The sequence below is a fragment of the Frigidibacter oleivorans genome (assembly GCF_003993775.1).
Classification (GTDB): domain Bacteria; phylum Pseudomonadota; class Alphaproteobacteria; order Rhodobacterales; family Rhodobacteraceae; genus Frigidibacter; species Frigidibacter oleivorans.
This window is the reverse complement of the sequence record NZ_RJRZ01000010.1, coordinates 1-54223: the sequence shown is the minus strand read 5'-3', so window position 1 is coordinate 54223 and position 54223 is coordinate 1. Positions and strand designations below refer to the sequence as shown.

Sequence of the window (54223 nt, the reverse complement as noted above, 5' to 3'; positions counted from 1 at the left end):
CTACACGCTGGGCCAGCTCGACGCGCAGCTGCGCCGCGCGGGCTTCGCCGTCGAGCGCCATCTCGCGGCGCTCTACATCCCCCCCACCTCGCGCCGGTTCTGGCTGCGCTCGGCCCCGGTCTGGGAACGGCTGGGCGGGCGCATCTCGTCGGTCTTCGCGGGCGGGGTGCTGCTGGTCGAGGCCTCGCGACAGGTTCACGCGCCCACCAAGGGCGGCCTGGCCGAGGTGGTGAAGAAGCCGCTGAAGGTGCTGGAAGGCGTGGGTCAGCCGGTGCCGAGCCCCGGCATGCCCGCCGGCAGCCGCGCGACCCCGCGCTGACCCCGCCAGCCCCGTCCCGCGGCCCGGGCGGGGAATCAAACCGCCCGCCGGCCACCGGCTTTCCCCGGCCGCGGTCCGCCGGGGCGGGCAGGATCGGGGGCGTTAGCGCCCACAGCCGCGGCCGCATTTCCGGCCCCCGGCGCCGGAGCATCAAAACCCGAACAAAACAAGGCTTTTCGTGGTAACAAGCTGTTGACCTTCGCGGTTGCGGCAGGGGCGGCGGTCTGCTACACCCGCGCCGGAATTGAGGTGCGCGCGGCCCGCGCGTGCCACGGGTCGCCCTACGTCCGCCGCGGCGGGCCGCGGGCAATGACATCGGAAGGGTGGACGTGTCCGAACCAGCTTCGATCTCCGCAAGCATCGCCTCGCGCTATGCGACGGCCGTTTTCGACCTCGCCCGCGACGGCGGCAGCCTTGCGGCGCTGGAAGCCGATGTCGCCGCCCTCGAAGAGACGCTGAAGGACAGCGCCGAGTTCCGCGACCTGATCTCCTCGCCGGTCTATGGCCGGGACGAGCAGGGGCGGGCGATCGCGGCCATCGCCGGGCGAATGGGCCTGTCGCAGATCCTGGCCAATACCCTGGCGCTGATGGCCGGCAAGCGCCGGCTGTTCGTGCTGCCGCAGCTGCTGTCCGCGCTGCAGGACCGCATCGCGGCCGAGAAGGGCGAGGCCACCGCCGAGGTGCGCAGCGCCGTCGCGCTGACCGAGGCGCAGTCCGGCCGCCTGGCCGAGGCACTGTCGAAGACCGCGGGCAAGACCGTGAAACTGAACACGACCGTCGATGAAAGCCTCATCGGCGGTCTCGTCGTCAAGCTGGGCTCGAAGATGATCGACACCTCGGTCGCCTCGAAGCTCGCGTCCCTCCAGAATGCCATGAAAGAGGTCGGATAATGGGAATCCAAGCAGCCGAGATCTCTGCGATCCTCAAGGAGCAGATCCGGAACTTCGGTCAGGAAGCGGAAGTCGCCGAAGTGGGCCGCGTGCTCTCGGTCGGTGACGGTATCGCCCGTGTCCACGGCCTCGACAACGTCCAGGCCGGCGAGATGGTCGAGTTTCCCGGCGGCATCCGCGGGATGGCGCTGAACCTCGAGGTCGACAACGTCGGTATCGTGATCTTCGGGTCGGACCGCGACATCAAGGAAGGCGATGTCGTCAAGCGTACCCAGTCCATCGTGGACGTGCCCTGCGGCGACGGCCTGCTGGGCCGGGTGGTCGATGCGCTCGGCAACCCGATCGACGGCAAGGGCCCGATCGCCTTCGCCGAACGCCGGATCGCCGACGTGAAGGCCCCGGGCATCATCCCGCGCAAGTCGGTGCATGAACCGATGGCGACCGGCCTGAAGGCCATCGACGCGATGATCCCGGTGGGCCGCGGCCAGCGCGAGCTGATCATCGGCGACCGGCAGACCGGCAAGACCGCCATCGCGCTGGACACCATCCTGAACCAGAAGTCCTATAACGAGGCCGCCGGTTCGGACGAGAGCAAGAAGCTCTACTGCATCTATGTCGCCGTGGGGCAGAAGCGGTCCACCGTCGCCCAGCTGGTGAAGAAGCTCGAGGAAACCGGCGCGATGGCCTATACCATCGTCGTGGCCGCCACCGCCTCTGACCCGGCGCCGATGCAGTTCCTCGCCCCCTATGCCGCGACCGCGATGGCGGAATTCTTCCGCGACAACGGCCGCCACGGCCTGATCATCTATGATGACCTGTCCAAGCAGGCGGTCGCCTACCGCCAGATGTCGCTGCTGCTGCGCCGTCCGCCGGGGCGCGAAGCCTATCCGGGCGACGTGTTCTACCTGCACTCGCGCCTGCTGGAGCGTTCGGCCAAGCTGAACGAGGATTTCGGCGCCGGCTCGCTGACCGCGCTGCCGATCATCGAGACGCAGGCGGGCGACGTGTCGGCCTATATCCCGACCAACGTGATCTCGATCACCGACGGCCAGATCTTCCTCGAGACCGAACTGTTCTACCAGGGCATCCGTCCGGCGGTGAACACCGGCCTGTCGGTCAGCCGCGTGGGTTCGTCGGCGCAGACCTCGGCGATGAAGTCGGTCGCCGGCCCGGTGAAGCTGGAACTGGCGCAGTACCGCGAAATGGCGGCCTTCGCGCAGTTCGGCTCGGACCTCGACGCGGCGACGCAGAAACTGCTGAACCGCGGCGCGCGCCTGACCGAGCTGATGAAGCAGCCGCAATATTCGCCGATGACCAATGCCGAGATCGTCGTGGTCATCTTCGCGGGCACCAAGGGCTATCTCGACTCCGTTCCGGTCCGGGATGTCGGCCGCTGGGAAGCGGGCCTGCTGGCCTATCTGCGCAACAACCGCAGGGACCTGCTGGACGACATCACCCAGAACGACCGCAAGGTGGCGGGCGACCTTGAAAAGTCGATCCGCGCCGCGCTGGACGAGTACGCCAAGACCTTCGCCTGAGCGGGGGAGAGGACAGGGTTATGCCTAGCCTTAAGGATCTGAAGAACCGGATCGGAAGCGTGAAATCCACGCGGAAGATCACCAAGGCGATGCAGATGGTCGCCGCGGCAAAGCTGCGCCGCGCGCAGGAGGCCGCCGAGGCCGCCCGTCCCTATGCCGAACGCATGGATGCGGTGGTCGCGGGTCTGGCCGCCTCGGTCGCGGGTTCGGAAGGCGCGCCGCGCCTTCTGGCCGGCACCGGCCGCGACCAGGTGCATCTGCTGGTGGTGATGACCTCGGAACGCGGGCTGTGCGGCGGGTTCAACACCTCGATCGTGCGTCTGGCCCGCCTGCGGATCGCCGAACTGCTGGCGGCCGGCAAGACGGTGAAGATCATCACCGTCGGCAAGAAGGGCCGCGAACAGCTGAAGCGCGACTATGGCCAGCTGTTCGTCGAGCATGTCGACCTGAGCGAGGTCAAGAAGCTGGGCTATGACACGGCGCAGCGGATCGCCCGCGACGTGCTGTCCCGCTTCGACGCCGGCGAATTCGATGTGGCGACGATCTTCTTCAACCGCTTCCGGTCGGTCATCTCGCAGATCCCGACCGCGCAGCAGATCATTCCGGCCCAGATCGACACCGCCGCCGCCGGGGGCGAATCCGCGCTTTACGACTACGAGCCGTCGGAGGAAGGCATCCTCGCCGACCTGCTGCCGCGCTCGGTGGCGACGCAGGTCTTTGCGGCGCTGCTGGAAAACGCCGCCTCGGAACAGGGCGCGCGGATGAGCGCGATGGACAACGCCACCCGCAACGCGGGCGAGATGATCAACAAGCTGACGATCGTCTACAACCGCTCGCGTCAGGCTGCGATCACCAAGGAACTGATCGAAATCATTTCGGGCGCCGAGGCGCTCTGACGGAACCGGAGAAACCACATGGCAAAAGCAACTGGCAAAGTCACGCAGGTGATCGGCGCCGTCGTCGACGTGCAGTTCGATGACCATCTTCCGGCGATCCTCAACGCGCTGGAAACCGAAAACAACGGCAAGCGTCTGGTGCTGGAAGTGGCCCAGCACCTGGGCGAGAACACCGTGCGCGCCATCGCGATGGACGCGACCGAAGGTCTGGTCCGCGGCGCCCCCGTGACCGACCTCGGCGCGCCGATCACCGTGCCGGTGGGCGACGCGACGCTGGGCCGGATCCTGAACGTCATCGGCGAGCCGGTGGACGAGAAGGGCCCCGTCGCGATGACGGAAACCCGCGCCATCCACCAGCAGGCGCCGGATTTCGCCGAACAGTCGACGGAAAGCGAGATCCTCGTCACCGGCATCAAGGTCATCGACCTGCTGGCCCCCTATTCCAAGGGCGGCAAGATCGGGCTGTTCGGCGGCGCCGGCGTGGGCAAGACGGTTCTGATCATGGAACTGATCAACAACATCGCCAAGGTGCACTCGGGCTATTCGGTGTTCGCGGGCGTCGGTGAACGCACCCGCGAGGGCAACGACCTCTATCACGAGATGATCGAGTCGGGCGTCATCAACACCGAGAACCTGGCGGAATCCAAGGTGGCGCTGGTCTACGGCCAGATGAACGAACCGCCGGGCGCCCGCGCCCGTGTCGCGCTGACCGGCCTGACGCTGGCCGAACAGTTCCGCGACATGTCGGGGACCGACGTGCTGTTCTTCGTCGACAACATCTTCCGCTTCACCCAGGCGGGGTCGGAAGTGTCGGCGCTGCTCGGCCGTATCCCCTCGGCCGTGGGCTACCAGCCGACGCTGGCCACCGACATGGGCGCGCTGCAGGAACGCATCACCTCGACCAAGAAGGGCTCGATCACCTCGGTGCAGGCGATCTACGTGCCGGCCGACGACCTGACCGACCCGGCGCCGGCCACCTCCTTCGCCCACCTCGACGCGACCACCACGCTCAGCCGCGCGATCTCGGAACTGGGGATCTACCCGGCCGTGGACCCGCTCGACTCGACCTCGCGCCTGATGGACCCGACGATCGTCGGCGAAGAGCATTACGGCGTCGCCCGTTCGGTGCAGAACATCCTTCAGCGTTACAAGTCGCTGCAGGACATCATCGCCATCCTCGGCATGGACGAACTGTCGGAAGAGGACAAGCTGACCGTGGCCCGCGCCCGGAAGATCCAGCGCTTCCTCAGCCAGCCCTTCGACGTGGCGAAGGTCTTCACCGGCGCCGACGGCAAGCAGGTGCCGCTGGAAGACACGATCAAGTCGTTCAAGGCGGTCGTCGCCGGCGAGTATGACCATCTGCCCGAAGCCGCCTTCTACATGGTCGGCGGCATCGAGGAAGTCGTGGCCAAGGCCGAGCGTCTCGCCGCGGCCGCGGCGTAAGGGGGCGACATGGCCGACACGATGCAGTTCGACCTCGTCTCGCCGGAACGGAAGCTCGCTTCCGTGCAGGCGCGCGAGGTGCGCATCCCGGGCAGCGAGGGTGATCTCACCGCGATGCCGGGCCATGCGCCGATGATAACGACCCTGCGGCCGGGCATCCTGACCGTCGTCTCGGCCGAAGGGACGGCAGACTATCTGGTCACCGGCGGCTTCGCCGAAGTGGGCGGCGACAGCGTCTCGGTCCTGGCCGAACGCAGCCTTCCGACCGACGAGATGACGCAGACCGTCTATGCCGAGATGCTGGCCGAGGCGAAGCGCGCCCATGAGGAAGCCCACCACACCGGGGCCGAGGGCGCGGTCGAGGCGGCGGCAAAACTTCTGGCCGACATGGTGGCCGTGGGCACCCATATCGGTCTGGACCCGAACCAGGCCTCGCTCTGACATCTTCTGAAGTTCTGTTGAAAAGCCCCGGACAATCCGGGGCTTTTCGCGTTTCGGGGCCCTTCCTAGCCGGGCGGTTGCGCGGCATGATCGCGGTCTGCCACCGTCGCGCGGGAGGGACGATGCGCCGCCTGAACAAGCATCTGATCGGCGTCGATCAGGGATCGGTCCTGATGTTTTCCGATTTCGAATCCGGCGGGCCGATGTGGACGGGCACCGGCCCGCGCGAAAGCCGCCAGGGCGTCCGCTTCGCCGCGGCCTTCGCCCGCCCGCCGGCGGTTCAGGTCGCCGTCACGATGTGGGACAGCGACCGCCGCACCAACCAGCGCTGCGACCTGACCGCCGAGGCCGTCACCGCCGCCGGCTTCACCCTCGTCTTCCGCACCTGGGGCGACAGCCGCGTTGCCCGGCTGCGGGCCGACTGGCTGGCGATCGGCGAGCTGCCGGACGAGGACGACTGGGACGTGGCCTGAACGCGGCGGGCGGCTTGCAGGATGGCAATCCTTGCCATAGCTTGCCATAAGCGGAGGTGCCCTATGGCCAGCATGAACATTTCCCTGCCGCAGCAGATGCGCGACTGGGTCGAGGAACAGGCCGCCAGCGGCCGCTATGCCAATGCCAGCGACTACATGCGCGACCTGATCCGCCGAGATCAGGAGAGGCGTTCCGCGGGCGAAGCCCTGCGTCGGCTGGCGGAAGAGGCAGAGGCGGGCGGCTTCGTCGAGGATTTCGATCCCGCGGCTTTTCGCAAGGCGCTGATGAACCGGAATGCCTGACTATCGCCTGTCCCGCGCGGCTGCTGCCGATCTGCGCGACATCTGGCTGACGGGCGAACAGCGGTGGGGCAGGGCCGTGGCGGGCGCCTATTACGACCGCCTGATCGCGGCGATGGAGTTGATTGCGGCCAATCCCCGAATGAACCGGCTGCGCCGCGACGTTGCCCATGGCTTGCGCCTGCATCCCTGCGGCGCCCATGTCATTCTTTACCGCGACGAGCCGGTGTCGGTCCTCAGGATCCTGCACCACCGGCAGCATCTGCTGCAGGCGCTCGAGGAGTAAGCCTCACTCCCGCGAATAGAGCCCCTCGTAGATCGGCACCAGCGTATCCGTCTCGAACAGCGAGCTGACCGAGGTGCCGTTCCAGGTGTTCAGGATCGCCTGCGCGAACATCGGGGCGGTGGGGACGATGCGGATGTTCGGCGCGGCCTTGACCGGGGCGGTGGGCTCGATGGAATCGGTGATCACGAGGCTCTTCATCACCGATTTCGAGATGCGTTCCACCGCCGGACCCGACAGCACGCCATGGCTGATATAGCTGTGCACCTCGGCCGCGCCGGCCGAGACCAGCACCTCGGCCGCCTTGCACAGCGTCCCCGCCGTGTCGCAGATGTCGTCCACGATGATGCAGGTCTTGCCCTCGACATCGCCGATCACCGTCATCTCGGCCACCTCGCCGGCGCGTTCGCGCCGCTTGTCGACGATGGCCAGCGGCGCGTTGATCCGCTTGGCGATCTCGCGCGCGCGGGCCACCCCGCCCACATCCGGCGAGACGATCATCAGGTCGTCCATCCGGCCCTTGAAGTTGTGCTCGATATCCAGCGCGAAGACCGGCGCGGCATAAAGGTTGTCCACCGGGATGTCGAAGAAGCCCTGGATCTGCGCGGCATGCAGGTCCAGCGTCAGGACCCGGTCCACCCCCGCCGTGGTCAGCAGGTTCGCCACCAGCTTGGCCGAGATCGGGGTGCGCGCCTTCGACCGGCGGTCCTGCCGCGCATACCCGAAATACGGGATCACCGCCGTGATCCGCGCCGCCGAGGACCGTTTCAGCGCGTCGGTGATGATCAGCAGTTCCATCAGGTTGTCGTTCGCGGGGTTCGAGGTCGGCTGGATCACGAACATGTCCTCGCCGCGGACATTCTCGTAGACCTCGACGAAGATCTCCTGATCGTTGAACCGTTCCACCCGGGCCTCGACCAGTCCCACGGACATGCCCCGATGCATCGACATCCGCCGCGCGATCGAGGTCGCCAGCGGTCTGTTGGCATTGCCGGAAATCAGTTTCGGCTCGGTCATCACGGGCATGGGGCGATCCTTGGCAGCAGGGACAGGGCGGGGGCAGCGTCGCGTGACGGATTCGCGACATTGCCCCCGCCTTAGCACCGGGCTAGCCTTGCCGCAAACCGTCGCCAGCCCGGCCGCCGCGACGGCCGGAAGGACAGCCCCCATGACCCTTGCGCCGACCCTCGCCCCGACCCTGCCCGCTGCCGATGCGCTGGCCTGCCACCGGCTGGGGCAGGGGCCGCGCCCGGGGGTGGCGGTGCATTGCTCGCTGGCCAATGCCTTCGCCTGGGGGCCGCTGATGCAGATCATGGCGTCCGACCTGACGGTGGAGGCCATCGACCTGCCCGGCCATGGCGCCTCGCCGGACTGGACGGCGGATCAGGGCGGCTTTGCAGAGGTTGCGGTCGCGGGCGCGCTGGCGCGGCTCGACGCGGCAGAGGGGCCGGTGGACCTGATCGGCCATTCCTTCGGCGCGCTGGCGGCGCTCGGCGCGGCGCTGGCCCGGCCAGGTGCGGTGCGCAGCCTGACGCTGATCGAACCGGTGCTGTTCGCGGCCCTGCGCGACAGCCCCGACTGGGACGCCTACCGCGCGGCGATGGCCGGCTTCGCCACGGCCTGGGAGGCCGGCGACCGCGAGGCCGCGGCCCGCGCCTTCATGGCGGTCTGGGGCAATGGCGCGGCATGGGAGGATCTGCCCCTGCCGCAGCGCGCGGCCTTCGCCCGCCGCATCCACCTGATCCTCGCCATCCTGCCCGCGAACGAGGGCGACAGCCTCGGCCTGCTGCGGCCCGGCGGGCTCGAGTCGCTGACCATGCCGGTGCTTCTGGTCGAGGGCGCGCGCTCGCCGGCCTCGATCCCGGCGGTGCTGGACCGGCTGCAGGCGCGGCTACCGCAGGCGACCCGTGCGGTGGTGCCGGAGGCGGGGCACATGCTGCCCCTGACCCATCCCGCGGCCCTGGCCGGGCTGCTGCGCGACCTCTTCAGCCGCGGATAGACGCGAGCAGCCCCTCGACCTCGGCCGCGGTGGTGGACCAGGAACAGACCAGCCGCGCCGCCAGCGCCTCGTGATCCGGCCCCTCCATCGACTGGTCGCCCGGCCACAGGTAATAGGCCGCGCCCGCCGCCTGCGCCCGGCGATGCGCCGCGCGGGGGAAGGCGGCGAAGACGGCATTCGCCTCGGCCGGATGCACGAGGCTCGCCCCCGGTATCGCCATCAGCCCCTGCGCCAGCCGCGCCGCCGCGTCATTGGCCTGCCGCGCCAGCCGCAGCCACAGGCCATCGGCCAGATAGGCCTCCATCTGCGCCGACAGGAAGCGGTGCTTGGAGAAGAGATGCCCGCCGCGCTTTCGCCGCAGCTCGAACTCGCGGGCGCGGGCGGGATTGAAGATCACCACCGCCTCGACCCCCATGCAGCCGTTCTTGGTGCCGCCGAAGGACAGCACGTCCACCCCTGCCCGCCAGGTCATCTCGGCCGGGCTGGCCCCGGTCGCCACGATCGCGTTGGCGAAGCGCGCCCCGTCCATATGCACCGGCAGGCCATAGCGCCGCGCCACATCGGCCAGCGCCTTCACGTCGCGCGGGAAATAGACGGTGCCGTTCTCGGTGGCATTGGTCAGGCTGACCATGCCGCGCTGGACGTTATGGATGCCGCCGCGCCCGGTGAAGGCAATGGCGCGGTCCAGCGCCTCGGGCGTCATCCGCGCATGGGGGCCATCGACCAGCACCAGCTTGGACCCCCCGGTATAGAATTCCGGCGCGCCGCATTCGTCTTCCTCGATATGGGCGTTGCGATGGCAGAAGACCGCGCCCCAGGGCTGGGTCAGGATCGCCAGCGACAGCGCATTGGCCGCGGTGCCGGTCGCCACCAGATAGACCGCCGCCTCGGGCGCCTCGAACAAGTCGCGGATCGCCGCCCGCACCCGGTCCATGATCGCGTCATTGCCATAGGGCATCGCCGCGCCGCTGTTGGCGGCGACCAGCGCCGCCATCACCTCGGGCGCCGCGGCCGAGGTGTTGTCGGAGGCGAAGTTCATCGGCGGGGTATCGGTCGCGGTCATGGTGGCCTTCTCACAGGTCTTCGATGATGTGGTCTTCCCAGTCCTCTTCCGGGACCTCGAATTCCGGCACGGTGCGGCCGCGCATCGACTGGCCGGCCGCATGCACGCTGTCGGGGTCGCCGGTCAGCAGCGGGTGCCAGCCGGGCAGGGGCCGGCCCTCGTGCCGCAGCCGGTAGGCGCAGGTCGAGGGCATCCAGTAGGCGATGTCGCCGATGCTGCCGGGCGTCAGCCGCACGCAGTCGGGCACGAACTGGTGGCGGATCTCGTAGTTGGAGCAGCGGCAGCTCTCGCCGTCCAGCAGCCGGCAGGCGAGGTTGGTGAAGGCAACCTCGCCGGTATCCTCGAACTCGATCTTGTTCAGGCAGCACTTGCCGCAGCCGTCGCACAGCGCCTCCCATTCGACCGGGGTCAGCCGGGCGAGCGGCAGTTCCCAGAAGCGGGGGCGCGGGGCGGCGGACCGCTGGGCGGCACGGCGGAAGGCGGGCGGGGCAGGGCGGGTCATGGCGGCGGAGACTGGCGCAAACGGACCCGAAAGAAAAGGCCCGCCGCCGTCACGTCCCCGCGCGCGGCGGCGGCCCCATCTTCTGTTAGAAAATATCCCGGGGGGAGGCCCGGAACGGGCCGGGGGGCAGCGCCCCCCGCTCCGGCCCCGTCAGAGCGCCGACAGGATGTCGCGCGCCCGGTCGCAATCGGCCTGCATCTGGTCGAGCAGCCCCTGCAGCCCGTCGAAGACCATCTCGGGGCGCAGGAACTCGACGAAGCCCACCGACAGCTGCTGGCCGTAGAGGTCGCCGGAGAAGTCGAGCAGGAAGGTTTCGAGATTCGGCGCGTTGACCCCGAACATCGGCCGCACGCCGAGGCTCGCCGCGCCGCCATAGGTGCCGGCCTGCGGGCCGGTCAGCACGTCCACCGTCACCGCATAGACCCCGAGCCGGGGCAGGTGCAGCCCCTCTACCGCCATGTTCGCGGTCGGATAGCCCAGTTCGCGCCCCCGCTTTTCGCCATGGATCACCGCGCCGTCGATCCGGTGCCAGTGGCCCAGCATCCCCGCCGCCTCGCGCGGGCGGCCCTCGGCCAGCGCGGCGCGGATCGCGGTCGACGAGATCTCGTGCCCCTGCTGGCCCACCAGTTCGGCCAGGGTCACGCCGAAGCCCATTCCGGCGCCGAGGTCGCGCAGCATCCCGGCGGTGCCGGCGCGGTCCTTGCCGAAGCAGAAATCCTGCCCCACCGTCACATGCCGCACCCCCAGCCCGCCCACCAGCACCTCGCGGACGAAGGCCTCGGCGGGCATCGCCGCCAGCGTGGCGTCGAAGGGCAGTTCGTAGAGCCGTTCCACCGCCAGCTTCTGCAGCCGGTGCGCGCGGCTGGTCGCGTCCATCAGCCGGAAGGGCGGCGCGTCGGGGGCGAAGAACTGCCGGGGATGCGGCTCGAAGGTCACGACGCCAAGCGGCGCGCCGATGGCCGCGCCCTCGGCCCGCGCGATGTCGATCACCGCGCGATGTCCCAGATGCACCCCGTCGAAGTTGCCCATCGCCACCGAGGCGCCCCGGCCCTCGGCCGGAATCCCCGTCCATGTGCTGAACGTCCGCATCGTCCCCCAGGGCGGGAGGCCCGCCGGATCAGTCGCTGGCGCCCGGCGCGGATGCGGCCGGGCTGCCCTCGGGCCGAGGTATCGCCCAGCCGGGGGCGGGTTGCAAGATCGCGCCGTCCCGGGCCGAGGGGTCAGCGCAACCGGCCGATGGCATAGGCCGGCGACAGGCCCCGCGCTGCCAGCCAGTCGGCCAGCCGGGCCGGGTCGGGGGCCTCGACATCCGCGCCGAAGGACTCGGCGGCAAGGCCCCCGGTCACGAAGATCGTGTCGATCCCCTGCGCCAGCCCGCCCTCGACATCCGTATGGATGCCGTCGCCCACCGCCAGCAGCCGCGGCTCGGCCGGGCCGCCCGCCGCCGCCAGCCGCCGCCGGGCGAGGTCGTAGACCGGCGCATGGGGCTTGCCGAAATAGAGGCTCTCGCCGCCCAGTTCGGTGTAAAGCTGCGCCAGCGCGCCGGCGCAGTAGATGCGCTTGTCGCCCATGTCGACCACGATGTCGGGATTGGCGCAAAGAAGCTTCAGCCCCCGGTCGCGCGCCTGTTCCAGCCTCAGGCGATAGTGGTCCGGCGTCTCGGTCAGGTCGTCGAACAGGCCGGTGCAGACCACGCCCTCCGCCGCGTCCAGATCGACGCGGACCACTGGGGGCGCGTCCGCGCGTTCGGGCGGGACGGCGAAGAAGCCCTTGTCCTTCTCGGGGCCGAGGAACCAGACGTTGCGCCCGACCACGCCCGCGAACATCGCGTCCCGCGCCGCATCGCCCGAGGAGACGACGATGTCCCAGGCGTCGCGGGGCACGCCCATCCGGTCCAGCTGTTCGACGACCAGTGCATTGGGGCGCGGCGCATTGGTCAGCAGCACCACCCGGCCGCCGCCGCGGCGGAAGTCCTGCAGCGCGGCGACGGCGGCAGGGTAGGGGGCGACGCCGTTGTGCAGGCAGCCCCACAGGTCGCAGAGCAGCGCGTCATAGCCGGCGGCGATGTCGGAGAGGGAAGACAGGATGCGGGTCATCGGGGCTCCGGCACGATGGGGGAGGATCGGGGGTCGGGTCAGGGCTGGCGCGGCAAGCCATAGCCGCCCGGCCCGCCGGAGGGAAGGCCGGGTGGCGGATCGGGACGGGGGTGGCGATAGACCAGATCGCCCGGATCGGGGCGGGCCGCGTCCGGGTCCGGCACCGCCCCCAGCCGTTCCGCCAGCCGGCGCGAGCGGTGATTGTCGGGGTCGATTTAGCTGACCAGCGTCGGCAGGCCCCGGGTCAGGAAGGCCCAGTCCCTGAGCGCCGTCGCCGCCTCGAAGGCATAGCCCCGGCCCTCGTGGCCCGCATAGACCAGCCAGCCCAGTTCCGGTTCGGGAAAGAGCGGCCCCCGGTTCAGCCCGACCTGGCCGACGGTGGTGCCATCCGGCAGGTCGATGCTGAGCGCGCCCAGCCCGAACAGCGCCCATTGCGCGATGTCGTGGCAGAACAGCCCCCAGGCCATCGGGATCGCGAAGGGCCCGCCCATATGCACCGCCCGGTCCGAGGCCATCAGCCGCGCATAGTCGGGGAAGTCCTCGACCCGTGGCGGGCGCAGCCGCAGCCGCGGCGTGATCAGCGTGGGGGCGTCGACGGGCATGGGTCCGGGTGTTCCGGTCGCGGGATCGCCCGGGCGCGCGTCCCGCCCCGGCCGGTCTTCCGCGATCGGGTCTTCCGCGATCGGGTCTTTCGCGATCAGACCTTCAGCGCGGGGATGATCTGCTTCTTGCGGCTCATGATGCCGGGCAGCACCACGGTATCGCCGGTGACCGTGCAGGCGAACGACGCCTCGGCGATGGTCTTGACCAGATCGTTCGGCACCAAAAGCGTCGCCTCTTCCTTCAGGATGTCCACGATGAACAGCAGCACCTGATCGGCCTTGTCCTCGGCGGCGACGCCGGGCATCGCGGCCATCAGCGCATCCTTGCGCGCCAGCAGCACCTGCGGCGCGGTGGTTTCCAGCACCGAGACGCGCAGGTCCTTGCCATCGACGGTGTATTCCTTCGAATCCATCCGCAGCAGTTCGGCATCCGAGAAGGCCGAGACATCGGACTTGGCCGCGAACATCTCGGCGGCGAAGTCGGGGATCGACAGGCCCAGATCGGCGGCCAGCGCCTCGGCCACCGAGCGGTCATGCGCCGTGGTGGTGGGCGAACGGAATTCCAGCGTGTCGGACAGGATGCAGGACAGCATCGCGCCCTTGATCGCCTTCGGCGCACCGGCCAGATCGTCGCCCATCAGGTCGTGCATGATGGTGGCGGTGCAGGCCAGCGGCCGGATGGTGATGTCGATGGGCGACTTCGTCTTGAGTCCGCCGACCAGCATGTGATGGTCGATGATCGCGGTGATCTTCGCCTCGTTGACCGAGGGCGGCAGTTCGGCCGGGTTGTTGGTGTCGACGATGACGACCTCATCCTCGGCGCTGACATCGGAGATGATCTCGGGCTTCGGCAGATCCCAGTGGCGCAGCACGAAGGCGGCCTCGGTGTTGGGCTCGCCCAGCAGGACGGCCGTGGCCGGGGTGCCCTTCACCTCGGACAGGTACCAGGCCCAGATGATGGGCGAACCGGTCGAGTCCGTGTCGGGGGATTTGTGGCCGAAAACCTTGATCATGATCTGTCCCTTGTGGTTCGGCGCCCGTGGCTTCGGCGGGGTGCGAAGCGGGGCACGGCGTTGCGCCCGCCTTATAGGCGGTGCGGCGCGGGTTGTCACCGCCGCGAAAGCGCGCGCCGTGAGACGCCTCGTCAGGCGCGCCCTCAGCCCAGGGGCGTCTGCTGGTGCTGGACGATCTGCCAGTCGGTGCCGCGCTGCACCCAGGTCGAGGTGCAGCAGACCCGCCAAGGGTCGCCGCTGTCGCGCAGGGCGGTCGCCAGATAGCCGAGCACGGCCATGCCGTCGGTTTCCGCCAGCCGCCGCCCCTCGATCGCCACCTCGCGCCAGCGCGGGGCCGCCTCCACCGCGGCGAGGATGTCCTCGCCCATCATCAGGCCCGCACCGGGGAAGGCCATCAGGCACATCGGATGCATCAGCCGGCGATAGGCGGCGGGCCCGCCGGTCCAGAGCGAGTCTTCGAGCGGCCAGAGCGGCGAATCCATTGCAACCTCCTTCGGCGCGTGCCGGCGCGACATCGCCGGCGGGCATGTTCTGCGGGCCAACGCCCTGCCGCCCGCCGGCGTTCCGGCGTCGCGGCGAGGTGGGTCCAGAAGCCGGGTGCCGCGCCTGTCCGCCGGCCCGCGTCCTTCCCCCCAAATCCTCCGATCACGGGTGTTGACACAACCGCGCGATCCGCCTAACTCTGCAGCGCGTTAGCACTCGCCTGCTGTGAGTGATAACGCTTCAGAATTGAACCTGGACCCCAGAGGGAGTGTTACCAGATGGCGTTCAAACCGCTTCATGACCGGGTGCTGGTCAAGCGCGTGCAGAGCGAGGAAAAGACCAAGGGCGGTCTGATCATCCCCGACAACGCGAAAGAGAAACCGGCCGAGGGCGAGATCGTCGCCGTGGGCGAGGGCGCCCGCAAGGATTCGGGCGAGCTGATCGCGATGGCCGTGAAGGCCGGCGACCGGGTGCTGTTCGGCAAGTGGTCGGGCACCGAAGTGACCGTCGACGGCGAAGAGCTGCTGATCATGAAGGAAAGCGACATCCTCGGCATCATCGCCTGAGGACGCCTTTCCAACCGCAACCAGACAGACAGGAGCAATTCCGATGGCTGCCAAGGAAGTCAAGTTCGAGACCGATGCCCGTTCGCGCATGCTGCGCGGCGTGAACATCCTCGCCGACGCCGTGAAGGTCACGCTGGGCCCGAAAGGCCGCAACGTGGTGATCGAAAAGTCGTTCGGCGCCCCGCGCATCACCAAGGACGGCGTCTCCGTCGCCAAGGAAATCGAACTGGAAGACAAGTTCGAGAACATGGGCGCGCAGATGGTGAAAGAAGTCGCCTCGCGCACCAATGACGAGGCCGGCGACGGCACCACCACCGCCACGGTGCTGGCCCAGGCCATCATCAAGGAAGGCATGAAGTCGGTCGCGGCCGGCATGAACCCGATGGACCTGAAGCGCGGCATCGACCTCGCCACCACCAAGGTCGTCGAGGCGATCAAGGCCGCCGCGCGTCCGGTCAAGGACAGCGACGAAGTCGCCCAGGTCGGCACCATCTCGGCCAATGGCGAGGCCTTCATCGGCCGCCAGATCGCCGACGCGATGCAGAAGGTCGGCAACGAGGGTGTGATCACCGTCGAAGAGAACAAGGGCATGGAGACGGAAGTCGAAGTGGTCGAGGGCATGCAGTTCGACCGCGGCTACCTCTCGCCCTATTTCGTCACCAACCCGGAAAAGATGATCGCCGATCTGGAAGACGCGGTCATCCTGCTGCACGAGAAGAAACTCTCGTCGCTGCAGCCGATGGTGCCGCTGCTGGAATCGGTGATCCAGTCGCAAAAGCCGCTGCTGATCGTGGCCGAGGACGTGGAAGGCGAGGCCCTGGCCACGCTGGTCGTCAACAAGCTGCGCGGCGGCCTGAAGATCGCCGCCGTCAAGGCCCCGGGCTTCGGCGACCGCCGCAAGGCCATGCTGCAGGACATCGCGATCCTGACCGGCGGCCAGGTGATCTCGGAAGACCTCGGCATGAAGCTCGAGAATGTCACCATCGACATGCTCGGCCGCGCCAAGAAGGTGTCGATCTCGAAGGACAACACCACCATCGTCGACGGCGCCGGTGACAAGTCCGAGATCGAGGCCCGCGTCGGCCAGATCCGCACGCAGATCGAGGAGACCACCTCGGACTACGACCGCGAGAAGCTGCAGGAGCGTGTGGCCAAGCTGGCGGGCGGCGTCGCCGTCATCCGCGTCGGCGGCATGACCGAAGTCGAGGTGAAAGAGCGCAAGGACCGCGTCGATGACGCCCTGAACGCGACCCGTGCGGCCGTGCAGGAAGGCATCGTCGTCGGCGGCGGCGTGGCCCTGATCCAGGCCGGCAAGGCGCTGGATGGGCTGACCGGCGCCAATGGCGACCAGGACGCGGGTATCGCCATCGTCCGCAAGGCGATCGAGGCGCCGCTGCGTCAGATCGCGACCAACTCGGGCGTCGACGGCGCCGTGGTGGCCGGCAAGGTCCGCGAATCGAACGACCTCGCCTTCGGCTTCAACGCGCAGACCGAAGAATACGGCGACATGTTCGCCTTCGGCGTCATCGACCCGGCCAAGGTCGTCCGCACCGCGCTGGAAGATGCGGCCTCGGTCGCCGGCCTGCTGATCACCACCGAGGCGATGGTGGCCGAGAAGCCGAAGGCCGATGCCCCCGCCGGCGGCGGCATGGGCGGCATGGGCGGCATGGACGGCATGATGTAAGCCGTCCCGTTCGGGCTACGATACGGAATGGGGCCCCGCGCGGGGCCCCTTTTCTTTGGCGACCGCCGCCTTCGGGTGATATGACCGCGGTTGGGGGCGACGGCATGGCGACAGCGCGCGGGGCGCGCGCAGCCCAGGACAGGATCGGCCGCATGTGGCTCTATCAGGCGCTGTCGCGCCTCTTTCCGCACAGTTACACGGCGAAGGTCATCTCGGTGGCTTTCGTGGGGGTGCATCTGCCGCTGCTGGCCGTGCTGGCCGCGATGCTGGCCGGCGAGGAGACGCTGGCGGCGCAGGCCCATGTGCTGTTCGCCGCCCTGGGGGCGACGCTGGTGGCGACCGGCGCCACCATCCTTGCGCTGCGCGCGGTCCTGCGGCCCGTCTATCGCATCGACGCTGCCATCCGCCGCTTCGAGGAGACGGGCGAGGTGCACCCGCTGCCCTCGGGCCTGGGCGACCAGCCGGGCCGGATCATGGACGCGACCAACCGGCTGATCCTGTCCATCGAATCCGAGGTGGACGCGACCCGCCGCGCGGCGCTGACCGATCCGATGACCGGTCTTCTGAACCGCCGGGGCCTGGCCGAGAAGATCCGGGGCCCCGCGCCCTCGGGCGGAGCGATGGCGATGCTGGCGATCGACGGCTTCGCGGAGCTTGCCGCGCGCCATGGCGAGGCCGAGGCGAACGGGCTGCTGCGCGACCTCGGCCGGCTGCTGGCCGGCACCCTGCGCAGCGGCGACGTGCTGGCCCGGGCAGGGGGCGAGGAGTTCGCCGTCTTCCTGCCCCGGCTCGGCATCGGCGAGGCCCGCGAGGCGGCGGAACGGCTGCGCGGCGTGATCTCGCGCCAGCTCGGCCGCGAGGGCTGGCCGGTGACGGTGTCCATCGGGCTGGCGATGGCGCGCCGCGACCTCGACCGCGAAGCGCTGATGGTCGAGGCGGAAGGCGCGCTGGCCGAGGCGCGCGCCGGCGGCAGCAACCGGATCTGCGTGGCGGTGATCGCGCAGGGGGGCCTGTCGACCGCCTGACCGCCCGCATTGCCGCGGCCGTTCAACCCACACGGAACTGCCGCCTGCCGGGCGGCGTTCCCCGGCGCCGGTCCTTCCCGCCGGCCCCTCCAGAGGATGCGCGATGAAGCTGTTCCAGTGCCAGTGCTGCGGTCAGGTGCTGCATTTCGAGAATACCGTCTGCCTGCGCTGCAACCGGAACGTGGGCTACCTGCCCGACGCCGACCGGATGCTGGCGGTCGAGGCGGAGGGGCCGGTCTGGCGCCCCGCCCCGGTCGAGGAGGGCGCGCCGCTGGACGGCACCGCCCGCTATCGCTTTTGCGAGAACTGGGAACTGTCGGCCTGCAACTGGATGCTGTCGGCGGACGGGGACGAGCCCTTCTGCCGCGCCTGCCGCCACAACCGCACCGTCCCCGACCTGTCGGACCCTGACCGGCATGCCCGCTGGCAGCGGATCGAGGCGGCCAAGCGGCGGCTGGTCTATGCGCTGCTGAAGCTGGGCCTGCCGCTGCCTCCGCCGGGCAGCGACCACCCGGAACCGCTGATCTTCGATTTCCTCGCCGACGATCCCGAAGGCGGGCCACGGGTGCTGACTGGCCATGCCTCGGGCGTCGTCACCATCTCGCTGACCGAGGCCGACGATGCGGAACGCGAGCGGACGCGCAGCGAGATGGGCGAGGCCTACCGCACCCTGCTGGGCCATTTCCGGCACGAGATCGGGCACTACTACTGGGACCTGCTGATCCGCGGCGGCGGGCTGAAGCCGGAATTCACCGCGCTGTTCGGCGATGCCGATGCCGACTATTCCGCCGCGCTGGACCGCCACTATGCCGAAGGTCCCCCCGCCGGATGGGAGGCCGATCACGTCAGCGCCTATGCGACGATGCACCCGTGGGAAGACTGGGCCGAAACCTGGGCGCATTACCTGCACATGGTCGACACGCTGGAAACCGCCGTGGCCTTCGGCCTGACGCTGGACCCCGGCGTGGATGACGAGGGCGACCTGTCGGCCGACCTGGATTTCGACCCCTACCGCGCCCGCGGGTTCGGCCGGCTTGCCCGGTCCTGGCCGCCGCTGACGGTGGCGCTGAACGCGCTGAACCGCTCGATGGGTCAGGCCGACCTCTATCCCTTCGTGCTGCCGCCGCAGGTGACCGAGAAGCTGGCCTTCGTACACCGCACGGTGCGCGGGGCGCAGGCGGGCTGACCGGGTGACGCGATGCCCGGCGACGGCTCCGGGCCCCGCGCTGTGCCGCGTCGCAGCGCGGGGCATGTTGCATCTGCGGCAAGATCGGGCGTAAAGTCGGGAAACGGTTCAGGAAAGACATTCATGCACCTGCGCGAAGTCCGGCCGGCGGATCACATGTTCATCTCGATCCTCGTCGCCACCGCCTTCGAGCGGCCGGACGAGGCGCGTCTGGTCGAGACGTTGCGCCGCGACGGCGACATGGCGCTGGAACTGGTGGCCGAGGAAGAGGGCACCATCCTTGGCCATATCGCCTTTGCACGGATGGTGTTGCCGGCGGGGTGGTGGGCGATGGCGCCGGTATCGGTGATCCAGTCCCGCCAGGGGCAGGGGATCGGCAGCGAGATGATCCGCGAAGGCCTCGACCTGTGCCGCCAGCACCATGCGCAGGCGGTGGTGGTGCTGGGGGCGCCCGAGTATTACGGCCGCTTCGGCTTTACCCGCGCGGCGGCGCATCACCTGACCACGCCCTTCGCGCCCGAATTCACCCAAGTCTATCCGATCGCGCCGGGCAGCGGGCTGCATTCCGGACGGCTGCTCTACCCGGAGGCCTTCGGCGCGCCGTGACGTGCCGCCGCAGGGCGCTGCGCCGGGCGGGGCTGGCGCTGTCGATCCATGGGGGTCAGGTCCGGCGCGGGCTGATCCGGTTCACATGGCCCATCTTCCGGCCGGGGCGGGCCTCGGCCTTGCCATAGAGGTGGATCGCCGTGTCGGGCTGGCGTGCATAGTCGGGCACCCGGTCCACGTCGTCGCCGATCAGGTTCAGCATCTCGACATCCGCGATCCGCTGGCCATCCCCCAGCGGCCAGCCGGCGACCGCGCGGACATGCTGTTCGAACTGGTCCACGGCGCAGCCGTTCTGGGTCCAGTGCCCGGAATTGTGGACCCGGGGCGCGATCTCGTTGACCAGCAGCCCGGCGGGCGTCACGAACAGCTCCACTCCCATCACGCCGACATAGTCGAGCGCGTTGAGGATCCGCGCCGCGATCAGCACCGCGTCCGACCGCAGGCCCGGCCCGATCTGCGCGGGGACGGTGGTGGTGTGCAGGATGCCATCCCGATGCACATTCTCGCCGGGGTCATAGGCCGCCACCGAACCGTCGAGCCCGCGCGCCGCGATGACCGAAATCTCGCGGCTGAACGTCACGAAGCCCTCGAGGATCGCGGGTTGGCCCCGCATCGCGGCCAGCGCCGCCGGGGCATCGGCCGGGCCGCCAAGCCGCGCCTGCCCCTTGCCGTCATAGCCGAGCCGCGTGGTCTTCAGGATCGCGGGCAGGCCCACCGCCATCAGCGCCGCCGCCATCTCGGCATCCGAGCCGACGGGCGCCCAGGGGGCGGTGGCCAGCCCCAGCCCGTTGAGGAAGGTCTTTTCCTGCACCCGGTCCTGGCTGATCGCCAGCGCCCGGCGGTTGGGGCGGATCGGGCGCAGGCTCTCGATCAGGTCGAGGGCCGAGGTCGGCACATTCTCGAACTCGTAGGTCACCACATCGACCGCGGCGGCGAAGGCGCGCAGCGCGGCCTCGTCCTCGTAGGGCGCGGTGGTCAGGGCATGGGCCACATCGCCGGCGGGCGGGTTCGCGGCGGGTTCATAGACATGGGCGCGCAGGCCAAGGCGGCTGGCGGCGACCGCGAGCATCCGGCCCAGCTGGCCGCCGCCGAGGATGCCGATGGTGGCGCCGGTGGGCAGGGCGTCAGTCATCCGAAGGCTCCTCGGGGATCGAGGCCGACAGCGCCGCGCGCCAGCCGTCCAGCCGCGCCGCCAGCGCCGGGTCGTTCAGCGCGAGGATGCCCGCCGCCATCAGCCCGGCGTTGGCCGCGCCCGCTGCGCCGATGGCCATGGTGGCGACCGGATAGCCCCTGGGCATCTGCAGGATGGAATAGAGGCTGTCGACCCCGGACAGGGCCCGGGTCTGGACAGGCACGCCGATCACCGGTACCCGGGTTTTCGACGCCATCATGCCGGGCAGATGCGCCGCCCCGCCCGCACCGGCGACGATCACTTTCAGCCCGCGCGCGACCGCCGAACGGCCATAGTCCCACAACCGGTCCGGCGTGCGGTGGGCCGAGACGATCTTCGCCTCGTAGGGCACACCCAGTTCGTCGAGGATCTTCGCCGCCTCCTGCATCGTAGGCCAGTCCGACTGGCTGCCCATGATGATCCCGACTTCCACGCCCATGTCTGCCCCGCCTCTGCCCCGCTGCCGCGTCAGGCGCCGGACTATAGCGGGGGCGGCGCGGGGTGCAATGCCGCGAGGCCGCGCTCAGGCGATGATGTCGGGGGTCAGCAGGTCGTCGATGCGGGCGATCTGGTCCTTCAGCGACAGCTTCTGCTTCTTCAGCCGGCGCAGGGTCAGCTGGTCGCCGCGGCCCGTCTCCTCCAGCGCGCGGATCGCCTCGTCCAGATCGCGATGTTCGCGGCGCAGCACCTCGAGCTTCAGGCGCAGCACATCGTCGTGGGTCATCTCGGCGGTTTCGGGTGCGGTGATATGCGCGTTCATGACGACAGCCTGCTGGGGTGGACCTGGCCGGCCCGGTCTGCGAGTCGCAGGCGGTTCCGTCGCCGAAATATAGCGTTTCTGGGGCGTTGCGGAAAGTGTTGCGCGAAGGGGGCTGCGGGCGACCTTGCCGTGCCCGCCGACCCGCCCCATATTGACGGCAAGGGACCGCCAGTGCCGGGGTCCCCTCCGCATGTCGCTTGCACGAGGACAGGCCAAGATGTCGAAAGTCGGTTTTGGGGCCCACCCCTTTCTTCTGGGCTTCGATCAGCTCGAACGGCTGGTGGAACGCACCGTCAAGGCCGGTGCCGAAGGCTACCCGCCCTTCAATATCGAACAGAGTGGCGAGAACGCCTATCGCATCACGCTCGCCGTCGCCGGCTTCCGCGAGGACGACCTGTCGATCACGGTCGAGGACCGCCAGCTGATGATCCGCGGCCGTCAGGCCGAGGATGAACAGGATCGCGTCTTCCTGCATCGCGGCATCGCGGCCCGGGCGTTCCAGCGCAGCTTCGTGCTGGCGGAAGGCGTCGAGGTGGCGGGCGCGGCACTGGAAAACGGCCTGCTGCATCTGGATCTGCGCCGCTCGGTCCCGGAACCCGTGGTGCAGACCATCCGCATCGGCCGCAAGTGACAGAAAGGGGAACAGGATGAACACGCAATACGATTTCGGTCCCGAGGGCGGCGAGCGCATCGTCTATGTCCGCCCCGTCGCCGTTGACAGCCTGCCCGAGGAGGTGCGCCAGCAGGCCGAAGGGCTGGACACGCTCTACGCCCTGCATGACGCGGCGGGCGAGCGGCTGGCGCTGGTGCGCGACCGCAAGCTGGCCTTCATGCTGGCACGGCAGAACGATCTGGCGCCGGTGAGCGTCCACTGATCAGCGTCCACTGATCGCGCCGAACCGGCTGTAAGCGATAAAGGACGGGCGGCATCTGCCGCCCGTTTGCATGTCCGAAGCCCGTCAGCGCAAGCGGGGTCAGAAGCCGATGCAGGCGGGTTCGGTGCGGTCGCCGCTGCGCGCCATCGCCTCGGCCAGGTTATGGGCGATGCGGTCGGGGGTGGTGGGCTTCGGGCACAGCATCGCCTCGGGGAATTCGGCGATCAGGGCGGAACAGTCGGCGCGGCCGGTGTGAAAGATGAACGGCACGCCGTTCTTCTGCAACGCGCGGGCGACGGGGAAGATCGTCTCGCCGTTGAGGTCGACATCGAGAACCGCGCCGTCGATCGCCACCCGGGCGACCAGGTCCAGCGCGCTTTCGATCCGGTAGCAGGGACCGGCGACGGTTGAGCCCAGATCCTCGAACGTCATGGCGAGGTCCAGGGCGAGAAGGGCCTCGTCCTCGACTACCATGATCGTCTTGCCTTCCAGCATCGTGCCGGTCCTCGTTCTGCCCGCCGGGTCTTGGTTCCGGGCCGGTCATCCGGCCGCTGCCGCCCGTTCGTCTTTCCGGTCCGCCATGCGCATCGGCGGAAATCTGCGCCCGCCGAACGCAATATGCCTGTGGGCGGTTGCCTTCAAACGCAACTGCGGGCCGGGAGGTTCCGGACGAGTTCATGTGGCGCCTCTGCGTCGGGTCGGTCCGGTCCCGCCGGGCGGTCGCCGGGGCAATCCTGACCGGCAAATCGGCCCGCGGCGGGGTAGGCCCGGGGCCGGACTGTGACCGTTCCGTGGCATGGTGCGGCAGGGGCGGCAGGCGGCCGACGCGAAAAGGCGCGCCGGTGGCGCGCCTTTGACATCGGGTCCGTGAAACCTGACAGCGACTTCTCGGTCAGCGGCGTCTCAGGCGACGCGGCTGTCGCGGACGAAGCCCGCGCTGCTGGCGGCCGAGATGAAGGCGCGCCGGGCGGAGCCGACCGAACCCAGGCAATGCATCGCCGCGTCGATCCGGGTCAGCGCCCGGTCGCGGGCCTCATCGGCCACGGGCCATTTCTTGCGCAGCCAGTAGGCCGCCTGTTCGATCGTGCCGAATTTCTGCACCTCGCCCGCAGGCGAGACGAAAGAGAGGGGCGAACCCCAGTAGATTTCGATCAATTGAGTCTGTCTTCCATGTAGAAATCGCCGCGCCCGCGAACGGGCGAGGCGAAGGCGGAGGGCTGGCTGCGAACGGCCCCGCCCCCCGGTGTGGTGGCCGTGGATCAGGCCAGCTGCAGGTTCGTCGCGGATTCGCGGCCGTTGCGGTCGCTTTCCGTGTCGAAGGTCACGGCCTGGTTGTCGTCCAGCCGCGAGATGCCGGCCCGCTCGAGCGCCGAGATATGGACGAACACGTCCTTGCCGCCACGCTCATGCTGGATGAAGCCGAAGCCTTTGGTGGGGTTGAACCACTTCACGGTGCCATTGGCCATCGTGATGTTCCTTGTATAGGTGCCGCCCACAAAACGCAGCGGCCCGGCAAAGCTGAAGATCGAGAGCTGAGCCGTCAGGAACAGGTTCGATAAAAGAGTTGCCCCAGACAGATGGGGATGCGGCACGCCGATTGCGAGGGGCGGGGCCGGACAATCGGCCTGGCCATTGATAATGCTGGAAACTGTTCGTCCGGTGGTGGCCAGGCGGCCCCCAATGAGAAAGGGCGCGTCCCGCGACGCGCCCCTTCTGGTCGATAACGGTCCGGCGGATCAGACGGCGCCGATCAGGCCCATGCTTTCCAGCTTCAGGATCACCTGATGCGCGCAGGTATCGACGTCCTGACCTTCGGTGTCGATCCGCAGTTCCGGCTTCTCGGGCGTCTCGTAGGGGTCCGAGATACCGGTGAACTCCTTGATCTTGCCCTCGCGCGCCAGCTTGTAGAGCCCCTTGCGGTCGCGCGCCTCGCAGGCCTCGATCGAGGTCGCCACATGCACCTCGACGAAGGCGCCATAGGCCTCGATCATCTCGCGCACCGCGCGGCGGGTGGCCATGTAAGGCGCGATGGGCGCGCAGATGGCGATGCCGCCGTTCTTGGTGATCTCGGACGCGACATAGCCGATGCGGCGGATGTTGATGTCGCGGTGCTCCTTCGAGAAGCCCAGTTCCGAGGACAGGTGCTTGCGCACCACATCGCCATCCAGCAGCGTCACCGGACGGCCGCCCAGTTCCATCAGCTTGACCATCAGCGCGTTGGCGATGGTGGACTTGCCCGAGCCCGAGAAGCCGGTGAAGAGCACGGTGAAGCCCTGCTTGGCCCGCGGCGGACGGGTGCGGCGCAGTTCCTTCACCACGTCGGGGAACGAGAACCATTCCGGGATTTCCAGCCCCTCGGCCAGACGGCGGCGCAGTTCGGTGCCCGAGATGTCGAGGATGGTGGCGCCTTCCTCGACCTCGTCGCGCGGCTCGTACTGGGCGCGTTCCTGCACATAGACCATCTGCTTGAAGTCGACCATCTCGACGCCGATCTCGGCCTGGTGCTTGCCGAACAGTTCCTGCGCCGCATAGGGGTCGTAGAAGTCCTGCCCGGCCGAGTTCTTGCCCGGGCCGGCATGGTCGCGCCCGACGATCATGTGGGTGCAGCCGTGGTTCCGGCGGATGATGCCGTGCCAGACCGCCTCGCGCGGGCCGGCCATGCGCATGGCCAGGTTCAGCAGGCTCAGCGTCGTGGTGGCGGCCGGATACTGGTCCAGCACCGCCTCGTAGCAGCGCACGCGGGTGAAGTGGTCGATGTCGCCCGGCTTGGTCATGCCGACCACCGGGTGGATCAGCAGGTTGGCCTGCGCCTCTTTCGCGGCGCGGAAGGTCAGTTCCTGATGCGCGCGGTGCAGCGGGTTCCGGGTCTGGAAGGCGACGATGCGGCGCCAGCCCAGCTTGCGAAAATAGGCGCGCAGCTCGTTGGGGGTGTCGCGGCGGGCCTTGAAGTCATAATGCACCGGCTGCTGGATGCCGGTGATCGGGCCGCCCAGATAGACCTTGCCGGCGGTGTTGTGCAGGTAGTTGACCGCCGGATGCGCCAGATCGTCGGCGCCGAACACCTTCTCGGCCTCGTTCGCCTTGTTCGGCACCCATTTGTCGGTCACCGACAGGATGGCGAGGATGACGCCTTCCTGATCGCGCAGCGCGATGTCCTGGCCGGGCTCGATCTTGCCGGCGAAGTCCTCGGACACGTCCAGCGTGATCGGCATCGGCCAGAGCGTGCCGTCGGCCAGCCGCATCTCTTCCACGACGCCGTTATAATCGGCCTCGGACAGGAAGCCCTTCAGCGGGTTGAAGCCGCCGTTCATCAGCAGTTCCAGATCGCAGATCTGACGGGGCGTCAGGTCCCACGAGACGAGGTTGCCCGCCTCGTGCTTCAGCTTCTGCGCGGACTCGTAGGAAACATAAAGCTCGGGGATCGGAGCGAGGTTCGGAAGGGTCATCGGGAGGCCTCTATCGATTTTTGGTGCAACATCGGGGGTAGAAAACGCTGGACTTGGCCCCGCTGCTACAGCGCCCGCGTCGCAGATTTCAAGCCGGATCGCCACCCTTTTTCCGGACTGAGACTTTCTTGCTGCGTCTGCGAAAGAATTTGGGCAAAGATTGTCGCTGCACTGCGGAAAATTGGGCAACCGTCCGCCGCTGCCGGTGGCGATCCGGGACAATCGTGCCGCCGGACCGGCACTCATTCGGGCGCCCGTCGGCGGAATTTCGCACATTTGCGATTTGCGCTGAAGGCTTCTTCGGAAGTTTGCAAATTTTCCGGAAACCGCTTTGGCTGCCCCGCCGCTTCCGCTAGGGTCGGGGCGTCGGTCGGATTGGGGGGGCAGATGAAGGACATCCTGCAACAGCTGGAACAGCGTCGGGCCGAGGCACGGCTGGGCGGGGGCGAGCGCCGGATCGAGGCGCAGCACAAGCGCGGCAAGCTGACGGCGCGCGAACGGCTGGACCTGCTGCTGGACGAGGGGTCTTTCGAGGAATTCGACATGTTCGTCCGCCATCGCTGCACCGAGTTCGGAATGGAGGCCGACCGTCCCGCCGGCGACGGCGTCGTCACCGGCTGGGGCACGATCAACGGCCGCATGGTCTATGTCTTCAGCCAGGATTTCACCGTCTTCGGCGGGTCGCTGTCGGAAACCCACGCGCAGAAGATCTGCAAGATCATGGACATGGCGATGCAGAACGGCGCGCCGGTGATCGGGCTGAACGATTCCGGCGGCGCGCGCATCCAGGAAGGCGTGGCCTCGCTCGGCGGCTATGCCGAGGTGTTCCAGCGCAATATCATGGCCTCGGGCGTGGTGCCGCAGATCAGCGTCGTCATGGGTCCCTGCGCCGGGGGCGCGGTCTATTCCCCGGCGATGACCGACTTCATCTTCATGGTGAAGGACACGTCCTACATGTTCGTCACCGGCCCCGACGTGGTGAAGACCGTGACCAACGAGGTGGTGACGGCCGAGGAACTGGGCGGCGCCTCGACCCATGCGAAGAAATCCGGCGTGGTGGACGGCGCCTTCGAGAACGACGTGGAGGCGATCAGCGAGATCCGCCGCCTGTTCGACTTCCTGCCGCTGAACAACCGCCAGAAGGCGCCGGTCCGTCCCTTCTTCGACGATCCGGGCCGGATGGAACCCAGCCTCGACACGCTGATCCCCGACAACCCGAACCAGCCCTATGACATGAAGGAGCTGATCCTGAAGATCGCCGACGAGGGCGACTTCTACGAGATCCAGAAGGACTATGCCGGCAACATCATCACCGGCTTCCTGCGGATCGAGGGGCAGACCGTGGGGGTGGTGGCGAACCAGCCGATGGTACTGGCCGGCTGCCTCGACATCGACAGCAGCCGCAAGGCCGCGCGGTTCGTGCGGTTCTGCGATGCCTTCGACATCCCGATCCTGACGCTGGTGGATGTGCCGGGCTTCCTGCCGGGCACCGGACAGGAATATGGCGGCGTGATCAAGCACGGGGCGAAGCTGCTGTTCGCCTATGGCGAGGCGACGGTGCCGAAGGTCACGGTCATCACCCGCAAGGCCTATGGCGGCGCCTATGACGTCATGGCGTCGAAACATCTGCGCGGCGATTTCAACTATGCCTGGCCCACGGCGGAAATCGCGGTGATGGGCGCGAAGGGCGCGGTCGAGATCCTCTACCGGGGCGAACTGGCGGACAAGGACCGGATCGCCGCCCGCACCCGCGACTACGAGGACCGCTTCGCCAATCCTTTCGTCGCGGCCGAGCGCGGTTTCATCGACGAGGTGATCCAGCCGCATTCGACCCGCCGCCGGGTGGCGCGGGCCTTCGCCTCGCTGCGGGGCAAGGTTCTGGCCAACCCGTGGAAGAAGCACGACAACATCCCGCTCTGAGGTCACGATGCGCCGGACCCTGCCGCTTTGCCTGCCGATGCTGGCCGCGATGCTCGTGGCGGGGCCCGCACGGGCCGAGGAGATCCGGCTGCCCTCGGGCCTCGCCGTCAGCTGGATCGAGACGGTGCAGGATGCCGCGGGGCCGGAAGGGCTGACCGCGCGCTTCCGTTTCCTCGCGCCGGCCATCACTGCGTCGATGGATTTCGACAGTCTGGCCGCCGACATGCAGTGGTTGTGCGACAGCTTCGCGCTGCCCCGCATCCCCTCGACGGGGCCGCAACCGCAGCAGATCGTCATCTCGCTGTCCGACCGGGAGATTCCCTTCGGCGAGACGGCGCCCGACGCGGTGCAGTTCTTCGAGGCCTACCGCCCCGCGGAGGGCAGCTGCGAATGGGAGATGTTCTGATGCGGGTCCTCGTCCCGTCCGGGGGATCGTTCCGCGCCGCCCGCCGGTGCCCTGGGTCCCGGTGCCCTGAGTCCCGCCTGCCACATTCCGCCGGCATCGACGGCGCCCCATACCGCTTTGCCGGGGGCTGGCTTATGCTGTGCGCCGGCCGTTCGCGAACGGTCCCCCACCTCGACAGGCAGGCCGGGTGCCGTGGCGCCCCGGTCACAACAAGAAACAGGAGCACGGAATGTCCAGGAACCTCCTCATCGGCGCATGTCTGCTGGCCTTCGTGGCCGCCTGCGCCCAGAAGGACGAAGTCGTCTACGTCGAAGAGCCGGTCACGGCCGAACCGGTCTATACCGGCAAGTACAAGTAACGCCGCCGGGCCGGCCGCCGTCCGGTGGATGGCGGCCGGTCCCCGCGGGACGCCGCCGGCCCGAAGCGGGCTCACCGGCGCGGCACGGCCCGGTCCTTGCACAAGGGGCTGTCCATGCTGAAACACCGCGGCTTTCCCGGCCGGTTGCCGGGCACCGATTTCCAGTTCGTCATCCGCCGCGCCAACAAGAAGGGCGCGACCAAGATCATCCGGCGCGAACGCTTCCGCGACCGCGCGGCGCTCGACCGCCGCGCCGACGCGGCCTTCATGGCCGCCCTCTGGGCGCAGTTCGGCGAAGAGCCGTTCGAGCGCGGCAACCTCGATGCCGGGCGGCTGTCCTGGCTGTTCGGGCGCGAGGTGGTGGCGGCCGAGGACCCCTTCGATCCCGAAAGCTATGAGGCGCTGCTGCGCATCGACCTGAAGCGGGCGCAGGCCGCCTTCCCCGAGGTCTTCGCCCCCGAGACGGCCGAGGATTTCGGCTTCGACGAGGACGACGACGACTGGGACGAGGACGAATAGGCATGTCTCCGCCCGGCCCCCCGCATCTGTGGCAGCTTGCCGCCCACCGGCCGCGTCCGGCGCAGGCGACGGTTGCGCGGCCGCAGGGGCCGGCGCAGTCTGGCGGCGGGGGCGTGGTCACCAGCAGGGCCATCCTCCCGGTTCGTTGTGACCGTTACCCTTCCCCTGACTCCCGGCCCGGTTCCCGGCTTTCCCGCCTGTGCTCCGGGCCGGTCTTTCCCGGGGCCGTCCAGTCCCTCGCTCCAACCCTGGCGGATCGGCAATCGTCTGCCGAGTCTCGGAAATCGCGCGGAATTCACTTTCGGGAACCGGCCGGAACGCTAGACTGTTGCGCAATAACAACCCCTGCTGGAGGCGGAGCACACCTATGCGCAACACCAAGATCATCCTTGCCCTCGTCGGCATGTCGGCCCTTGCCGGCTGTCTGGAAACCGACGGCGGCCGCGCCCTCACCGGCGCCGCTGCGGGCGCCATCATCGCCGACGCGACCGACAACAACGCGCTCACCGGCGCGGCCATCGGTGCCGGCGCCGGCGCGCTGTGCGACGACGCGGGCATCTGCCGCCGCTCGTACTGAGCCGGCAATCGCGGCGGCCTCTGGCTGCGGTGATCCTGTTCGGGCCGCTGTCCCCCGCGGGGACGGCGGCCTTTTTTCATGGCGGGGCCGGGGCGTGGCGCGGAACCCCGCGGCCATGCCGGGGGTTGGCGGGGAAACCGATGCCACTGGAGGAGCCCTGCCATGCCTGACCAATTCCCGCCCCGACATCTGCGTCGCGGCCTCGCCGCCGGACTGTTCGCGGCCACCGCGCTGCTGGCCGCCTGCGGCGAGAACGACTTCGAACGCGCCGCCACCGGCGCGGCCACGGGCGGCGTCGCCGCGGCCGTCACCGGCGGCAGCCTGGCGCAGGGCGCCGTGGTCGGCGGCGCCGCCGGCGCGCTGTGCGACGACGTGGGCATCTGTAACTGATCGTCCGGCCCTCGGGCCGACCGTTCGCAACCAAGACTTCCGGGCTGCCGTGGCATCGCGCCGCGGCGGCCCTTTCCGTGCTGGGGGGACCGCATGTTCGACAAGATCCTGATCGCCAACCGGGGCGAGATTGCCTGCCGCGTCATCAAGACTGCCCGCCGGCTGGGAATAGCGACCGTCGCCGTCTATTCCGATGCCGACCGCAACGCGCTGCATGTGTCGATGGCGGACGAGGCGGTGCATATCGGCCCCGCCCCGGCCAACCAGTCCTATATCGTGATCGACCGGATCCTGGCCGCGATCCGCCAGACCGGCGCGCAGGCGGTGCATCCGGGCTATGGCTTCCTGTCGGAAAACCGCGCATTTGCCGCCGCGCTGGAGGCGGAGGGCGTGGTGTTCATCGGCCCGCCCTCGGGTGCGATCGAGGCGATGGGCGACAAGATCACCTCGAAGAAGATCGCAGCCGAGGCGGGCGTCAGCACCGTGCCGGGCTACATGGGCCTGATCGCGGATGCGGAAGAGGCGGTGCGCATCTCGGGCCAGATCGGCTATCCGGTGATGATCAAGGCCAGCGCCGGCGGCGGCGGCAAGGGCATGCGCATCGCCTGGTCCGAGGCGGAGGCGCGCGAGGGCTTCGACAGCTCGCGCAACGAGGCGGCGGCGAGCTTCGGCGACGACCGCATCTTCATCGAGAAATTCGTGACCCAGCCCCGGCATATCGAGATCCAGGTGCTGGCCGACACGCATGGCAACTGCGTCTATCTGCACGAACGCGAATGTTCGATCCAGCGCCGCAACCAGAAGGTCATCGAAGAGGCGCCTTCGCCCTTCCTCGACGCAGCCACCCGCAAGGCGATGGGCGAACAGGCCTGCGCGCTGGCCCGCGCCGTGGGCTATACCAGCGCGGGCACCGTGGAATTCATCGTCGACGGGGCGCGCAACTTCTATTTCCTCGAGATGAACACCCGGCTGCAGGTGGAACATCCGGTGACGGAACTGATCACCGGCATCGACCTCGTGGAACAGATGATCCGCGTCGCCGCCGGCCAGCCGCTGCCCTTCCGGCAGGAGGATCTGAAGATCGACGGCTGGGCGATGGAAAGCCGGCTCTATGCCGAGGACCCCTATCGCAACTTCCTGCCCTCCATCGGCCGGCTGACGCGCTATCGCCCGCCGGTCGAGGGCGAGACGCCCACCGGCGGCATCGTGCGCAACGATACCGGCGTTTTCGAGGGCGGCGAGATCAGCATGTTCTACGATCCGATGATCGCCAAGCTCTGCACCTGGGCGCCGACCCGGGCCGAGGCGATCGAGGAGATGCGCGTGGCGCTCGACACCTTCGAGGTCGAGGGCATCGGCCATAACCTGCCCTTCGTCGGCGCGGTGATGGACCATCCCCGCTTCGTCGCGGGCGAGATCACCACCGCCTTCATCGCCGAGGAATATCCCGAGGGCTTCCAGGGCGTCGCGCTGTCGCCGGACATCGCGCGGCGGGTCGCGGCCGCGGCCGCCGCGATGCACCGGGTGGCGGAAATCCGGCGCAGCCGCATCTCGGGCCGGCTCGGCAATCACGAACGCCATGTGGGCGAGGACTGGGTGGTCAGCCTGCAGGGCGCCGATCACCCCGTCGCCATCGCGGCGGATCGCGACGGCGCGACGGTGACCTTCGCCGACGGCACCCGGCATCGCGTCGCCTCGGACTGGACGCCGGGCCGGACGCTGGCGCGGCTGACGGTGGACGGGGGGGCGCTGGTGCTGAAGGTGGACCCGATCCCCGAAGGGTTCCGCCTGCGGCTGCGGGGCGCCGACCTGAAGGTGCGGGTGCGCACCCCCCGCGCCGCCGAACTGGCACGGCTGATGCCGGAAAAGCTGCCCCCCGACATGTCGAAGGTGCTGCTCTGCCCAATGCCGGGGCTGGTGGTGAAGATCAGCGTGGCCGAGGGCGACGAGGTGCAGGAGGGTCAGGCGCTCGCCACCGTCGAGGCGATGAAGATGGAAAACATCCTGCGCGCCGAACGCAAGGGCATCGTCAGCAAGATCAACGCCGCGCCGGGGGCCAGCCTGAAGGTGGACGACGTGATCATGGAGTTCGCCTGACATGCCCGCCGCGGCAAGATCGGGGGCCGGCAGGCATGGCGGCTGCGCTCAGCGCCGCAGCCGTTCCTCGCGCAGTTCTTCCTGCCGCAGCGGCATCTTGTCGATGGCGCGGGTGATCTCGCGCACCGTCCAGGGGAAGGGCTTGCGCTGCGCGATCTGCCCGTCCTTGTCGATCAGCACCAGCATGAAGCCGCGCGGCCGCAGCCGGGCGCGGATGGCGCTGTCGGCCTCGGGGTCGGCATCGGCGATCACCACCGCGTCGCGGGCCTCCATCTGGTCCCGGCCCTCGGCCAGCATACGGATCTGGTCGATGAAGGCCGGGTTCTGCGGCGTGTCGGCCAGCACGATGACCAGCCGCCGGTCGAAGCGGAACTGCTCGATCGTCAGCCCTTCGGCGGGCAGGGGGAAGGGGGCCTCCGCCGAGGCGGCCTCGGGCAGCGCGTCGTCCGCGCCCTCGTCCCCGGGCAGGGGGACCGCCTCGCCCTGCGCCATCGCGGCGGGGGCGGCGCTGGCGGCCGGCAGGGCCGGCATCGGCGGCGGGGTGCGGTCCTGCGCCGCAAGCGGCTGGGCCAGGGCGGGGGCCGCGACCGCAAGCAACATCAGCATCACGTGGAACGGGCGGGGCATCGGGTCTCCTCTCCATGCAGATATAGTCGGGCATGGCAGAGTTGGACAGGGCAGGGTGCCGCGGCACGGTTCCCGCATCGCATCGCCCAAGGGAGGGCAGAAGCCATGACCGAACATCTCGACGCCTGGCGGCAGCTGGCTGCAAAGGAACTGAAGGGCCGCGACCCGGACAGCCTGACCTGGCACACGCTGGAAGGGATCGCGGTCAAGCCGCTTTATACCGCCGAGGATACGGCGGCGCTTGCCCATATGGGCAGCCTGCCGGGGATCGCGCCCTTCACCCGCGGCGTGCGCGCCACGATGTATGCCGGCCGGCCCTGGACGATCCGGCAATATGCGGGCTTTTCCACCGCCGAGGAATCGAACGCCTTCTACCGCAAGGCGCTGGCCGCCGGGCAGCAGGGCGTGTCGGTGGCCTTCGACCTCGCCACCCATCGCGGCTATGACAGCGACCATCCGCGGGTGGTGGGCGATGTGGGCAAGGCCGGCGTCGCCATCGACAGCGTCGAGGACATGAAGATCCTGTTCGACGGCATCCCGCTGGACAAGGTCTCGGTCTCGATGACGATGAACGGCGCGGTGATCCCGATCCTCGCCAATTTCATCGTCACGGGCGAGGAGCAGGGCCATCCCCGGTCGGTGCTGTCCGGCACGATCCAGAACGACATCCTGAAGGAATTCATGGTGCGGAACACCTATGTGTATCCGCCCGAACCCTCGATGCGGATCATCGCGGACATCATCGAATACACCGCGGCCGAGATGCCGAAGTTCAACTCGATCTCCATCTCCGGCTATCACATGCAGGAGGCGGGGGCGAACCTCGTGCAGGAACTGGCCTTCACCCTGGCCGACGGGCGCGAATATGTGCGCGCCGCCATCGCGCGGGGGATGAATGTCGACGATTTCGCGGGGCGGCTGTCCTTCTTCTTTGCCATCGGCATGAACATCTTCATGGAGGCGGCCAAACTGCGCGCCGCGCGCCTGCTGTGGCACCGGATCATGTCGGAATTCCAGCCGCAGAAGCCGGGCAGCCTGATGCTGCGCACCCATTGCCAGACCTCGGGCGTCAGCCTGCAGGAACAGGACCCCTACAACAACGTCGTGCGCACCGCCTACGAGGCGCTGGCGGCGGCCCTGGGGGGCACGCAGTCGCTGCACACCAACGCGCTGGACGAGGCGATCGCCCTGCCCACCGAATTCTCGGCCCGGATCGCGCGCAACACCCAGCTGATCCTGCAGGAGGAGACCGGCATCACCCATGTCGTCGATCCGCTGGCGGGCAGCTATTACGTCGAGAGCCTGACGGCGGAGCTGGCCGAGAAGGCCTGGGCGCTGATCGGGGAGGTCGAGGCGATGGGCGGCATGACCAAGGCCGTCGCCACCGGGATGCCGAAGCTGAGGATCGAGGAAAGCGCCGCGCGGCGGCAGGCGGCCATCGACCGGGGCGAGGATGTGATCGTCGGCGTCAACAAGTACCGGCTGGCCAAGGAGGACCCGATCGAGATCCTCGACATCGACAACGTCAAGGTGCGCGACGCGCAGATCGCCCGGCTGGGCCGGGTCCGCGCCAGCCGCGACCAGGCGGCCTGCGACGCGGCGCTGCTGGAACTGGGGCGGCGCACGGTGGAGGGCGGCAACCTGCTGGAGGCGGCGGCGGAATGCGCCCGCGCCCGCGCGACGGTCGGGGAAATCTCGCTGGCGATGGAGGGCACCTTCGGCCGGCATCGGGCGGAGGTGCGGACATTGGCGGGGGTTTATGGCGCGGCCTATGACGGCGACGAGGGCTTTGCCCAGATCCAGCGCGATGTGGAGGCCTTCGCCGAGGAAGAGGGCCGGCGCCCGCGGATGCTGGTGGTGAAGATGGGGCAGGACGGCCATGACCGCGGCGCCAAGGTCATCGCCACCGCCTTCGCCGATATCGGCTTCGACGTGGATGTGGGGCCGCTGTTCCAGACCCCGGAAGAGGCCGCACAGGACGCCATCGACAACGACGTGCATGTGATCGGCATTTCCAGCCAGGCGGCGGGGCACAAGACGCTGGCGCCGAAACTGGTCGAGGCGCTGCAGGCGCAGGGGGCGGGTGACATCCTCGTGATCTGCGGCGGGGTGATCCCGCAGCAGGATTACCAGTTCCTCTACGATCACGGGGTGAAGGCGATCTTCGGACCCGGCACCAACATCCCCGCCGCGGCGAAGGACATCCTGCAACTGATCCGCGCGGCGCGGCGCGCCGCCTGACGCGCGAACGGCCGGGGGATCGCCCCCCGGCCGCCGGTCCGGCTCAGATGACCGGGCTTTCCTCGAGGTCGCGCCGGGCGCGTTCGTCTTCCTGCTGCTCGTCCTCGTCCATCACGTCGGCCGGGGCGTAGCGAAGCACCAGATATCCCAGCACGCCCGACAGGGCCGAGCCGATCAGCACGCCAAGCCGCACCTCGTTCATCAGGAGCGCGTCATTGTAGCTGAGCGAGCCGATGAACAGCGACATGGTGAAGCCGATACCGGCCAGACAGGCCGCGCCCCAGACATGGTGCCAGGTCGCGCCGGCGGGGATGCGCGCGAGGCCGGTCTTCACCATCAGCCAGGTGATGCCGAAGACGCCGATCTGCTTGCCGATGAACAGGCCCGCCGCGATGCCGAGCGGCAGCGAGGAGAAGACGTCGGAGAACGTCATCCCTTCCAGCACCACCCCGGCATTGGCGAAGGCGAAGACCGGCACGATCAGGAAGAAGACGTAAGGCGACAGCGCATGTTCGACCGAATGCAGCGGCGACTTGCCGTGCTTGTCCTTCAGCGGCACGAAGAGCGCGGTGATCACCCCCGCCAGCGTCGCGTGCACGCCGGATTTCAGGATGAAGAACCACAGCAGCGCCCCGAACAGCACGATGGGCGCGATGCGGTGCGTGCCGATCCGGTTCAGCCACCACAGGGCGGCGAGGGGGATCAGCGACAGCCACAGATAGTCGATCTTCAGTTCGGCCGTGTAGAACAGCGCGATAATCACGATGGCCCCGAGGTCGTCGAGGATGGCGAGCGTCAGCAGGAAGATCTTCAGCGAGGCCGGCACCCGCTTGCCGAGCAGCGCCATCACGCCCACGGCGAAGGCGATGTCGGTGGCGGCGGGGATTGCCCAGCCATGCACCGTGGCCGGGTTGCCCAGGTTCAGCGCAAGGAAGATCAGCGCCGGCGCGGCCATGCCGCCGACCGCCGCCATGCCGGGAAGGATCACGTCGGCCGGGTCCTTGAGCTTGCCCTCGCGCATCTCGCGCTTCAGCTCCAGCCCGACGAGGAAGAAGAAGATCGCCATCAGCCCGTCGTTGATCCACAGGATCAGCGGCTTGGCCAGGGCATTCTCGCCCAGGCTGACCGAGAAGGGCAGCGCCAGGATCCCGTGATAGCCGTCGGACAGGGCCGAATTCGCCACGATGAAGGCCAGCGCGGCCGAAAGCATCAGGGCAATGCCTCCGGCGGCCTCGTGCTTGAACATTCGGTCGAGTGTACGCAGCAATGACATGGGTCCGGGGTGTCCTTCTTCCTGTGAACGGGTTCTTCGGTCAACTTCTGCCCCGGCCCAGCGGACCGGTTCCGTCCGACATGGGCTGACAGGGGGCAGTTTCAACAGCTTGTGTGCCGCTTTGACGACGCTGTGGCAGATAGGCCGCGTCCTGCCGTGCAAAGCCGCTTGCAGGGGCCGGGCGGGCGCGTCAAGTTGTCGCTTGCTTCCGTTTTTCCGCCGGTCCGATGATGCCCGCCGATCCCTTGCCCGCCGAGTGCGTCGCCAATTCCGTTGCCGATTCCCTGCCGCTGGTCCTGCGCCCGGCGGAACCGCGCGACCTGCCGGCGATCGCGGCCTTCTGGAACCCGATGATCCGCGACACCGCCGTGACCTTCTCGGCCGACGAGCGCAGCGTGGAGGCGCTTGCCGCGATGCTGGACGCGCGCCGCGCCGCGGGCTGCGAGATGTTCGTCGCGGCGCTCGGTCCGGGGCCGGCGATGGGCTTCGCCACCTATGCGCCGTTCCGGCCCGGCAGCGGCTATCTGCGCACGATGGAACACACGATCATCCTGTCCCCGGCGCTGCAGGGGCGGGGCGCGGGCCGGGCGCTGATCGCGGCGGTGGCCGATCACGCGCGGGCGGGCGGCGCGCTGTCGCTGATCGCCGCCGTGTCGGGCGAGAACGCGGCAGGCATCGCCTTTCACCGCGCAGCGGGCTTCGCCGAGGTCGGGCGGATCCCGGCGGCGGGCTGGAAGTTCGGCCGCAGCATGGATCTGGTGCTGCTGCAACTGCGGCTGTGACGGCAGCCGGGCTTGCGGCAGCCTGTCGCGGTCGCGCGGCCTGCGCCGTTTCGCACCCTGACAAGGCGCCGCGCCGCAGCTAATATCCGCTGCATGTCGATCTGGACCCGCATTTCCGACGCGCTTTCGGCGCTCGCCAACGGCGAGGGCCTGTCCGCCGTGCTGGACCGGCTGCGCGGCTGTTCGACCGTGCCGGAACGGTCGGTGGCCTTCACCATCGCGGTGATCGCGCTCGGCGCGAAGATGGCCAAGGCCGATGGCGCGGTGACGCGGGACGAGGTGACGGCCTTCCGGCGGGTCTTCCTGATCCCCGAGGGCGAAAGCGCCCATGCCGCGCGGGTCTTCAACCTCGCCCGGCAGGATGTGGCGGGCTTCGATGCCTGGGCCGCGCGCATCGCGCGGATGTTCGGGCCGGGCGATCCGGTGCTGCGCGACCTGCTGGAGGGCCTGTTCCACGTCGCGGTCGCGGATGGCGGCTATCACCCGCAGGAGGATGCCTTCCTCGGCCGGGTGGCGGAAATCTTCGGGCTGGACGGGCGCTGCTTCCGCGCGATCCGGGCGCGGCACGTGCCCGATTGCCAGCCCGACCCCTGGGAGGTGCTGGGCGTGGACCCGGGCGCCAGCCTCGCCGAGGCCCGCGCCGCCTGGCGCGAGGCGGTGCGCGACAGCCATCCCGACCGGCTGATGGCGCGGGGCCTGCCGGCCGAGGCGCTGAAACTGGCCGAGGCGCGGCTGGTCGCGGTGAACCGCGCCTGGGAAGAGATCAGCGGCAAGCGCGCCGCCTGAGGGGACGCAAAGGGGGCGCTGCCCCCGTCGCCTTCGGCGACTCCCCCGGGATATTTGGATCAGCTGCAAGGGGCCGGCGCCATGCGGATCGGGACCTGGAACATCGAATGGTTCGACGCGCTCTTCGATGCGCGGGGCCGGATGCTGGAGGACGATGCGCCCTCGGCCCGCTATGGCGTGACGCGGGCCGAGCAGCTGCGGGCGATCCGCGCGGTGCTGGCCGCGCTCGACGCCGACCTGCTGCTGGTGGTCGAGGCACCCGACGGGCGGGGGCCGGGCGGCACCGTGGACCGGCTGCAGGCGGCGGCGGCCGCGGCGGGCATCCGGGCGCGGCGGGCCCTGTCCGGCTTTCCCAACGACAGCCAGCAGGAGATCGCGCTGCTCTACGATCCCGACCGGATGGCGGTGCGGCACGATCCGCAGGAGGGCGCGGGCGGCGCGGCGCCGCGCTTCGACGGCAGCTATCGCATCGACCTCGACATCGACGCGACGCTCGACACCGTGCGCTTCGCCAAGCCGCCGCTGGAGGCGGCGGTGGACCCGGTCGATCGCGCGGCCTTTCGGCTGATCGGCGTGCATGTGAAGTCGAAGGCGCCGCACGGGGCCGACGATCCCGCCCATGCCGCGCGCATCGCCATCCAGAACCGCCGCCGGCAGCTGGCCGAATGCATCTGGCTGCGCGAACGGGTGGCCGGGCATCTGGCGGCGGGCGAGGCGCTGGTGGTGCTGGGCGATTTCAACGACGGGCCGGGGCTCGACGAGTTCGAGGCGCTGTTCGGCCGGTCCGGGCTGGAAATCGTGCTGGGGCAGGAGGCGCCGCCCGGCCTGCGGCTGCACGATCCCCATGCCCTGCCGCGCATCGCCCATGCGACCGCCGCCGCCCCGGCCTCGGCCCGGTTCTGGCGCGACAGCGAAGGGCAGTATTTCTCGGCCATGCTGGATTTCGTTCTGCTGTCGCCGGGGCTGGTGACGGGCGCGCGCTGGCGGATCTGGCACCCGTTCGACGATCCGGCAATCTATCGCAACGCCCCCTTGCGCGATTCCCTGCTGGCGGCCTCGGATCACTATCCCGTGACGGTCGATCTGCCCGCGACGGGGTAGGGGAATCGCGCCGGGCGGCCTATGTTGAAGGCATGGCCCAGTCACCGCACCTCGCCCTGATCGCCGCCCTGGTCTTCACCGCCCCGACCGTCGCCCCGGCGCCGGTCATGGCCCAGACCGTCGAACCCGAGCCGCCCGCCGAGGAGGGGTTCGACCTGTTCCGCGACGGGGCGGAGTCGATGCTGCGCGGCCTGATCGACGAGATGGGGCCGGCGCTGGACGGGATGGAACAGGGCCTGCGCGAGCTGGGGCCGGAACTGCGGGCGATGGCGCCGATGATCCGCGAGCTGGCGACCATCGTCGGGGATGCGCGCGACTATCATGCGCCCGAGGAACAGCCGAACGGCGACATCCTGATCCGCCGCAAGACCCCGGCCGAGCGCGAGGCCGAGGGGCTGCCCCCCTATCCGGCCGAGCCGCTGGACCCGCCCGGCCCGGGCGAGATCGACCTATAGCGGCCTGTCGAGCGGCCGTTCGGCAACCTTCACCACCGTCGTCACCCCCATCGCCGCGGCCAGCGAGGCGAAGCGGGCGGCCGCCACCTCGCCGAACAGGTGCTGTTCCGCCGGGTTCAGCACCAGTTCCAGCACCTTCTTCTTCGGATAGAGCTTCAGCTGCCCCGCCTTGTCGGGCGACTGGATCGAGAACATCGCGCCGAAGCGCATCGCCTTGCCCAGCACCTCGGCATCGCGGATTTCCTCGGGCGACAGCAGGGCGAACATCGGCTCCATCCGGCTGCCGGCGCGGCTGTTCTTGTAGCGATGAAGCAGCGCAAGCCCCAGGAACACCCGTTCCGGATGGCTGAGCCCGCCCAGATTGGCGCGGGTGACATTGTCGAAACAGGCCTCGGCCCGATAGTCGGGATGGGTGCGCCAAGTCGTGTCGTGCAGCAGGCAGGCGGCGCGGATGATCCGCAGCCGGGCCGGGCCGGCATGGGTGTAGAGCGGTTCCAGAAAGGCGAACAGCCGCTTGCCGAAGCCCGGCATCCGCGCCTGCGTCGCCTCGGCAAAGCGGCAGGCCTCGATCAGCGGGTCGCGGCCGCGCAGCCGTTCGGGCATCTGTTCGTAAAGCATCCCCTCGCGGATGCCGTAGGAGGAGATGTCGATCTCCTTCGGGCGGAAGCAGCGGACCAGTTCTGCCAGGACCTGCGCCGCCAGCGGCAGCAGTTCGGCCCGTTCCGCGCCGATCCCGGTTCGCATCCGCAGGGCCGCCATATCGGCCTCGCGCAGCCAGTCCACCGTGTCCTGCACGGATTTCGGCGTCATCCGGTATTCGTGCAGCACCGTCATCGGATAGCCGGCGCGTTCCATGTCCAGCCGCGCGATCGCCCGCCAGCTGCCGCCGACCAGATAGATGCGGTCGTGCCGGCCCATCTGGTCGCGCAGGGACCGCATGACCTGTTCGATGTGGCGCTGCAGGGCGCGGGGGCCGCCCTGCACCTGCTGCAGCCGGAACGGGCCGAGGGGCGAGGTCACGCGCCGGCCGATGGTGCCGCCCTTCAGTTCGGCCAGCTCCATCGAGTTGCCGCCGATGTCGCAGACGATGCCCTCGGCCCCCGGCCAGCCGAGCAGCACCCCCTGGGCCGACAGCCGGGCCTCTTCCTCGCCGTCGATGACATGCAGGCGCAGGCCGGTCTCGCGCAGCACCTGTTCGCGGAAGGCGGGGCCATCCTCGGCCTCGCGCACGGCGGCGGTGGCGACGCAGGTCAGCGGCGCCATCTGCATCCCCTCGGCCAGCAGGGCGAAGCGCTTCAGCGCCGCCAGCGCCCGTTCCGCGCCCTTGGGGTTCAGCCGGCCCGTGGTGGCAAGGCCCTGACCCAGCCCGCACATCACCTTTTCATTGAAGAAATAGGCGGGGCTGCGGGCCGCGCCGTCGAAGACCACCATCCGGACCGAGTTCGACCCGACATCGACCACGCCCACCCGGCTCAGCGCGCGGGCATCGGGATCCTGGAACAGCGGCCGGCCGAAGGGACCCCAATCGTCGGGCTGGTCGTGATCGGGCCGCGTGCCGGCAGTATCGTCCATCGCGTTCCCCTCCGGTCCTGTGGTTCCGCGGGCCGCCCCGTCCTGCCCCGCGGCGCCCGTCAGGCCAGCAGGCATCAACCGGTTCCAGATATTCAGCATCGTCTTATCCCCCTCCGTCGGGAAGGGCGAGCGGGAAACAGGTTCGGCATCCACCCTGTTCCCGGCCGCCTGTTCCCACCCGCAGCGTCCTGGCCCCCGCGCGCCCTTGCCGGGGCGGCGCCGGGGCGGTGGCATCAGTCCCGCGAATGCGCCAGCCGCGGCACGTCCGACGCCCCCGCCTTGCCCCGGCCCGACAGGGACGGGTTTTCCATGAAGAAGCGGTGGCAGTTGAACAGGTCGGCGCCCTCGCGCAGGTCGCGGCGGAACTGCCCGTCCGGTTGCAGCACCCAGCTTTGCGCCTCGTCGGCGAGGTTCGCCGCCATGATCTGGCTGACGATCTGCGCCTTCACCGTCTCGTTCACCGTCTCGACCAGCGTCTCGACCCGGCGGTTGAGGTTGCGGCCCATCCAGTCGGCCGACGAGATGAACACCCGCGCCTTGCGCGAGGGCAGGCCCTGCCCGTTGCCGAAACAGACGATGCGGCTGTGTTCGAGGAAGCGGCCGACGATCGACTTGACGCGGATATTCTCGGACAGGCCGGCGATGCCGGGGCGCAGCCCGCAGATGCCGCGGATCACGAGGTTGATCTTCACCCCCGCGCGGCTCGCGTCATAGAGCGCGTCGATGACCTCGGCGTCGATCAGGCTGTTCATCTTCGCCCAGATCTCGCCCGGCCGCCCCGCCTTCGCATGCGTCGCCTCGCGGCCGATCATCTCGATCAGCCGGGGTTTCAGCGAGATGGGCGAGATGGCGAGGTTTTCCAGCCCCTCGGGCTGCACATAGCCGGACAGGTAGTTGAACACCTTCGCCGCATCGCGCCCGAGCGCCGGGTCGCAGGTGAAGAAGGACAGGTCCGTATAGATGCGGGCGGTGATCGGGTGATAGTTGCCGGTGCCGAAATGGGTATAGGTCACCAGCCGGTCGCCCTCGCGCCGGACGACCGTGCTGATCTTGGCATGGGTCTTGTAGTTCATGAACCCGTAGACGACATGCGCGCCCGCGCGTTCCAGCCGCCGCGACTGGCGGATGTTCGCGGCCTCGTCGAAGCGGGCCTTCAGTTCCACCAGCGCGGTCACGGACTTGCCGGCCTCGGCCGCCTCGCAGAGCGCGGCGACGATCGGGCTGTCGCGCGAGGTGCGGTAGAGCGTCTGCTTGATCGCCAGCACATCCGGATCGGCGGCGGCGCGCTGCAGGAACCGCACCACCATGTCGAAGGTCTCGTAGGGGTGGTGCAGCAGCATGTCCTTCTGCCGGATGGCGGCGAAGATGTCGCCGTCATGGTCCTGCACCCGTTCCGGCACGCGCGGCGTGAAGGGCGGCCATTGCAGGTCGCGCCGGCTGTCGGTCACCAGTTCCTTCAGATCGGCCATGCCGATCATGCCCTTGACCTCGACCACCTCGTCCGGGGTCACGTCCAGTTCCGCCATGATCAGGTCGCGCAGCGTGGCGGGGGCGCCGGCGGTAATCTTCAGGCGCACCACCTCGCCCCGCCGCCGGCGCTTCAGCGCCGTCTCGAATTCGCGGACCAGATCCTCGGCCTCTTCCTCGACCTCCAGATCGCTGTCGCGCAGCACGCGAAAGCTGCAATGCCCGGTATCGGCATAGCCCGGGAACAGCGCGTCCAGATGCAGCAGCAGCAGCTCCTCCAGCGGCAGGAAGCGGGTCTCGCCGCCCCGGCCGTCGGGCAGCGCCACGAAACGATCCACCTGCTGCGGGATCGGCAGCAGGGCCTGCAGGCGGCGGCCATCGGTGCGGCGTTCCAGTTCCAGCGCCAGCGACAGGCCGGTGTTCGGGATGAAGGGGAAGGGATGCGCGGGGTCGATGGCCAGGGGCGACAGCACCGGGAAGACGCGTTCGAGGAAATGGTCGCGCAGGAAGGCGCGGTCCTTGACCGTCAGCTTCGACCGGGTCAGCAGCACGACCCCCGCCTTCTGGATGTCGCGTCGGATGCGGTTCCACACCGTCTGCTGCGTCGCCATCAGCCGCCGGGCCTCGGCATTGATCCGCACCAGCTGCTGCGCCGGGGTCATCCCGTCATCCGACGGCAGGCCGGTGCCGGAGCGCACCAGCTGCCGCAGGCCGGCGACGCGGACGGTATAGAACTCGTCGAGGTTGGTGGCCGAGATCGACAGGAAGCGCAGCCGTTCCAGCAGCGGCACGCGCGGATTGCGCGCCTCGTCCAGCACGCGCCAGTTGAAGGCCAGCCAGCTGAGCTCGCGGTTGAAGAAGCGTTTCGGCCCCTCGACCTCGGTCCGCGGCACCGTCTGCGGCGGCGGGAAGGGGGCCTTCAGGAAGTCTGCAATCGTCATCTCGGCACTGCCCGTTTCTTATCGTTGCGCAATCAGGGGGGCGAGTATGCCCGGCCTGCCCGCCCGCGTCCAGCGGAAGGCAGCGGGCGGTGCGCCCGGGGGTGCGCCCGTCAGCCGGCGGCGAGGACGGCGGCGGCAAGGCTGCGCCCGACCGGCCGTCCCTGCGCCAGCGCCGCCGCGTCCAGCCGCGCGACCAGATCGCGGGCGGCGGCAAGGCTGCGGTCCATCCGCGCCACCAGCCAGGGGATCAGCGCGGGCGGCACCTGCACCTGCCGGTCGGCAAAAAGCTTCACCAGCACCGCGGCCAGCAGCGCGTCGTCCGGCGGGTCGATCGCGGCGGTGGCGGTGGCCTGCATCCGGCTGGCGAGGTCGGGCAGGCGCAGCGACCAGCGGGACGGCGCCCGCGCGGACGTCAGCAGCAGAGGCCCGCCCTGCGCGAGCACGAGGTTGTGCAGGTGGAACAGCGCCCTCTCGCCCGCGTCATAGCCCGCCACCCGTTCGGCGTTCTCGACGGCGACGGCGCCCGTGGCAAGCGCGGGCAGGTCGGCCAGCGCCAGTTCCTCGGCGGGGACGGTTTCCGCCCCGGTCTGCGCGGCCCAGAGGGCGGCCAGATGGGTCTTGCCCGATCCCGGCGGACCGGTCAGCACCAGCTTGCGCTGCGGCCAGTCGCGCCAGCCGTCGATCTGTGCCAGCGCCAGCGCGTTGGAAGGGGCGGGAAAGAAATCCGCCCGCCCCATCGCCGCGCGCGGGGGCAGGTCGAGCGCCAGCTGGACGGCCATCAGCCCGCGTCGCCCCGCCCGGGGCCGGCCTGCGGACCCAGCAGGCCGCTTTCTTCCACCCCGCGCAGGCGGGGGGCGGGGGCGGTCACCACCTCGACCCGCATGTCGGGTGCGACCTCCTCGGGATCGCCGAGACCATTGAACAGCCGGCTTTCCATGTATTGCTGCATGGCGAAGCGCGCCAGCACGCCAAGCGCCGCCGCCGCGGGCACCGCCACCAGCAGCCCGGCAAAGCCGAACAGCGTGCCGAAGGCCGACAGCGCGAACAGCAGCCAGACCGGATGCAGCCCGACCGAGCCGCCCACCAGTTTCGGCGTCAGGATGTTGCCCTCGACGAACTGGCCGGACTGGAAGATCGCCCAGACGGCGACGATCCACCACCAGTCGCCCCAGTACTGGAACAGCGCCAGCCCGATGGCCAGCGCGCCCCCGACCAGCGCGCCGACATAGGGGATGAAGGTCAGGAAGCCCGCGATCGCGCCGACGACGAAGCCGAAGTTCAGCCCGATCAGCGACAGCATGATCGCGTAGTAGACGCCGAGGATCAGGCAGACCAGCACCTGACCGCGCACGAAGCCCGCCAGCACGTCATCGACCTCGCGCGCGAGCTTGCGGATGGTGGGGGCGTGATCGCGCGGCAGCCAACCGTCGATGCGCCCCACCATCTTGTCCCAGTCGAGCAGCAGGTAGAAGGCCACGACCGGCACGACGACCATGAACACGATGAAGTTGACCACGCCGACGGCCGAGCCCAGCACCCGCGTCACCAGTTCGCCGCCGCGCGCGCGGATCATCTCGCCGATCGAGACGATGGTTTCGCGCAGCACGCTCTGTTCGTCCATCAGCGAGGGGAAGCGGCCGGTCAGGAAGGTCTGCAGCTGCTGAAAGATCTGCGGCGCCGTCTCGATCAACTGGCCCAACTGGCGTACCAGCGTCGGGATCACCAGCAGCGCCGCGACGATGAACAGCAGCACCGCCAGCACGGAAATCGCCCCCGTCGCCGCGGCCCGCGACAGCCCCCACCGTTCCAGCCGGTCCGCGACCGGGTCGAGGAAATAGGCCACCGCACCGCCGACGAGGAAGGGCAGGATCACATTGCCAAGCAGCCAGAGCGTCAGCAGGAACGCCACCGCGGCGATGCCCCAGTACCGCAGCTGGACCCGTACCGGAAGTGCCATGCCTCGTCCCCTTTTGCCCGGTCCGGTTGATCCGGTCCCGCTGATCCGGTGCCGCCTGTCCCGCGCCCAGAGATTGCCCATCCCTGCCGGCGTTTCAAGTGCGGGCCTTCCGGCAGTCCGCGAACCGTGCCCGCGCTTGAACGCCCCCTGTCGCCACGATAGGAACGGCAAGTCCCTGATCGAGAGAGCCCGATGCGCCTGTCCCGCTATTTCCTGCCCGTCCTCAAGGAAAATCCCGCCGAGGCGCAGATCGTCTCGCACCGCTACATGCTGCGGGCGGGGATGATCAAGCAGCAGGCCGCCGGCATCTATTCCTGGCTGCCGCTGGGGTTCCGCGTGCTGAAACGGATCGAACAGATCGTGCACGAGGAACAGCAGCGCGCCGGGCATATCCCGCTGCTGATGCCGACGCTGCAGCCCGCCGACCTGTGGCGCGAAAGCGGCCGCTATGATGATTACGGGCAAGAGATGCTGCGCATCCGCGACCGGCACGACCGCGACATGCTGTACGGTCCCACCAACGAGGAGATGATCACCGACATCTTCCGCAGCGCCGTGGGCTCCTACAAGCAGCTGCCGCTGACGCTGTACCACATCCAGTGGAAGTTCCGCGACGAGGTGCGCCCGCGCTTCGGCGTGATGCGGGGGCGCGAGTTCCTGATGAAGGACGGCTACAGCTTCGACCTGACGCGCGAGGATGCGCTGCATGCCTATAACCGCCACATGGTCAGCTATCTGCGCACCTATGAACGGATGGGGCTGACGGCGATCCCGATGCGCGCGGCCTCGGGCCCGATCGGCGGCGACAACACCCACGAATTTCTCGTGCTGGCGCAGACCGGCGAATCCGAGGTCTTCTATGACGAGGCGGTGACGGAACTGACGCTGGGCAACCGCAAGGTCGATTACGACAACCGGGACGAGGTCGCGGCGATCTGCGACGAGTTCACCGCCCCCTATGCCCGCACCGACGAAACCCACGACCCCTCGGTGTTCGAGACGGTGCCCGAGGCGCGCCGCCGCGTCGGCCGCGGGATCGAGGTGGGGCAGATCTTCTACTTCGGCACCAAGTATTCCGACTCGATGGGGGCGACGGTGGTCACGCCCGACGGCTCCCGCGTGCCGGTCGAGATGGGCAGCCACGGCATCGGCGTCAGCCGCCTGCTCGGCGCGATCATCGAGGCCAGCCATGACGACAAGGGCATCATCTGGCCCGAGGGCGTCACCCCCTTCCACGCGGGGATCGTCAACCTGAAGCAGGGCGACGGCGCCACCGACAGCGCCTGCGAGGCGCTGTATGGCGCGCTGCAGGCCCGGGGGCTCGACCCGCTCTATGACGACCGCGACGAACGGGCGGGAGCGAAATTCGCGACGATGGACCTGATCGGCCTGCCGTGGCGGATCACTGTCGGGCCGCGCGGGCTGGCCGCGAACAAGGTCGAGCTGACCTGCCGCCGCACCGGCGAGTCGGAAGAGATGAGCCCCGAGGCCGCGGTGGCGAAACTGGCCGAGATCTACGAGGGCCGCTGAGGCGCCCCCAATAGCGTCCCCCGTGCGCGGGGGACGTCAGGGCAGCAGCGCCAGCCAGACCCAGACCGTCGCGACCGACGCCGCCGTGGCGATCAGCACCGAGGAGGCCGCGACCCGCCGCGCGGCGCCATACATGTTGGCGAAGAGATAGGTGTTGACCCCCGGTGCCATCGCCGCGGTCAGCGTCCCCGAGCGCAGCGCCGCCGCGTCCAGCCCGAAGCCGAAGCGCGCCAGCCCGAAGGTGATCGCCGGGTGCACCACCAGCGACAGCAGGCAGATCATCGCGATGGTGCGCATGTCGCCCTCGGGCCGGTACTGGAACAGCACCCCGCCAAGCGCGAACAGGGCCACCGGCAGGGCGGCGCGGGCGATCATCGACGTCGCGGCCTCCAGCACCTCGGGCAGGGGCAGGCCCGACAGGTTGACGATCAGCCCCGAGCCGATGCCGATGACCAGCGGCGTGCGCAGCACCGCGCGCAGCGAGCGCAGCAGCACCCGGCCCACCGACAGGCCGGTGCCGCGGGCGCGCGTCATCTCCATCACGGTGATGCCGAAGCTGTAGAGCAGCGGCGAATGGACCGAGATGATGGCAAGGTTGCCGGCGATGGCATCCTCGCCATAGGCCCGCTGGGTGATCGGGATGCCGAGCAGCAGCGAATTGGCGAAGAGACAGCAGAAGCCGATCGCCACCGCATCGGTCGCCGGCCGCGCGAACAGCCGGAGCGCGCCGAGATAGCCGAGGCCGAAACAGGCGAAGGCGCCGGCATAGAAGCTCACAAGCAGCCGCAGGTCGTAATCCTGGCCGAGATCCACGTGCAGGATCGACACGAACAGCAGCACCGGCACCGCGAAGGTCTGGGCGAAATGCATCGTGCCCTCGACCGCCGAGGGGCCGAACAGGCCCCGCCAGCTGGCGGCATAGCCCGCGCCGATCACCAGGAACACCGGCAGGATCACCTCGATCAGGGCCTGCATCCGTCAGGCGTCCAGCTCGATCTGCAGTCCGTCGAAGGCGGGGTCCACATGGGCCGGCGTCTCGGCCGCGACCCGGTCATGGTCGAGGTCGATATGCATGTTGGTTAGCACCGCGCGCGCCGGGGCCAGCCGGTCGATCCAGTCCAGCGCCAGCGCCAGATGCGCATGGGTCGGATGCGGCGTGCGGCGCAGCGCGTCCACCACGAAGACCTGCAGATCCGCCAGCAGCGGCCAGGTCGCGTCGGGGATGGTCAGCACGTCGGGAATATAGGCCAGCCCGCCGATGCGGAAGCCGAGCGCGTCGGTCGGCCCGTGGCCCACCCGCAGCGGCTGAAAGGTCAGCGGTCCGCCAGCCCCGTCGATGGTGAAGGCGCCGCGGATCGTGTGCAGGTCGCAGATCGGCGGATAGGCCGATCCCGCCGGCTGCACGAAGGCATAGCCGAAGCGGGACAGCAGCGCGTCCTGCGTGGCGCCGTCGGCCCAGACCGGCAGGCGGCGGCGGGTGTTGAACACGATCTGCCGCAGGTCGTCCAGCCCGTGCACATGATCGGCATGGGCATGGGTCATCGCCACCGCGTCCAGTTCGCCCACACCCTCGCGCAGCAGCTGGCTGCGCATGTCGGGCGTCGTGTCGATCAGCACGCGGGTCACGCCGCCGCCGGGGGCCAGCCGTTCCACCAGCATCGAACAGCGCATCCGGTGGTTGCGCGGGTTGTCGGGGTCGCATTCGCCCCAGTGGCCGCCAAGCCGCGGCACCCCGCCCGACGATCCGCAGCCCAGAATGGTGAAGCGCAGCACGCCGCCGGTCATGCCGCCGCCCCCGCCGCCGCCCCTGCCGCCTTGGCGAACAGCCGGTCGAAATTGGCGCTGGTCCGGCGGGCGAATTCCGCCGGGTCGAGTCCGAAAAGCCCGGCGCCGACGCGGGCGGTATGGGCGGCATAGGCCGGCTCGTTGCGCTTGCCGCGATGGGGCGGCGGCGCGAGGTAGGGCGCGTCCGTTTCCACGAGGATGCGGTCGAGCGGTGCCGCCGCGAAGATGTCGCGCAGTTCCTGCGAGCGGGGGAAGGCCGCGATGCCCGACATCGACAGGTAGAAGCCGAGGTCCAGCGCCGCGCGCGCCAGACCCGCGCCCGAGGAAAAGCAGTGCATCACGCAAGGATAGGCGCCGTTGCGGTATTCCTCGGTCAGGATCGCAGCCATGTCGTCATCGGCATCGCGGGCGTGGATGATCAGCGGCAGGCCGGACTGGCGCGCGGCGGCGATGTGCAGGCGCAGGCTGGTCTTCTGCGCATCGGCGCTGTCGGCGGTGTAGTGATAGTCGAGCCCGGTTTCGCCGATGCCCACGAATTTCGGGTGCCGGGCCAGTGCCAGCAGCCGGTCCACCGTCACCGGCTCTTCCTCGGTCACATGCATCGGATGCACGCCGGCGGCGTAGAACACGCCCTCATGCGCCTCGGCGATGGCGCGGACCAGCGGTTCGCGGTCCCAGCGGGTGCAGATGGTGACCATCCGCGTCACCCCGGCCGCGCGGGCGCGGGCGACGATGTCGGTCACCTGGCCGTCGAAATCGGGGAAATCCAGATGGCAGTGGCTGTCCACGATCGCGGGCGGCACGGCCTGCGGCGGGCCATCGGCCGCGGGTTCGGGGGTGGGATGGGGCATGTCCGGGCTTCCTCAAGCGGTCGCCTGGGCCGCCGTCTCGTTCACCTTGAGCACCATATCCATGAGAAGCGCGGCAGGGTCAAGGTTGACCGCCCGGCCCTGACGCGCCCGTGCGACGATGCCCGCCGCCTCGCCGGCCCAGACCCGCGCCGCCTGCGGATCGGGCGCGAGGCGCATCAGCACCGCGGCCTCGCCCGGCGCGGCCTCCACCGCCGGCGGCCCCATGATCCCGGCCCGCGCGAGGCGCGACAGGAACAGGTCGAACAGGGTCAGCAGCAGGTCGAACCGGCCCTCGGCCGCCTTGCCCGCCGCGCTGTCGGCCAGCTGCAGCGCGCGGATGCGGTCGAGCCGGGGCAGGGCGGAAAACAGCGCCACGATCTCGGCATAGAGCGCCAGCCCGTCCAGCGCCAGGAGCCGCACTGCCGCGCCCACGGACCCTGCGGCCAGTTCCGCCACGGCCGCCGCCGCCTCGGGCGGGGCAGGAGTGCCGGCCTGGTCCAGCGCGGCGGCAAGCGCGGCCGGCGGCAGCGGCGGCAGGCGCAGGTCGCGGACCCGCGAGCGGATCGTCGGCAACAGGCGCGAGGGCTGGTGCGCGATCAGGATCAGCGTGGTGCGGGCGGGCGGTTCCTCCAGCAGCTTCAGCAGGGCGTTGGCGGCGCTGACATTCATCTCGTCCGCCGCATCGACGATCGCCACCCGCCGGCCGCCATCGGCGGCGGAGAGGGTGAAGAACGACTTCATCCGCCGCACCTCGTCCACCGTGATCTGCTGGCGCAGGCTGCCGCGATCGTCGAGCCCCCGGCGCAGCAGGAACAGGCCGGGTTCCGCCATCGCCGCCATCCGCCGCGCCACCGGATGATCGGGCGGAACGTCGAGCGTCGCGGGCGGCGGCGGCGCGCCGAACAGGCCATCGGGTTCCGCCTCGGGCGTCGCCAGCAGGAAGCGCGCGATCCGCCACGCCAGCGTCGCCTTGCCCACGCCGCGCGGCCCGGTCAGCATCCAGCCGTGATGCAGCCGCCCGGTGGCATGGGCGTCGAGGAAGGCCGCCTCCGCCGCCTCCTGCCCGAACAGGTGCAGGGTGTCGCGCGGATGCGGCACGCCCTCGATCCGGTCGGGCTCCGGCCCCGGCTCGGCCTCGGCGCCGCGGGGGGCCTTCATGCCGGGCGGGCGGCCGCGAGCCGCGCCAGCGTCAGCCGCAAGATGTCGTCCGCCACGGCCCCGGGTGCGCGGGCGCCGTCGATCACCGCGACCCGGCCGGAAAACTCGCTCGCCAGCGACAGGAAGCCCGCGCGCATCCGTTCCTGCATCGCAAGGCCCATATCCTCGAACCGCTCCTCATGCCCCTTGCGGGCACGGGCGCGGTCCAGCCCCGTCGCCGGGTCGATGTCGATGACGAAGGTCAGGTCCGGCTCTTGCCCGATCATCAGCCCGTGCAACTGGTCCACCAGCCCGCGCAGGTCGCCCCGGCTGATGCCCTGATAGACGCGGGTGCTGTCGGCGAAGCGGTCCGACACCACGATCTGCCCCGCCGCCAGCGCCGGGCGCACGGTCTTTTCCATGTGATCGCGGCGGGCGGCGGTGAAGAGCAGGATTTCGGTTTCCGGCGACCAGCGGTCGGGATCGCCTTCCAGCACCAGCCGCCGGATCTCTTCCGCGCCGGGGCTGCCGCCGGGTTCGCGGGTCAGGCGCACCGCATGGCCCGCCCGGTCCAGCGCGCCGGCCAGAAGCCGCGCCTGTGTCGACTTGCCCGACCCGTCGATGCCCTCGAAGGTGATGAACATGGGGCTGCCTTCCGGGGCCGGGCGCGGCGCCGTCAGCTGGCCGGTCCGGCGACGCGGGCGACCAGATCGCCCGCCGCGACGCCGAGCCGCTTGGTGAAGCCGCCAGTCGGCACCTCGGTTTCCGCCAGCAGCGGCAGCCGCATCTCGGGCATCTCGGGCACGGTCACCACCAGTTCGCCCAGCGTCTGGCCCGCCGCGATGGGCGCGTTGATCGGCCCGGAGTAGACCGCCTCGGCCGTCACGCCGTCCTGCGCCAGCGCGGGCATCAGCACCGACAGATCGCGCTCCACCACCAGACCGACGGTCGGCACCGCGCCCATATGCACCTCGGCCTCGGCCAGCCGGGTGGCGCCCTTGACCAGCGTGCGCAGCGCGAACTGGCGGAAGGCCCAGTTGGTCACCGCCTCGGATTCCTGCGCGCGGGCGGATTCCGACCCCAGCCCCGACAGCACCATCACGATGCGCCGGCCGCTGCGCGGCTCGATCGCCGAACCGACGAGGCCATAGCCCGCCTCTTCGGTATGGCCGGTCTTCAGCCCGTCCGCCGTCCAGTCGCCGTCGCCGCCCGCCCGCAGCAGCGGGTTGCGGTTGTTGCCGTTCGCCGGCACCCGGCCTTCGTAGTTGAAGCCGGTCATGCCGAAGAAGGGATAGAGATCGGGGAATTCCGTGATCAGCCGCACCGCGATCAGCCCCAGATCGCGCGCGCTCATCATGTGGCCGGGATCGGGCCATCCCGAGGAATTGGCGAAGCGCGAATTGGTCATGCCCAGCTGTTGCGCCCGCTGGGTCATCTGCTGGGCGAAGGCCTCTTCGGTGCCGGCCAGCCCCTCGGCCACCACGACGCAGGCATCGTTGCCGGAATTGATGATGATGCCGTGGATCAGATCCTCGACCGTGGGCCGGTCGCCCGGCTTCACGAACATCTTCGATCCGCCCATCTTCCACGCCTTTTCGGACACGCCGAAGGTGGTGTCCATCGTCACCTGTCCGCGTTCGAGCGCCTCGAACAGCATGTTCAGCGTCATCAGCTTCGACATCGAGGCGGGCGGGATCGGCATGTCGGCGTTCTTGTCCAGAAGCACCGTCTGCGTGGTCAGGTCATAGACCCAGGCCGCGCGGGCCGAGGTTTCGAAGGCGCGGCCGGGCAGGGCGGCGGCGGCGAGGATCAGCGCGGACAGGAACAGGCGCTTCAGCATCGGGCAGTCTCCTCACTTGCTGACGGCATAGGCGTCGGGATAGCCGAGGCCCTTGACCTTGGCGATGGCGGCGTCGCGTTCGGCAGTGGCGGGCAGCGGCCCCACCACCACGCGCCAGAAGGTCTTGCCCTGGCTTTCCTCGCGCCGCACCGCCGGGGTCAGGCCCGCGGCGCGCATCTGGCCGGCGGCCTTCTCGGCATTGGCCTCGACGCTGAAGATGCCGATCTGGACGAATTGCCGCCCGACAGGGGCCGCCGCGGGCGCGGATGCCGGGGCTGCCGGGGCGGCGGCCGGGGGCGGCGCGACCCTGGGTGCCGCGGGGGCGACAGGAGGAGCGGCCGGGGCGGCGGCTGTTGTGGCCGGGGGCGTGCCTTCGGCGCGGTCGATCGCGGCGGCCGCGGCCCCGGCGACATCGGTCGGGGCGGGCGCGGCGGCCTCGGCCGCGCCCTCGCTCTCGACCCGGCGCAGCGCCGTGACCTGCACCTGGGCCGGCTGGCCGGCCAGCAGGCCGAGCGCCCCGGCCGCGTCGGAGGAGATCTGCAGTTTCGGCCCCGGCATGTCGCGTTCGCGCCGGAACAGCGCGCCGATGACGAAATTGCCATTGGCGGGGTTGCGGATGATCACCCTTTCGGGGTCCGTCGTGTCGGGATGCGCGACCCAGACCCCGCCCAGCGAGGGGCGCCCGTCCCACAGGCCCTGTTCGGTCACCTGGAATACCTCCGGCGCCTCGACGTCGCGGTCCACCAACCGGACCGAGGTCGCCGAGCCCACCGCCGGGTCCGCCGGGCCATCCTGTCCGCCGCCGCCGATGCAGCCCGCCAGCGCCACGCTCAGCGCGAGGGCGGCCAGCACCGGCCGGCCGGCGCCCGCGGCTCCCCGGGCGGCGCGATCCGGCGCCCGTGCCGGTGCGCCCTCGTCCCGGCGCCCGGTCCCCGGCATGCCGGCCACGCTCCAGCCTTCCCCGTGCCGACCCGCTGCGTGCCGACCTGTCCCAGCTGTCATTCCTGCCCCCTTCGTGCGGCGCGCGCGGTCGCGCATCGCCGTCCTGCTGCCCCGTCGCCGTGGCGTTACCGCCTCATCCCACGTCTGTTCGGGCGTTCCCGGGCTTTCGCCCGCCGCCCGGATCGCTGTTCTTCAGGGGCGTGCCCCGCGCCGCGCCGCCCACGGGTCCCGGAACGCCGGTTCGGGCCGCCGGCCCGGACACGGGCCGATCCGGCCGCCCGCAACGCGCCGGCACCGCCAGCCCCCGCGGCCGGCATCCTAGTCGCTCTGCCCCGGCAAGAAAAGGCCGCCCCGCGCCGCGCCCCCGCGCGCAGCCGCGCCCGTCTTTCAGAATCGCGTGAGCCGCGCTAAGCCCGTCCGACCCCGCGCCGGCCCCGGCCCGCAGGGCACCCGCGGAAGGGTGGCAGAGTGGTCGATTGCTCCGGTCTTGAAAACCGGCGATGGGAAACCATCCGTGGGTTCGAATCCCACCCCTTCCGCCACTTGCCCTCGCGAAAGCGTTCTCCCGATCCGGCTGCGGCCGGATTTTTCCGTTGTTTTCGAAGGTTATGCGGGAGGGGCTGTTAACCGGCCCACGCCCCGAAGGGCGCACACGCGTTTTCTCCGGGCCTATATTCTCCGGACCTGTTAACCGCCGCGCTTCCGGTGAACAGCTTTAAGTCATTGCATTCAAGTGATCTTTCGAAGTCCGTGATGCACGCGATTTGGAGAATCCATCTGGATGGCGGATGGAACAGAGATCGAACGCCGCCCGTTGCGCCGCGGTTCGGCTGCAGCTGGGACCAATCTCACCCCAGCCGCTGTTCGTGCTTTGTGCTGACTCATCTCGAACGAGATTACGAGATGAGCGAGCGGCGGGCGTGTTTTCTGATCGGGGCGGATCGATCGTCGGTGCGATATCGGCACAGGCGACCAGATGATGCTGCGCTGCGCGAGGCGCTGCGCGGGG

Annotated in this window: 58 protein-coding genes, 1 tRNA gene and 1 pseudogene (1 of these 60 cut by a window edge); 32 read left to right on the top strand and 28 right to left on the bottom strand. The window is 69.5% G+C overall.

Annotation, left to right across the window (positions count from 1 at the left end; translation table 11 throughout):
• The 9 genes from EEY80_RS12995 to EEY80_RS12955 all read left to right on the top strand — a co-directional run.
• Window positions 1-319 carry the 3' portion of a class I SAM-dependent methyltransferase gene (locus EEY80_RS12995; protein WP_126977008.1) on the top strand. The gene continues 458 nt to the left of window position 1, outside the view, so only the last 319 of its 777 coding nucleotides appear in the window; its start codon lies off the left edge, out of view; the stop codon is at window positions 317-319.
• A gap of 329 nt (window positions 320-648) precedes the next feature.
• A complete protein-coding gene (locus EEY80_RS12990) occupies window positions 649-1209 on the top strand; it encodes a F0F1 ATP synthase subunit delta (protein ID WP_126977007.1) in 561 nt (186 codons plus the stop codon).
• Complete coding sequence (gene atpA, locus EEY80_RS12985) at window positions 1209-2747, top strand: F0F1 ATP synthase subunit alpha (RefSeq protein WP_126977006.1); 1539 nt, start codon at window positions 1209-1211, stop codon at window positions 2745-2747. Before EEY80_RS12990 ends, atpA begins: the two co-directional genes overlap by 1 nt.
• Before the next feature lie 20 nt (window positions 2748-2767).
• Window positions 2768-3643, top strand: a complete 876-nt coding sequence (locus EEY80_RS12980) for a F0F1 ATP synthase subunit gamma (protein ID WP_126977005.1) — start codon at window positions 2768-2770, stop codon at window positions 3641-3643.
• An 18-nt stretch (window positions 3644-3661) separates the two neighbouring features.
• Complete coding sequence (atpD, locus tag EEY80_RS12975; protein WP_126977004.1) at window positions 3662-5086, top strand: F0F1 ATP synthase subunit beta; 1425 nt, start codon at window positions 3662-3664, stop codon at window positions 5084-5086.
• A 9-nt stretch (window positions 5087-5095) separates the two neighbouring features.
• Window positions 5096-5527, top strand: coding sequence for a F0F1 ATP synthase subunit epsilon (locus EEY80_RS12970; protein ID WP_126977003.1), 432 nt, complete (start codon window positions 5096-5098; stop codon window positions 5525-5527).
• 122 nt (window positions 5528-5649) lie between these two features.
• The gene (locus EEY80_RS12965) at window positions 5650-6000 is read left to right on the top strand and encodes an H-type lectin domain-containing protein (protein WP_126977002.1); all 351 of its coding nucleotides are present in this window, start codon (window positions 5650-5652) and stop codon (window positions 5998-6000) included.
• 63 nt (window positions 6001-6063) lie between these two features.
• The gene (locus tag EEY80_RS12960; RefSeq protein ID WP_126977001.1) at window positions 6064-6303 is read left to right on the top strand and encodes a type II toxin-antitoxin system ParD family antitoxin; all 240 of its coding nucleotides are present in this window, start codon (window positions 6064-6066) and stop codon (window positions 6301-6303) included.
• A complete protein-coding gene (locus EEY80_RS12955) occupies window positions 6296-6586 on the top strand; it encodes a type II toxin-antitoxin system RelE/ParE family toxin (protein ID WP_126977000.1) in 291 nt (96 codons plus the stop codon). The genes EEY80_RS12960 and EEY80_RS12955 overlap by 8 nt, the downstream gene beginning before the upstream one ends.
• 3 nt (window positions 6587-6589) lie before the next feature.
• On the opposite strand, the gene EEY80_RS12950 is transcribed toward EEY80_RS12955, so the two are convergent.
• The gene (locus EEY80_RS12950) at window positions 6590-7609 is read right to left on the bottom strand and encodes a ribose-phosphate pyrophosphokinase (protein WP_126976999.1); all 1020 of its coding nucleotides are present in this window, start codon (window positions 7607-7609) and stop codon (window positions 6590-6592) included.
• 142 nt (window positions 7610-7751) lie between these two features.
• Here EEY80_RS12950 and EEY80_RS12945 point away from each other — a divergent pair, with 142 nt between their 5' ends.
• Window positions 7752-8582: an alpha/beta fold hydrolase gene (locus tag EEY80_RS12945; RefSeq protein ID WP_126976998.1), complete on the top strand. Its 831-nt coding sequence runs from the start codon at window positions 7752-7754 to the stop codon at window positions 8580-8582.
• Here the strand turns inward: EEY80_RS12945 and EEY80_RS12940 are convergent.
• The 7 genes from EEY80_RS12940 to EEY80_RS12910 all read right to left on the bottom strand — a co-directional run bounded on the left by EEY80_RS12940 (window position 8569) and on the right by EEY80_RS12910 (window position 14340).
• Window positions 8569-9621 (bottom strand): threonine aldolase family protein, encoded by a 1053-nt coding sequence (locus EEY80_RS12940; RefSeq protein WP_126977170.1) that lies wholly within the window; start codon window positions 9619-9621, stop codon window positions 8569-8571. The two genes, EEY80_RS12945 and EEY80_RS12940, sit on opposite strands and share 14 nt — an antisense overlap.
• Before the next feature lie 34 nt (window positions 9622-9655).
• Window positions 9656-10147, bottom strand: coding sequence for a YcgN family cysteine cluster protein (locus tag EEY80_RS12935; RefSeq protein ID WP_126976997.1), 492 nt, complete (start codon window positions 10145-10147; stop codon window positions 9656-9658).
• 150 nt (window positions 10148-10297) lie between these two features.
• Complete coding sequence (locus tag EEY80_RS12930) at window positions 10298-11236, bottom strand: bifunctional riboflavin kinase/FAD synthetase (RefSeq protein ID WP_126976996.1); 939 nt, start codon at window positions 11234-11236, stop codon at window positions 10298-10300.
• A gap of 131 nt (window positions 11237-11367) precedes the next feature.
• Window positions 11368-12243, bottom strand: coding sequence for a TIGR01459 family HAD-type hydrolase (locus EEY80_RS12925; protein WP_126976995.1), 876 nt, complete (start codon window positions 12241-12243; stop codon window positions 11368-11370).
• Window positions 12244-12458: 215 nt separating this feature from the next.
• Window positions 12459-12845: a GNAT family N-acetyltransferase gene (locus tag EEY80_RS12920; RefSeq protein WP_328590527.1), complete on the bottom strand. Its 387-nt coding sequence runs from the start codon at window positions 12843-12845 to the stop codon at window positions 12459-12461.
• Between the two features lie 95 nt (window positions 12846-12940).
• Window positions 12941-13858 (bottom strand): manganese-dependent inorganic pyrophosphatase, encoded by a 918-nt coding sequence (locus EEY80_RS12915; protein ID WP_126976994.1) that lies wholly within the window; start codon window positions 13856-13858, stop codon window positions 12941-12943.
• A gap of 143 nt (window positions 13859-14001) precedes the next feature.
• A complete protein-coding gene (locus tag EEY80_RS12910; protein ID WP_164738245.1) occupies window positions 14002-14340 on the bottom strand; it encodes a nuclear transport factor 2 family protein in 339 nt (112 codons plus the stop codon).
• A gap of 279 nt (window positions 14341-14619) precedes the next feature.
• Here EEY80_RS12910 and groES point away from each other — a divergent pair, with 279 nt between their 5' ends.
• The 5 genes from groES (at window position 14620) to EEY80_RS12885 (ending at window position 19408) form a co-directional block, all read left to right on the top strand.
• Window positions 14620-14907 carry a co-chaperone GroES gene (gene groES / locus EEY80_RS12905; RefSeq protein WP_126976992.1) on the top strand — a complete coding sequence of 96 codons (288 nt, stop codon included), beginning with the start codon at window positions 14620-14622 and terminating at the stop codon, window positions 14905-14907.
• 43 nt (window positions 14908-14950) lie between these two features.
• Window positions 14951-16591: a chaperonin GroEL gene (groL, locus tag EEY80_RS12900; RefSeq protein ID WP_126976991.1), complete on the top strand. Its 1641-nt coding sequence runs from the start codon at window positions 14951-14953 to the stop codon at window positions 16589-16591.
• Window positions 16592-16743: 152 nt separating this feature from the next.
• Window positions 16744-17616 (top strand): GGDEF domain-containing protein, encoded by an 873-nt coding sequence (locus EEY80_RS12895; protein WP_164738244.1) that lies wholly within the window; start codon window positions 16744-16746, stop codon window positions 17614-17616.
• A gap of 103 nt (window positions 17617-17719) precedes the next feature.
• A complete protein-coding gene (locus EEY80_RS12890; RefSeq protein ID WP_126976989.1) occupies window positions 17720-18802 on the top strand; it encodes a zinc-binding metallopeptidase family protein in 1083 nt (360 codons plus the stop codon).
• A 123-nt stretch (window positions 18803-18925) separates the two neighbouring features.
• The gene (locus EEY80_RS12885; protein ID WP_164738243.1) at window positions 18926-19408 is read left to right on the top strand and encodes a GNAT family N-acetyltransferase; all 483 of its coding nucleotides are present in this window, start codon (window positions 18926-18928) and stop codon (window positions 19406-19408) included.
• 55 nt (window positions 19409-19463) lie between these two features.
• On the opposite strand, the gene EEY80_RS12880 is transcribed toward EEY80_RS12885, so the two are convergent.
• From EEY80_RS12880 to EEY80_RS12870, 3 genes are all read right to left on the bottom strand, one after another.
• Window positions 19464-20540 carry a 5-(carboxyamino)imidazole ribonucleotide synthase gene (locus EEY80_RS12880; RefSeq protein ID WP_126976987.1) on the bottom strand — a complete coding sequence of 359 codons (1077 nt, stop codon included), beginning with the start codon at window positions 20538-20540 and terminating at the stop codon, window positions 19464-19466.
• Window positions 20533-21018, bottom strand: coding sequence for a 5-(carboxyamino)imidazole ribonucleotide mutase (gene purE / locus EEY80_RS12875; protein WP_126976986.1), 486 nt, complete (start codon window positions 21016-21018; stop codon window positions 20533-20535). Before purE ends, EEY80_RS12880 begins: the two co-directional genes overlap by 8 nt.
• 84 nt (window positions 21019-21102) lie before the next feature.
• Window positions 21103-21339, bottom strand: a complete 237-nt coding sequence (locus tag EEY80_RS12870) for a YdcH family protein (protein ID WP_126976985.1) — start codon at window positions 21337-21339, stop codon at window positions 21103-21105.
• Between the two features lie 217 nt (window positions 21340-21556).
• Between EEY80_RS12870 and EEY80_RS12865 the strand changes: the two genes are divergently transcribed.
• Window positions 21557-21970, top strand: coding sequence for an Hsp20 family protein (locus EEY80_RS12865; protein ID WP_126976984.1), 414 nt, complete (start codon window positions 21557-21559; stop codon window positions 21968-21970).
• Window positions 21971-21986: 16 nt separating this feature from the next.
• Window positions 21987-22214 (top strand): DUF1150 family protein, encoded by a 228-nt coding sequence (locus EEY80_RS12860; RefSeq protein ID WP_126976983.1) that lies wholly within the window; start codon window positions 21987-21989, stop codon window positions 22212-22214.
• Between the two features lie 99 nt (window positions 22215-22313).
• Here the strand turns inward: EEY80_RS12860 and EEY80_RS12855 are convergent, their stop codons facing one another.
• The 4 genes from EEY80_RS12855 to EEY80_RS12840 form a co-directional block, all read right to left on the bottom strand.
• Window positions 22314-22709, bottom strand: a complete 396-nt coding sequence (locus EEY80_RS12855; protein WP_126976982.1) for a response regulator — start codon at window positions 22707-22709, stop codon at window positions 22314-22316.
• A gap of 408 nt (window positions 22710-23117) precedes the next feature.
• Window positions 23118-23369 (bottom strand): DUF982 domain-containing protein, encoded by a 252-nt coding sequence (locus tag EEY80_RS12850; protein ID WP_205749114.1) that lies wholly within the window; start codon window positions 23367-23369, stop codon window positions 23118-23120.
• A 104-nt stretch (window positions 23370-23473) separates the two neighbouring features.
• A complete protein-coding gene (locus tag EEY80_RS12845) occupies window positions 23474-23680 on the bottom strand; it encodes a cold-shock protein (protein WP_126976981.1) in 207 nt (68 codons plus the stop codon).
• Window positions 23681-23950: 270 nt separating this feature from the next.
• Window positions 23951-25660, bottom strand: coding sequence for a bifunctional sulfate adenylyltransferase/adenylylsulfate kinase (locus EEY80_RS12840; RefSeq protein ID WP_126976980.1), 1710 nt, complete (start codon window positions 25658-25660; stop codon window positions 23951-23953).
• Window positions 25661-26047: 387 nt separating this feature from the next.
• On the opposite strand from EEY80_RS12840, the gene EEY80_RS12835 reads away from it, so the two are divergent.
• The 7 genes from EEY80_RS12835 (at window position 26048) to EEY80_RS12810 (ending at window position 31927) form a co-directional block, all read left to right on the top strand.
• Window positions 26048-27580: an acyl-CoA carboxylase subunit beta gene (locus EEY80_RS12835; protein ID WP_126976979.1), complete on the top strand. Its 1533-nt coding sequence runs from the start codon at window positions 26048-26050 to the stop codon at window positions 27578-27580.
• A 7-nt stretch (window positions 27581-27587) separates the two neighbouring features.
• Complete coding sequence (locus EEY80_RS12830; RefSeq protein WP_235829836.1) at window positions 27588-27986, top strand: DUF6497 family protein; 399 nt, start codon at window positions 27588-27590, stop codon at window positions 27984-27986.
• Between the two features lie 229 nt (window positions 27987-28215).
• Window positions 28216-28344 (top strand): hypothetical protein, encoded by a 129-nt coding sequence (locus EEY80_RS20605; RefSeq protein WP_268885654.1) that lies wholly within the window; start codon window positions 28216-28218, stop codon window positions 28342-28344.
• Between the two features lie 114 nt (window positions 28345-28458).
• Window positions 28459-28863 (top strand): hypothetical protein, encoded by a 405-nt coding sequence (locus EEY80_RS12825; protein WP_126976978.1) that lies wholly within the window; start codon window positions 28459-28461, stop codon window positions 28861-28863.
• A gap of 367 nt (window positions 28864-29230) precedes the next feature.
• The gene (locus EEY80_RS12820; RefSeq protein ID WP_126976977.1) at window positions 29231-29440 is read left to right on the top strand and encodes a hypothetical protein; all 210 of its coding nucleotides are present in this window, start codon (window positions 29231-29233) and stop codon (window positions 29438-29440) included.
• Between the two features lie 162 nt (window positions 29441-29602).
• Entirely contained in the window at window positions 29603-29830 is a 228-nt protein-coding gene (locus EEY80_RS12815; protein ID WP_126976976.1) for a hypothetical protein, read from the top strand.
• 93 nt (window positions 29831-29923) lie between these two features.
• Entirely contained in the window at window positions 29924-31927 is a 2004-nt protein-coding gene (locus EEY80_RS12810) for an acetyl-CoA carboxylase biotin carboxylase subunit (protein WP_126976975.1), read from the top strand.
• Between the two features lie 48 nt (window positions 31928-31975).
• Here the strand turns inward: EEY80_RS12810 and EEY80_RS12805 are convergent, their stop codons facing one another.
• Window positions 31976-32554, bottom strand: a complete 579-nt coding sequence (locus EEY80_RS12805; protein ID WP_235829835.1) for a DUF4174 domain-containing protein — start codon at window positions 32552-32554, stop codon at window positions 31976-31978.
• A gap of 105 nt (window positions 32555-32659) precedes the next feature.
• On the opposite strand from EEY80_RS12805, the gene scpA reads away from it, so the two are divergent.
• A complete protein-coding gene (scpA, locus tag EEY80_RS12800; RefSeq protein ID WP_126976974.1) occupies window positions 32660-34795 on the top strand; it encodes a methylmalonyl-CoA mutase in 2136 nt (711 codons plus the stop codon).
• 43 nt (window positions 34796-34838) lie between these two features.
• Here the strand turns inward: scpA and nhaA are convergent, their stop codons facing one another.
• Entirely contained in the window at window positions 34839-36068 is a 1230-nt protein-coding gene (nhaA, locus tag EEY80_RS12795; RefSeq protein WP_126976973.1) for a Na+/H+ antiporter NhaA, read from the bottom strand.
• 230 nt (window positions 36069-36298) lie between these two features.
• On the opposite strand from nhaA, the gene EEY80_RS12790 reads away from it, so the two are divergent.
• From EEY80_RS12790 to EEY80_RS12775, 4 genes are all read left to right on the top strand, one after another.
• Window positions 36299-36850: a GNAT family N-acetyltransferase gene (locus EEY80_RS12790; RefSeq protein ID WP_126976972.1), complete on the top strand. Its 552-nt coding sequence runs from the start codon at window positions 36299-36301 to the stop codon at window positions 36848-36850.
• 93 nt (window positions 36851-36943) lie between these two features.
• Window positions 36944-37636 carry a tellurite resistance TerB family protein gene (locus EEY80_RS12785; protein ID WP_126976971.1) on the top strand — a complete coding sequence of 231 codons (693 nt, stop codon included), beginning with the start codon at window positions 36944-36946 and terminating at the stop codon, window positions 37634-37636.
• Window positions 37637-37717: 81 nt separating this feature from the next.
• Window positions 37718-38737 (top strand): endonuclease/exonuclease/phosphatase family protein, encoded by a 1020-nt coding sequence (locus EEY80_RS12780; protein ID WP_126976970.1) that lies wholly within the window; start codon window positions 37718-37720, stop codon window positions 38735-38737.
• Window positions 38738-38769: 32 nt separating this feature from the next.
• Window positions 38770-39192: a hypothetical protein gene (locus tag EEY80_RS12775; RefSeq protein ID WP_126976969.1), complete on the top strand. Its 423-nt coding sequence runs from the start codon at window positions 38770-38772 to the stop codon at window positions 39190-39192.
• On the opposite strand, the gene EEY80_RS12770 is transcribed toward EEY80_RS12775, so the two are convergent.
• From EEY80_RS12770 to EEY80_RS12755, 4 genes are all read right to left on the bottom strand, one after another.
• A complete protein-coding gene (locus tag EEY80_RS12770; protein WP_126976968.1) occupies window positions 39187-40764 on the bottom strand; it encodes a Ppx/GppA family phosphatase in 1578 nt (525 codons plus the stop codon). The two genes, EEY80_RS12775 and EEY80_RS12770, sit on opposite strands and share 6 nt — an antisense overlap.
• A 233-nt stretch (window positions 40765-40997) precedes the next feature.
• Complete coding sequence (locus tag EEY80_RS12765; RefSeq protein WP_126976967.1) at window positions 40998-43172, bottom strand: RNA degradosome polyphosphate kinase; 2175 nt, start codon at window positions 43170-43172, stop codon at window positions 40998-41000.
• Between the two features lie 110 nt (window positions 43173-43282).
• Window positions 43283-43951 (bottom strand): P-loop NTPase family protein, encoded by a 669-nt coding sequence (locus EEY80_RS12760; RefSeq protein WP_126976966.1) that lies wholly within the window; start codon window positions 43949-43951, stop codon window positions 43283-43285.
• A complete protein-coding gene (locus EEY80_RS12755; RefSeq protein ID WP_126976965.1) occupies window positions 43951-45129 on the bottom strand; it encodes an AI-2E family transporter in 1179 nt (392 codons plus the stop codon). The genes EEY80_RS12760 and EEY80_RS12755 overlap by 1 nt, the downstream gene beginning before the upstream one ends.
• A gap of 192 nt (window positions 45130-45321) precedes the next feature.
• Here EEY80_RS12755 and proS point away from each other — a divergent pair, with 192 nt between their 5' ends.
• Window positions 45322-46659: a proline--tRNA ligase gene (gene proS, locus EEY80_RS12750; RefSeq protein WP_126976964.1), complete on the top strand. Its 1338-nt coding sequence runs from the start codon at window positions 45322-45324 to the stop codon at window positions 46657-46659.
• Between the two features lie 36 nt (window positions 46660-46695).
• Here the strand turns inward: proS and EEY80_RS12745 are convergent, their stop codons facing one another.
• From EEY80_RS12745 to EEY80_RS12715, 7 genes are read right to left on the bottom strand one after another with little or no spacing between them, the layout of a single operon-like run.
• Window positions 46696-47634: an AEC family transporter gene (locus EEY80_RS12745; protein ID WP_126976963.1), complete on the bottom strand. Its 939-nt coding sequence runs from the start codon at window positions 47632-47634 to the stop codon at window positions 46696-46698.
• 3 nt (window positions 47635-47637) lie between these two features.
• On the bottom strand, window positions 47638-48444 hold the full coding sequence (locus EEY80_RS12740; RefSeq protein WP_126976962.1) for an MBL fold metallo-hydrolase: 807 nt from the start codon (window positions 48442-48444) through the stop codon (window positions 47638-47640).
• Window positions 48441-49295 (bottom strand): TatD family hydrolase, encoded by an 855-nt coding sequence (locus EEY80_RS12735; RefSeq protein ID WP_126976961.1) that lies wholly within the window; start codon window positions 49293-49295, stop codon window positions 48441-48443. The genes EEY80_RS12740 and EEY80_RS12735 overlap by 4 nt, the downstream gene beginning before the upstream one ends.
• Before the next feature lie 12 nt (window positions 49296-49307).
• Window positions 49308-50453 (bottom strand): DNA polymerase III subunit delta', encoded by a 1146-nt coding sequence (locus tag EEY80_RS12730; protein WP_126976960.1) that lies wholly within the window; start codon window positions 50451-50453, stop codon window positions 49308-49310.
• Window positions 50450-51076, bottom strand: coding sequence for a dTMP kinase (gene tmk / locus EEY80_RS12725; protein WP_126976959.1), 627 nt, complete (start codon window positions 51074-51076; stop codon window positions 50450-50452). Before tmk ends, EEY80_RS12730 begins: the two co-directional genes overlap by 4 nt.
• Before the next feature lie 32 nt (window positions 51077-51108).
• Window positions 51109-52272, bottom strand: a complete 1164-nt coding sequence (locus EEY80_RS12720) for a D-alanyl-D-alanine carboxypeptidase family protein (RefSeq protein ID WP_126976958.1) — start codon at window positions 52270-52272, stop codon at window positions 51109-51111.
• Window positions 52273-52284: 12 nt separating this feature from the next.
• Window positions 52285-53211: an SPOR domain-containing protein gene (locus tag EEY80_RS12715; protein ID WP_126976957.1), complete on the bottom strand. Its 927-nt coding sequence runs from the start codon at window positions 53209-53211 to the stop codon at window positions 52285-52287.
• Between the two features lie 457 nt (window positions 53212-53668).
• On the opposite strand from EEY80_RS12715, the gene EEY80_RS12710 reads away from it, so the two are divergent.
• Window positions 53669-53756, top strand: a tRNA-Ser gene (locus EEY80_RS12710).
• 340 nt (window positions 53757-54096) lie between these two features.
• Window positions 54097-54223 (top strand): annotated as a pseudogene (locus tag EEY80_RS20485) (IS3 family transposase); the annotation flags it as partial.

Excerpts from the sequence above, each read along its gene's own strand:
- atpA (WP_126977006.1), top strand. The coding sequence starts at position 1,209 with ATGGGAATCCAAGCAGCCGAGATCTCTGCGATCCTCAAGGAGCAGATC.
- EEY80_RS12980 (WP_126977005.1), top strand. The coding sequence starts at position 2,768 with ATGCCTAGCCTTAAGGATCTGAAGAACCGGATCGGAAGCGTGAAATCC.
- atpD (WP_126977004.1), top strand. The coding sequence starts at position 3,662 with ATGGCAAAAGCAACTGGCAAAGTCACGCAGGTGATCGGCGCCGTCGTC.
- EEY80_RS12970 (WP_126977003.1), top strand. The coding sequence starts at position 5,096 with ATGGCCGACACGATGCAGTTCGACCTCGTCTCGCCGGAACGGAAGCTC.
- EEY80_RS12965 (WP_126977002.1), top strand. The coding sequence starts at position 5,650 with ATGCGCCGCCTGAACAAGCATCTGATCGGCGTCGATCAGGGATCGGTC.
- EEY80_RS12960 (WP_126977001.1), top strand. The coding sequence starts at position 6,064 with ATGGCCAGCATGAACATTTCCCTGCCGCAGCAGATGCGCGACTGGGTC.
- EEY80_RS12955 (WP_126977000.1), top strand. The coding sequence starts at position 6,296 with ATGCCTGACTATCGCCTGTCCCGCGCGGCTGCTGCCGATCTGCGCGAC.
- EEY80_RS12950 (WP_126976999.1), bottom strand. The coding sequence starts at position 7,609 with ATGCCCGTGATGACCGAGCCGAAACTGATTTCCGGCAATGCCAACAGA.
- EEY80_RS12945 (WP_126976998.1), top strand. The coding sequence starts at position 7,752 with ATGACCCTTGCGCCGACCCTCGCCCCGACCCTGCCCGCTGCCGATGCG.
- EEY80_RS12940 (WP_126977170.1), bottom strand. The coding sequence starts at position 9,621 with ATGAACTTCGCCTCCGACAACACCTCGGCCGCGGCGCCCGAGGTGATG.
- EEY80_RS12935 (WP_126976997.1), bottom strand. The coding sequence starts at position 10,147 with ATGACCCGCCCTGCCCCGCCCGCCTTCCGCCGTGCCGCCCAGCGGTCC.
- EEY80_RS12930 (WP_126976996.1), bottom strand. The coding sequence starts at position 11,236 with ATGCGGACGTTCAGCACATGGACGGGGATTCCGGCCGAGGGCCGGGGC.
- EEY80_RS12925 (WP_126976995.1), bottom strand. The coding sequence starts at position 12,243 with ATGACCCGCATCCTGTCTTCCCTCTCCGACATCGCCGCCGGCTATGAC.
- EEY80_RS12920 (WP_328590527.1), bottom strand. The coding sequence starts at position 12,845 with ATGCCCGTCGACGCCCCCACGCTGATCACGCCGCGGCTGCGGCTGCGC.
- EEY80_RS12915 (WP_126976994.1), bottom strand. The coding sequence starts at position 13,858 with ATGATCAAGGTTTTCGGCCACAAATCCCCCGACACGGACTCGACCGGT.
- EEY80_RS12910 (WP_164738245.1), bottom strand. The coding sequence starts at position 14,340 with ATGGATTCGCCGCTCTGGCCGCTCGAAGACTCGCTCTGGACCGGCGGG.
- groES (WP_126976992.1), top strand. The coding sequence starts at position 14,620 with ATGGCGTTCAAACCGCTTCATGACCGGGTGCTGGTCAAGCGCGTGCAG.
- groL (WP_126976991.1), top strand. The coding sequence starts at position 14,951 with ATGGCTGCCAAGGAAGTCAAGTTCGAGACCGATGCCCGTTCGCGCATG.
- EEY80_RS12895 (WP_164738244.1), top strand. The coding sequence starts at position 16,744 with ATGTGGCTCTATCAGGCGCTGTCGCGCCTCTTTCCGCACAGTTACACG.
- EEY80_RS12890 (WP_126976989.1), top strand. The coding sequence starts at position 17,720 with ATGAAGCTGTTCCAGTGCCAGTGCTGCGGTCAGGTGCTGCATTTCGAG.
- EEY80_RS12885 (WP_164738243.1), top strand. The coding sequence starts at position 18,926 with ATGCACCTGCGCGAAGTCCGGCCGGCGGATCACATGTTCATCTCGATC.
- EEY80_RS12880 (WP_126976987.1), bottom strand. The coding sequence starts at position 20,540 with ATGACTGACGCCCTGCCCACCGGCGCCACCATCGGCATCCTCGGCGGC.
- purE (WP_126976986.1), bottom strand. The coding sequence starts at position 21,018 with ATGGGCGTGGAAGTCGGGATCATCATGGGCAGCCAGTCGGACTGGCCT.
- EEY80_RS12870 (WP_126976985.1), bottom strand. The coding sequence starts at position 21,339 with ATGAACGCGCATATCACCGCACCCGAAACCGCCGAGATGACCCACGAC.
- EEY80_RS12865 (WP_126976984.1), top strand. The coding sequence starts at position 21,557 with ATGTCGAAAGTCGGTTTTGGGGCCCACCCCTTTCTTCTGGGCTTCGAT.
- EEY80_RS12860 (WP_126976983.1), top strand. The coding sequence starts at position 21,987 with ATGAACACGCAATACGATTTCGGTCCCGAGGGCGGCGAGCGCATCGTC.
- EEY80_RS12855 (WP_126976982.1), bottom strand. The coding sequence starts at position 22,709 with ATGCTGGAAGGCAAGACGATCATGGTAGTCGAGGACGAGGCCCTTCTC.
- EEY80_RS12845 (WP_126976981.1), bottom strand. The coding sequence starts at position 23,680 with ATGGCCAATGGCACCGTGAAGTGGTTCAACCCCACCAAAGGCTTCGGC.
- EEY80_RS12840 (WP_126976980.1), bottom strand. The coding sequence starts at position 25,660 with ATGACCCTTCCGAACCTCGCTCCGATCCCCGAGCTTTATGTTTCCTAC.
- EEY80_RS12835 (WP_126976979.1), top strand. The coding sequence starts at position 26,048 with ATGAAGGACATCCTGCAACAGCTGGAACAGCGTCGGGCCGAGGCACGG.
- EEY80_RS12830 (WP_235829836.1), top strand. The coding sequence starts at position 27,588 with ATGCGCCGGACCCTGCCGCTTTGCCTGCCGATGCTGGCCGCGATGCTC.
- EEY80_RS20605 (WP_268885654.1), top strand. The coding sequence starts at position 28,216 with ATGTCCAGGAACCTCCTCATCGGCGCATGTCTGCTGGCCTTCGTGGCC.
- EEY80_RS12825 (WP_126976978.1), top strand. The coding sequence starts at position 28,459 with ATGCTGAAACACCGCGGCTTTCCCGGCCGGTTGCCGGGCACCGATTTC.
- EEY80_RS12820 (WP_126976977.1), top strand. The coding sequence starts at position 29,231 with ATGCGCAACACCAAGATCATCCTTGCCCTCGTCGGCATGTCGGCCCTT.
- EEY80_RS12815 (WP_126976976.1), top strand. The coding sequence starts at position 29,603 with ATGCCTGACCAATTCCCGCCCCGACATCTGCGTCGCGGCCTCGCCGCC.
- EEY80_RS12810 (WP_126976975.1), top strand. The coding sequence starts at position 29,924 with ATGTTCGACAAGATCCTGATCGCCAACCGGGGCGAGATTGCCTGCCGC.
- EEY80_RS12805 (WP_235829835.1), bottom strand. The coding sequence starts at position 32,554 with ATGCCCCGCCCGTTCCACGTGATGCTGATGTTGCTTGCGGTCGCGGCC.
- scpA (WP_126976974.1), top strand. The coding sequence starts at position 32,660 with ATGACCGAACATCTCGACGCCTGGCGGCAGCTGGCTGCAAAGGAACTG.
- nhaA (WP_126976973.1), bottom strand. The coding sequence starts at position 36,068 with ATGTCATTGCTGCGTACACTCGACCGAATGTTCAAGCACGAGGCCGCC.
- EEY80_RS12790 (WP_126976972.1), top strand. The coding sequence starts at position 36,299 with ATGCCCGCCGATCCCTTGCCCGCCGAGTGCGTCGCCAATTCCGTTGCC.
- EEY80_RS12785 (WP_126976971.1), top strand. The coding sequence starts at position 36,944 with ATGTCGATCTGGACCCGCATTTCCGACGCGCTTTCGGCGCTCGCCAAC.
- EEY80_RS12780 (WP_126976970.1), top strand. The coding sequence starts at position 37,718 with ATGCGGATCGGGACCTGGAACATCGAATGGTTCGACGCGCTCTTCGAT.
- EEY80_RS12775 (WP_126976969.1), top strand. The coding sequence starts at position 38,770 with ATGGCCCAGTCACCGCACCTCGCCCTGATCGCCGCCCTGGTCTTCACC.
- EEY80_RS12770 (WP_126976968.1), bottom strand. The coding sequence starts at position 40,764 with ATGGACGATACTGCCGGCACGCGGCCCGATCACGACCAGCCCGACGAT.
- EEY80_RS12765 (WP_126976967.1), bottom strand. The coding sequence starts at position 43,172 with ATGACGATTGCAGACTTCCTGAAGGCCCCCTTCCCGCCGCCGCAGACG.
- EEY80_RS12760 (WP_126976966.1), bottom strand. The coding sequence starts at position 43,951 with ATGGCCGTCCAGCTGGCGCTCGACCTGCCCCCGCGCGCGGCGATGGGG.
- EEY80_RS12755 (WP_126976965.1), bottom strand. The coding sequence starts at position 45,129 with ATGGCACTTCCGGTACGGGTCCAGCTGCGGTACTGGGGCATCGCCGCG.
- proS (WP_126976964.1), top strand. The coding sequence starts at position 45,322 with ATGCGCCTGTCCCGCTATTTCCTGCCCGTCCTCAAGGAAAATCCCGCC.
- EEY80_RS12745 (WP_126976963.1), bottom strand. The coding sequence starts at position 47,634 with ATGCAGGCCCTGATCGAGGTGATCCTGCCGGTGTTCCTGGTGATCGGC.
- EEY80_RS12740 (WP_126976962.1), bottom strand. The coding sequence starts at position 48,444 with ATGACCGGCGGCGTGCTGCGCTTCACCATTCTGGGCTGCGGATCGTCG.
- EEY80_RS12735 (WP_126976961.1), bottom strand. The coding sequence starts at position 49,295 with ATGCCCCATCCCACCCCCGAACCCGCGGCCGATGGCCCGCCGCAGGCC.
- EEY80_RS12730 (WP_126976960.1), bottom strand. The coding sequence starts at position 50,453 with ATGAAGGCCCCCCGCGGCGCCGAGGCCGAGCCGGGGCCGGAGCCCGAC.
- tmk (WP_126976959.1), bottom strand. The coding sequence starts at position 51,076 with ATGTTCATCACCTTCGAGGGCATCGACGGGTCGGGCAAGTCGACACAG.
- EEY80_RS12720 (WP_126976958.1), bottom strand. The coding sequence starts at position 52,272 with ATGCTGAAGCGCCTGTTCCTGTCCGCGCTGATCCTCGCCGCCGCCGCC.
- EEY80_RS12715 (WP_126976957.1), bottom strand. The coding sequence starts at position 53,211 with ATGCCGGGGACCGGGCGCCGGGACGAGGGCGCACCGGCACGGGCGCCG.